At 73.6% G+C, this 57,671-nt stretch carries 35 protein-coding genes and 1 tRNA gene (2 of these 36 cut by a window edge); 26 read left to right on the top strand and 10 right to left on the bottom strand.

The genetic code is table 11. From position 1 onward, the window contains the following. Both U874_RS0107110 and U874_RS0107105 read left to right on the top strand, forming a co-directional pair. Positions 1 to 3,342: the 3' portion of a UrvD/REP family ATP-dependent DNA helicase gene (locus U874_RS0107110; RefSeq protein ID WP_025133846.1), read on the top strand. Its footprint begins 21 nt before the window's first position; the window shows 3,342 of its 3,363 coding nt (coding positions 22-3,363); the start codon falls outside the window, past its left edge; its stop codon occupies positions 3,340 to 3,342. Beyond that, positions 3,339 to 6,902: an ATP-dependent DNA helicase gene (locus tag U874_RS0107105; RefSeq protein WP_025133845.1), complete on the top strand. Its 3,564-nt coding sequence runs from the start codon at positions 3,339 to 3,341 to the stop codon at positions 6,900 to 6,902. Before U874_RS0107110 ends, U874_RS0107105 begins: the two co-directional genes overlap by 4 nt. Here U874_RS0107105 and U874_RS0107100 read toward each other — a convergent pair. Next, positions 6,853 to 8,112, bottom strand: coding sequence for a phosphotransferase (locus U874_RS0107100; RefSeq protein WP_025133844.1), 1,260 nt, complete (start codon positions 8,110 to 8,112; stop codon positions 6,853 to 6,855). The two genes, U874_RS0107105 and U874_RS0107100, sit on opposite strands and share 50 nt — an antisense overlap. 137 nt (positions 8,113 to 8,249) lie before the next feature. Between U874_RS0107100 and nudC the strand changes: the two genes are divergently transcribed. Together nudC and U874_RS0107090 are read left to right on the top strand one after the other, a co-directional pair. Next, the gene (nudC, locus tag U874_RS0107095) at positions 8,250 to 9,233 is read left to right on the top strand and encodes an NAD(+) diphosphatase (protein WP_025133843.1); all 984 of its coding nucleotides are present in this window, start codon (positions 8,250 to 8,252) and stop codon (positions 9,231 to 9,233) included. Continuing rightward, positions 9,223 to 10,956 (top strand): ATP-dependent helicase, encoded by a 1,734-nt coding sequence (locus U874_RS0107090; protein ID WP_025133842.1) that lies wholly within the window; start codon positions 9,223 to 9,225, stop codon positions 10,954 to 10,956. The genes nudC and U874_RS0107090 overlap by 11 nt, the downstream gene beginning before the upstream one ends. On the opposite strand, the gene U874_RS0107085 is transcribed toward U874_RS0107090, so the two are convergent. The 3 genes from U874_RS0107085 to U874_RS0107075 form a co-directional block, all read right to left on the bottom strand. Next, positions 10,931 to 11,803 (bottom strand): hypothetical protein, encoded by an 873-nt coding sequence (locus U874_RS0107085; RefSeq protein WP_025133841.1) that lies wholly within the window; start codon positions 11,801 to 11,803, stop codon positions 10,931 to 10,933. The genes U874_RS0107090 and U874_RS0107085 overlap by 26 nt on opposite strands. 172 nt (positions 11,804 to 11,975) lie before the next feature. Further along, entirely contained in the window at positions 11,976 to 13,394 is a 1,419-nt protein-coding gene (locus U874_RS0107080; RefSeq protein WP_051582833.1) for a lytic polysaccharide monooxygenase, read from the bottom strand. Positions 13,395 to 13,557: 163 nt separating this feature from the next. Beyond that, positions 13,558 to 14,319: an alpha/beta fold hydrolase gene (locus U874_RS0107075; protein ID WP_025133839.1), complete on the bottom strand. Its 762-nt coding sequence runs from the start codon at positions 14,317 to 14,319 to the stop codon at positions 13,558 to 13,560. An 85-nt stretch (positions 14,320 to 14,404) separates the two neighbouring features. Here U874_RS0107075 and U874_RS0107070 point away from each other — a divergent pair, with 85 nt between their 5' ends. Beyond that, a complete protein-coding gene (locus tag U874_RS0107070; protein ID WP_025133838.1) occupies positions 14,405 to 15,103 on the top strand; it encodes a YafY family protein in 699 nt (232 codons plus the stop codon). A 39-nt stretch (positions 15,104 to 15,142) separates the two neighbouring features. Here U874_RS0107070 and U874_RS0107065 read toward each other — a convergent pair whose 3' ends face one another. Further along, complete coding sequence (locus tag U874_RS0107065; RefSeq protein ID WP_025133837.1) at positions 15,143 to 16,609, bottom strand: zinc-dependent metalloprotease; 1,467 nt, start codon at positions 16,607 to 16,609, stop codon at positions 15,143 to 15,145. A 203-nt stretch (positions 16,610 to 16,812) separates the two neighbouring features. Here U874_RS0107065 and U874_RS0107060 point away from each other — a divergent pair, with 203 nt between their 5' ends. Together U874_RS0107060 and U874_RS0107055 are read left to right on the top strand one after the other, a co-directional pair. Next, positions 16,813 to 17,859: a PDZ domain-containing protein gene (locus tag U874_RS0107060; RefSeq protein ID WP_081809928.1), complete on the top strand. Its 1,047-nt coding sequence runs from the start codon at positions 16,813 to 16,815 to the stop codon at positions 17,857 to 17,859. Between the two features lie 179 nt (positions 17,860 to 18,038). Then, the gene (locus U874_RS0107055; protein WP_025133835.1) at positions 18,039 to 21,086 is read left to right on the top strand and encodes a UPF0182 family protein; all 3,048 of its coding nucleotides are present in this window, start codon (positions 18,039 to 18,041) and stop codon (positions 21,084 to 21,086) included. 404 nt (positions 21,087 to 21,490) lie between these two features. Here the strand turns inward: U874_RS0107055 and U874_RS0107050 are convergent. Continuing rightward, positions 21,491 to 21,567, bottom strand: a tRNA-Met gene (locus U874_RS0107050). A 337-nt stretch (positions 21,568 to 21,904) separates the two neighbouring features. Between U874_RS0107050 and U874_RS0107045 the strand changes: the two genes are divergently transcribed. The 3 genes from U874_RS0107045 (at position 21,905) to U874_RS14265 (ending at position 29,722) form a co-directional block, all read left to right on the top strand. Beyond that, a complete protein-coding gene (locus U874_RS0107045) occupies positions 21,905 to 25,390 on the top strand; it encodes a hypothetical protein (RefSeq protein WP_025133834.1) in 3,486 nt (1,161 codons plus the stop codon). 79 nt (positions 25,391 to 25,469) lie between these two features. Next, positions 25,470 to 27,176, top strand: coding sequence for a S1C family serine protease (locus U874_RS0107040; protein WP_025133833.1), 1,707 nt, complete (start codon positions 25,470 to 25,472; stop codon positions 27,174 to 27,176). A 149-nt stretch (positions 27,177 to 27,325) separates the two neighbouring features. Then, the gene (locus U874_RS14265) at positions 27,326 to 29,722 is read left to right on the top strand and encodes a CDP-glycerol glycerophosphotransferase family protein (protein WP_025133832.1); all 2,397 of its coding nucleotides are present in this window, start codon (positions 27,326 to 27,328) and stop codon (positions 29,720 to 29,722) included. Positions 29,723 to 29,966: 244 nt separating this feature from the next. Here the strand turns inward: U874_RS14265 and U874_RS0107025 are convergent, their stop codons facing one another. Beyond that, the gene (locus U874_RS0107025; RefSeq protein ID WP_025133831.1) at positions 29,967 to 31,097 is read right to left on the bottom strand and encodes a 3-isopropylmalate dehydrogenase; all 1,131 of its coding nucleotides are present in this window, start codon (positions 31,095 to 31,097) and stop codon (positions 29,967 to 29,969) included. 193 nt (positions 31,098 to 31,290) lie between these two features. Between U874_RS0107025 and U874_RS0107020 the strand changes: the two genes are divergently transcribed. The 4 genes from U874_RS0107020 to U874_RS0107005 all read left to right on the top strand — a co-directional run bounded on the left by U874_RS0107020 (position 31,291) and on the right by U874_RS0107005 (position 35,081). Next, on the top strand, positions 31,291 to 32,772 hold the full coding sequence (locus U874_RS0107020; RefSeq protein WP_025133830.1) for an aldehyde dehydrogenase family protein: 1,482 nt from the start codon (positions 31,291 to 31,293) through the stop codon (positions 32,770 to 32,772). A 53-nt stretch (positions 32,773 to 32,825) separates the two neighbouring features. Beyond that, positions 32,826 to 33,623: an SDR family NAD(P)-dependent oxidoreductase gene (locus U874_RS0107015; RefSeq protein WP_025133829.1), complete on the top strand. Its 798-nt coding sequence runs from the start codon at positions 32,826 to 32,828 to the stop codon at positions 33,621 to 33,623. 154 nt (positions 33,624 to 33,777) lie between these two features. Continuing rightward, positions 33,778 to 34,530 (top strand): GNAT family N-acetyltransferase, encoded by a 753-nt coding sequence (locus tag U874_RS0107010; protein WP_025133828.1) that lies wholly within the window; start codon positions 33,778 to 33,780, stop codon positions 34,528 to 34,530. Beyond that, positions 34,527 to 35,081, top strand: a complete 555-nt coding sequence (locus U874_RS0107005; RefSeq protein WP_025133827.1) for a GNAT family N-acetyltransferase — start codon at positions 34,527 to 34,529, stop codon at positions 35,079 to 35,081. Before U874_RS0107010 ends, U874_RS0107005 begins: the two co-directional genes overlap by 4 nt. Here the strand turns inward: U874_RS0107005 and U874_RS0107000 are convergent. From U874_RS0107000 to U874_RS14755, 3 genes are all read right to left on the bottom strand, one after another. After that, positions 35,078 to 35,791, bottom strand: coding sequence for a metal-dependent transcriptional regulator (locus U874_RS0107000; protein ID WP_025133826.1), 714 nt, complete (start codon positions 35,789 to 35,791; stop codon positions 35,078 to 35,080). The genes U874_RS0107005 and U874_RS0107000 overlap by 4 nt on opposite strands. A 134-nt stretch (positions 35,792 to 35,925) precedes the next feature. Further along, positions 35,926 to 36,561 carry a class F sortase gene (locus tag U874_RS0106995; protein ID WP_025133825.1) on the bottom strand — a complete coding sequence of 212 codons (636 nt, stop codon included), beginning with the start codon at positions 36,559 to 36,561 and terminating at the stop codon, positions 35,926 to 35,928. Further along, on the bottom strand, positions 36,558 to 40,316 hold the full coding sequence (locus U874_RS14755) for a S8 family serine peptidase (protein WP_025133824.1): 3,759 nt from the start codon (positions 40,314 to 40,316) through the stop codon (positions 36,558 to 36,560). The genes U874_RS0106995 and U874_RS14755 overlap by 4 nt, the downstream gene beginning before the upstream one ends. A 179-nt stretch (positions 40,317 to 40,495) precedes the next feature. Between U874_RS14755 and U874_RS0106985 the strand changes: the two genes are divergently transcribed. The 12 genes from U874_RS0106985 to U874_RS0106930 all read left to right on the top strand — a co-directional run. Then, positions 40,496 to 41,584: a hemin ABC transporter substrate-binding protein gene (locus U874_RS0106985; protein WP_025133823.1), complete on the top strand. Its 1,089-nt coding sequence runs from the start codon at positions 40,496 to 40,498 to the stop codon at positions 41,582 to 41,584. Beyond that, positions 41,581 to 42,699, top strand: coding sequence for an iron ABC transporter permease (locus U874_RS0106980; RefSeq protein WP_025133822.1), 1,119 nt, complete (start codon positions 41,581 to 41,583; stop codon positions 42,697 to 42,699). The genes U874_RS0106985 and U874_RS0106980 overlap by 4 nt, the downstream gene beginning before the upstream one ends. Further along, positions 42,696 to 43,577, top strand: coding sequence for a heme ABC transporter ATP-binding protein (locus U874_RS0106975; RefSeq protein WP_232755883.1), 882 nt, complete (start codon positions 42,696 to 42,698; stop codon positions 43,575 to 43,577). Before U874_RS0106980 ends, U874_RS0106975 begins: the two co-directional genes overlap by 4 nt. Continuing rightward, positions 43,574 to 44,608: a hypothetical protein gene (locus U874_RS0106970; protein WP_025133821.1), complete on the top strand. Its 1,035-nt coding sequence runs from the start codon at positions 43,574 to 43,576 to the stop codon at positions 44,606 to 44,608. The genes U874_RS0106975 and U874_RS0106970 overlap by 4 nt, the downstream gene beginning before the upstream one ends. Continuing rightward, positions 44,605 to 46,185, top strand: coding sequence for an HtaA domain-containing protein (locus tag U874_RS0106965; protein ID WP_025133820.1), 1,581 nt, complete (start codon positions 44,605 to 44,607; stop codon positions 46,183 to 46,185). The genes U874_RS0106970 and U874_RS0106965 overlap by 4 nt, the downstream gene beginning before the upstream one ends. Continuing rightward, on the top strand, positions 46,182 to 47,783 hold the full coding sequence (locus tag U874_RS0106960; protein WP_025133819.1) for a hypothetical protein: 1,602 nt from the start codon (positions 46,182 to 46,184) through the stop codon (positions 47,781 to 47,783). The genes U874_RS0106965 and U874_RS0106960 overlap by 4 nt, the downstream gene beginning before the upstream one ends. Positions 47,784 to 47,939: 156 nt before the next feature. Further along, positions 47,940 to 52,436: an Ig-like domain repeat protein gene (locus tag U874_RS0106955; RefSeq protein WP_025133818.1), complete on the top strand. Its 4,497-nt coding sequence runs from the start codon at positions 47,940 to 47,942 to the stop codon at positions 52,434 to 52,436. An 83-nt stretch (positions 52,437 to 52,519) separates the two neighbouring features. Next, on the top strand, positions 52,520 to 53,242 hold the full coding sequence (locus U874_RS14260; RefSeq protein WP_025133817.1) for a heme oxygenase (biliverdin-producing): 723 nt from the start codon (positions 52,520 to 52,522) through the stop codon (positions 53,240 to 53,242). Next, entirely contained in the window at positions 53,239 to 53,718 is a 480-nt protein-coding gene (locus U874_RS0106945) for a hypothetical protein (RefSeq protein WP_025133816.1), read from the top strand. The genes U874_RS14260 and U874_RS0106945 overlap by 4 nt, the downstream gene beginning before the upstream one ends. Then, positions 53,715 to 55,352, top strand: coding sequence for a hypothetical protein (locus tag U874_RS15665; RefSeq protein WP_025133815.1), 1,638 nt, complete (start codon positions 53,715 to 53,717; stop codon positions 55,350 to 55,352). Before U874_RS0106945 ends, U874_RS15665 begins: the two co-directional genes overlap by 4 nt. After that, positions 55,336 to 56,424, top strand: a complete 1,089-nt coding sequence (locus tag U874_RS14750) for a hypothetical protein (RefSeq protein WP_025133814.1) — start codon at positions 55,336 to 55,338, stop codon at positions 56,422 to 56,424. The genes U874_RS15665 and U874_RS14750 overlap by 17 nt, the downstream gene beginning before the upstream one ends. A gap of 206 nt (positions 56,425 to 56,630) precedes the next feature. Then, positions 56,631 to 57,671, top strand: the 5' portion of a protein-coding gene (locus U874_RS0106930) for a choice-of-anchor D domain-containing protein (RefSeq protein ID WP_157834225.1). 396 nt of this gene lie beyond the right edge of the window; only the first 1,041 of its 1,437 coding nucleotides appear in the window; the start codon lies at positions 56,631 to 56,633; the stop codon falls past the right edge of the window.

Below are 57,671 nucleotides of genomic sequence, written 5' to 3'. Positions count from 1 at the left end.
CAGGCCCGAGTGCTCGCACTCGACCCGGCCAGGCACGCCCGCGTGCTCGGCGCCCCGGGAACGGGGAAGACGCGCGCGCTCGTCGCGGCGTTCGCGGCTCTCGGCGAGCGGGAGGGGTGGGCCGAGGGCGACGTGCTCGTACTCGCGGCGAACCGCCTGGTCGCGGCGTCGCTCCGCGCCATGCTCGCGGAGGAGCTCGGACGCGCCTTCGGAGGGACGCCCGTGCGCACGGGGGCGTCGCTCGCCTTCGCGCTGCTGGGCCGGGCTGCGGCCCTGCGCGGTGAGGAACCGCCTCGGCTCCTCACGGGAACGGTGCAGGATGAAGCGATCGCGCGCGTGATCGGCGAGCGGCTCGGCGCGCCGGGCGCGGAGATCTCGGGAGTGCCGCCCGAAGTGCTCCAGAGCCCCGCCTTCCGGGCCGAGTTGCGCGAGCTCTGGCGCGTCGCGGACGACTTTGGCTGGGCGCCCGAGTCGCTCGCCGGCGCGCTGCGCGAGGCGGCGGCGGGGCGGGCGCAAGAAGCGCACTCGGAGCTGCCGGATCCCGAGCTGGCCGCGCGCTGGGGTGACGGCCTCGACCTCATCTCCGCGGTGGCCGCGCGACTTCGGAGCGAGCGCCCGGGCGAGGTCAGCTCGAGCGGGCTGCTCAGGGCCGCGGCCGAGGTCGTGCGGGCGGACGGGCAGATCCGGCCTCCTGGCACCCCGAGCGGTTCCGCTGGTCCGGCCGGCGGGGCGCCTGCCGCGCCCCTACCGCGGCTCATCCTCGTCGACGACGCGCAGGAGCTCGGCGAGGGCGAGCTCGCGCTCCTCGCGGCCTGCGCCGACCGGGGGAGCCGGGTCTGGGTGTTCGGGGATCCGGACACCGCGACCGGCGCATTCCACGGTGAGCGAGCGCGCGTGCTCGGCGCGCTCGACGACGAACTCGCGCGCCGCTCCGCAGGTTCCGCGCCGCTCCGCCCTGAGGCACCGGCGCAGCTCGTCGTGCTCGAGACCGCGCATCGGCACGGACCGACGCTCCGCGGAGCGGTCTCGGGGCTCGCGGAGCGAATCGGGGCGGCGGGTGCCGGGGCGCAGCGCGCCGCTGGGCCCGGCCGCGGCGAGGACGTGCGGGCGATGGATCCGGCGGAAGCTCTCACACAGCCGACCGTGCTCGAGAGCGTACCACCCGCCGGGCTCGTGGCCGCGCCCGTGCAGTTCGCGGCGCTCGCGTCTCCGGCGGAGCAGCTCGGCGCGATCGCGCACCGCTTCCGGGCCCGCCGCCTCGGACTGGGCGGCGCTCCCGCGGTGCCCTGGAATGAGATGGCGGTGCTCTGCCGCAGCCGCGGTGAGGCCGTGCGCGTGGCCCGCGCGCTCGCCGCGCACCAGGTGCCAACGGGCGTTGCCGCGGGGGGCCTCGTGCTGCGCGAGTACGAGATCGTACGTGAGCTGATCCGGCTGCTCCAGCACGCGCTGGGTCTCCGCCCGCTCGAGCCGGGCGAACTGCTCCCGCTCGTCGGCGGCACGATCGGCGGCCTCGACCCGGTGGCGCTTCGCAGATTGCGCGGTGCGCTGCTTCTGCTGGAGCGCCGCGAGGCGCGCGAGGAGGGGCGCGAGCCGGCCCCGATCGAGGAACTCGTTGCGGAGGCGTTCGCATTTCCCGGCGCCGAACCCGTCGTCGACTCCGCCGGAGGCCGCGCGCTGCGCCGGCTCGGCCTCGTCGCGGCCGCGGGGGTGCGCGTGCGGGAGGCCGGCGGCACCGCGCGCGAGACGCTCTGGGCGCTCTGGGACGGGACTCGGCTCGCCGGGGACTGGCAGGCCGAGGCACTCGACGGCCGCGGCGCTCGAGCCGACGAGGCGCACCGCTCGCTCGATGCCGTGATGGGGTTGTTCTTCGCACTGCAGCGGCACGAGGAGCAGGACAGCGAGCAGCCCATCGCCGATCTGCTCGACGAGCTGCTGCTGAGCGCGGTTCCCGAGGACTCGCTCGCGCAGCGCAGCGAACGCGCAGCGGTGACCGTGACCACGCCGCAGGGCGCCATCGGTCGCGAGTTCTCGCTCGTCGCGATCGTCGGCGTGCAGGACGGAGCCTGGCCCAACCTCCGCGCGCGCGGCTCTCTGCTGGGCACTGCGGCGCTCGAGCGGTGGCTGCGCGGCGGCGCCGCGATCGCACCCTCGCGCAAGGACACCATTCACGATGAGCTGCGCCTTTTCGTGCACGCGTGCGCCCGAGCGCGCGACGAGCTGCTCGTCGCGGTCGTCGCGGACGAGGATCAGCACCCGAGCGCCTTCTTCGGGCTCTGCCGGGAGTTCCGAGACGATGCCCTGCCGACCTCGCGGCTCACGCTGCGCGGCGTCACCGCGGCCATGCGCCGCCGTCTCACCTCCGATCCCGCGGACCGCACCGCGCTCGACGCGCTCACGGCACTCGCGCGGGCCGGGGTGCCCGGCGCGCACCCGGACGAGTGGTACGGCATCCTCGCCCCGAGCACGGCGGCCCCGCTCGTCGACCTCGCGGGAGACCCGGAAGCGGCCGTGCCGGTCAGCCCCTCGCAGCTCGAACGGGCGGAGAACTGCCCGCTCGACTGGGCGATCGCGCACTTGGGCGGGAGCAGCGGCAGCGTGCAAGCGGACATCGGCACGCTCGTGCACCACGCGCTGGAAACTGCCGAGGAGCCGAACGCGGACGCGCTGCTCGCCGCGGTGCTGAGCGAGTGGCGCAAGCTCGACTTCGACGCCGAGTGGGAATCGGTGCGCGCGGAGCGGCTGGCCACCGCGATGACGGCGGGGCTCGCCGCGTACCTCCGAGACTTCGCTGCCTCCGAGCGCGAGCTCGTGGGCCGGGAGGCGCTCTTCTCCGCGCCGATCGGGCGTGCGCTGCTCCGCGGTATCGCCGACCGGCTGGAGCGCCGCGTGCTCGCGAGCGGCGCCTCCGAGGTGACCGTCCTCGACCTGAAAACCGGGCGCACGCCGCCGAGCAAAGTGCAGGCCGAAACGCACGCCCAGCTGCGGGCCTACCAACTCGGCGTGACCCTCGGCGCGTTCGAAGCGCTCGCACCCGCGAGCGAGACCGGCAGCCCCGAGCCCGGCAGCCCTGAGCCCGGCGGCGCCGAGCCCGATCCGCCGACGAGCGGCGGAGCCCGCCTGCTCTACGTCCATCCGGACGCCACGGGCAAGCAGGAGTTCATCGAGCGGGTGCAGGAACCCATCACGGAGGAGGCAGCGGCGGAGATGATGACGCGCGTGGAGAGCATCGCCGAGGTGATGGCCGCGGGCGAGTTCACCGCGCGCATCGAGCACCACTGCTCCGACCCCCACCAGCCCGGCTCCTGCCGGCTCCACATCATCCCGGCGGTGAGCCGCGCATGACCGAGCCCAGCACCGCGCACGGCGCGGTCATTTTCTCCGCGGAGCGCATCGCCGAATTGCTTGCGGTGCCGCCCGCCACCCCCCTCACGCCGACCCCCGAGCAGCGCGCCGTGATCGAGCACCCCCTCGGCGGCAGTACCCTCGTCGTCGCGGGCGCGGGCAGCGGAAAGACCGAGACGATGGCCAACCGCGTCGTCTGGCTCGTCGCCAACGAGCTCGTTGCGCCGGACGCCGTGCTCGGCCTCACCTTCACCCGGAAGGCCGCGGGCGAGCTGCGCGAACGGATCAGCGGCCGGCTCGCGGTGTTCGTCGAACGGCTCCGGGACGCGGGGGAGCGCGGCGCACTCAGCGCTGACGAATCCGCCGCCGCGGAACGACTCGACGCGCTCCTCTCCGACGGCCTCGATACCCCCGAGGTCAGCACCTACAACGCCTTCGCCGCGGGCGTGCTCCAGGAGTTCGGGATCGCGGTCGGCGTCGCGCCCGGCGCCGCCGTGATCGATGAGGCAACCGCCTGGCGGGTGGCCCGCGAGGTCGTCGTCGCGAGCGCCGACCCGGAGCTGGCGACGAGCGAGCTGCGCACCCCCGAACTGATCCGGCACATTCTCGCGCTCGATCACGCCGTCGCCGACAATCTCACCTCGCTCGACCGGGTCGACCAAGTCGTCGCGGAGTTCTCCCGCGTCGTGCAGCTGCCCTACTCCGAAAAGGAGATCGGCACCGCACCGAGCGGGAAGGTGTACGCGCCCGTGCGCGATGCCGTCGCAGCGCTCGCGGAGACGCCGATGATCACCCGGCTCGCGCGCGAGTACGCCGCGGAGAAGGAACGCCGCGGCGTCATCGAGTTCCCCGACCAGCTCGCCCTCGCGACCGGCGCGCTCGAGCGCTCGACGGATGCGATCGCGACCCTCCGCAGACGCCACCGCGTGGTGCTCCTCGACGAGGTGCAAGACACCTCCGTCGGCCAGACCCGGTTCCTCTCCCTCATCTTCGCGGGTGGATCCGTCATGGCCGTGGGCGACCCGCACCAGTCGATCTACGGCTGGCGCGGCGCCTCCGCCGAGGGCCTGCGCTCCTTCCACGCCGACTTCGCGGCACGCGACCGGCGCGCCCCGCTCGTGCCGCCCGCCACGCTGACGCTCTCGACGAGCTGGCGCAACCCCGGCTCGGTCCTCGACGCGGCGAACACGATCGCCGCGCCTCTCGCTGCCGCCTCGGAGATCCAGGTGCCCCGCCTCGCGCCCCGGCCGGGCGCGGGCTCCGGTCGGGTCGAGTGGTGCTTCCCCGAGACCGTCCACGAGGAGCGTGCCGCACTCGCAGCCTGGATCCGGGACGCGCGCGCTGAGCACCTCGCGGAGCACGGCGAACTGCCGAGCGCCGCCGTCATCTTCCGCACCCGCAGCCACATGGCGGCGTTCTCCGCGGCGCTCAGCGAGGCCGGCGTGCCGAACCGGATCGTCGGGCTCGGTGGCCTCCTCACGACCCCCGAGATCACCGACGTCGTGTGCGTGCTGCGCTGCCTCTGGTACGCCGATGCGGGAGGCGAGCTCATCAGGATCCTGAGCGGGCCGCGCTTCCGCATCGGGGTCGCCGACCTCGCGGGGCTCCGCGACGCCGCACGCTGGTTCGGGGATCGCGACCTGCGCCAGCAGCGGCTGAGCGAGGAGGACCGGGCCGCCGACCGCGTGCTCCCGGACCCCGACCGACGCTTTACCCTCCTCGATGCGCTGGACCAGATCGCCGGGATGCGCGACCTCGACCACACCGCGCTGCGCGGCGTCAGCCCCATCGGACGCGAGCGCCTCCGCGACGCCGGACGGATGCTCGCGCAGCTGCGGCAGCTCGTGGGCGGCGATATCAGCGAGCTGATCAGCGCAACCGTGCAGGCGCTCCGCCTCGACATCGAACTCGACGCGAATGAGGCGCGCGAGCACGCGGGCACCTCCGCAGCGCAGGCGAACCTCGACCTCTTCGGCGACCTGGTCACGAACTACCTCGCGGTGGACACCCGCGGCACCCTCGCGTCGGTGCTGGAGTGGATCGAGCGCGCCGTGCTCGCCGACGAAGCGGCGGAGCACGTGGCGGCGCCCGCGCCGGGCACGGTGCACCTCATCACCGCGCACGGGTCGAAGGGCCTCGAGTGGGATCTCGTCGCGGTGCCGCGGATGGTCGCGGGGGAGTTCCCCGGCTCGGCGCGCAGCGGCGCGGGCTGGCTCCGCACGGGGCAGCTGCCCGACGAGCTCCGCGGTGACGCCGCGGCGCGGCCCGAACTGAACTGGCGCATCTCGACGACGCAGCAGGAACTCCGCGACCGGATCGCGGAGTACCGCACGGCGCTTCAGGAACGGCACGCGGAGGAGGAGCGCCGCCTCGCCTATGTGGCGGTCACGCGGTCCGCAGATCGGCTCCTCCTGAGCGGATCGTTCTGGGGCGGCCAGACGCGTGCGCGCGTCCCCTCGGCGTTTCTCACCGAGCTCGCCGAGGCGGGGCTGATCAGCGGGCTCCCCGAGGTGAGCGCGCACGAGAGCGACCCCAGCGAGCGCGACGAACTCACCGAGCAGTGGCCGCTCGACCCGCTCGGCTCACGCGGCCCCGCGCTGCGCCGCGCCGAGACGGCACTTCGGGTCGCGCTCGCGGAGCCCGTGCCCGCGCACACGGACGCACCGGAGCCCGGGGGCGCCCCGCCCACGACCCAGGCCCCGCTCGCGACCCCCAGCCCGGCCTCGACCCCAGCCTCGGGCGGTGCCGCGGCGCCCGCCCTGGACCCGACCGTCGCGCTGCTCCTCGCCGAGCGTGCCGCCGCAGCAGCGGCCGCGGGTCCGCGGCGCACTGAGGAGCTCCCCGACCGGATCACGGCCTCGACGTTCCACGAGTTCATTCACGACCCGGAGCAGGCCGAGCGGCTCAGGCTCCGCCCGATCCCGCAACGCCCCTACCGTCGCACGCGCGTGGGCAACCGCTTCCACGAGTGGGTGGAGCGGCGCGCCACCACGGCGATTGGCAGCGCGCTCCCGCTCGCGGGGCTCGACGGCGCCCTCGACTTCGGTGACCCCGAGCGCGGCGGGGATATCGATGCCGCGAGCGATGGCGCCGCCCCGGAGTTCTCCGATGCGGCGGAGCTCGCACCGCTCATCGAGCAGTTCGAGCGCTCGCGGTGGGCAGAGCTCGCCCCCATCGCCGTCGAGATCGAGGTGACGTTGCCGTTCGCGGGCCGCACCCTCGTCTGCAAGCTCGACGCGGTGTACCGGCAGCCCGACCCCGAGGGCGGCGCCGAGCGCATCGAGATCGTCGACTGGAAGTCCGGGCGCCCGCCGCGCACGGACGCGGAGCGGGAGGCCCGCTTCTTCCAGATCGATCTCTACCGGCACGCCTACGCCCAGTGGGCCGGCATCGAGCCGGAACGCATCGACGTGTCGCTGTTCTACGTCGCGGAGGGCATCGAACTGCGCAGCGACGCCGTGCGCACCCTGCCGGAGCTCGAAGCGCTCTGGCAGGACGCCGCCGCGACGCTCAACGCGCCGAAGCCGGGGGCAACTCGTCCGGGTCGAGCGGCTCAGTGAGCTGATCGGAGAGCGGCTCGGTGAGCTGCTCCCCGGTGCCGTCAGCGGCATCCGGCTCCGCCGAGCCGTCCGCGCCAGACGCAGCGGCCGCCGCCGCCTCCGCAACGGGATCCGCGCCGGCATCCACGGCTGCGGCGCTCAGCGGCTCGACGAAGTCGGTGTCCCCGCCGAACATCCGGTCCTCATCGAGCGCCTCGACCGCGGCCGTGTCCGAGAGGTGCGCGTGCACCTCGGGCGTCTCGTCGAGCAGCGCCGCAACCTCGGCCTCGCCGAGCGGGGACCGGGACCGGGTCGCCGCGAACGCGGTCGCGAGCGGCCCGCCCACCCCGACCATCCGATCGAGCATCGCGACGGCGTCCTCGGTCACCTCCTGATCGTGCGCGTCCGTGCCGTGCAGCAACCAGCGCGCGACCTCGAGCTCGTGATAGAGCGCGGCCCGAGTGCGGAGATGTGCGATCGACCCCGCGTTGCGGAGTGTTGAATAGCGCGCGAGCACGGCATCGCAGATGTCGCTGCCGGGGGCGAGCAGCCACGACAGATCCTGCGCGGGATCGCCGACCGCGAGCTCGCCCCACCCCACGACGCCCGTGATCCGCCCGTCGGAGAGCCGCAGCTGATCCGCGTCGAGCGAGCCGTGCACCGTCGTCGGTGCGAAATCCCACAGCTCGGCAGCCTCGACCGTGCGCTGCCAGCGCTGCAGCACCGTCTCGGGCAGCAGCCGAGTCGCCTCGGCTCGATCGATGAGCCGAGTCGCGATGAGGCGCAGATCCTGCGCCGTGTGCACCGGCAACCCGCCGTTCTGGGCCACGCTGAGCGGCAGCTCGTGGATCGCGGCGATCGTCTCGGCGATGGGCAGCAGCAGGAGCGCATCGTCCGCGAGATCCTCCGCTGCGAACCGCTCCCCGTCGATGAGCGTGGACACCACGGCGCGGGTCTCGCCCGCACGGGTCATCCCGAGCGTCTCGGGGATGGAGAAGGGCAGCCGGCCGCGGGGCCCCTCCGTGAGCGCCGCGCGCCCGAGCACCTCAGCGGACTGGAGCACCTCGGCGGCCTGCGTGCGCGGCACGCGCACGAGCAGCTCGGCGTCCTCCGTGACGATCACAGCGGCGGCATAGCGGGGATCCTCGGTGTGCTCGCGAGCGCCGAACACGGTCAAGCCCGGCACGGCGGAGGTCGCGAGCGCGGCTAGAGTGAAAGGGATGCTGGCCATGCACCTTAGGGTATGCAGGCCGAGCGCGGCTGCGGCCGCGCCACGCGCACCGCACCGCACACTGACAGCCCGGATCGGGGCTTCGTGCACGGCGCGACGACCCGGCGGTGCGCGAGCCGAGAAATGAAGGAGACGCCATGACCGCTCAGGACCGTCCGCCGCTCGCCAGCGGCACGCTCGACCGCGACGCCGCGACGCGCGACTCGGTCGACCTCCTGCGCGCCGCGTGGGGCGAGACCGGGGCGACCGTGCTCCGCATGCGCGGCATCGAGATTCCGCTCCACGGGACCGATGAGGCGCCCCGGCTCGCGCTCGAACCGGCGACGGGGGAGCCGCGCTTTGCGGGCCGCACCGTCGGCCACGTCTACCTCGGACGCCGGAACGGGGCGCCCGTGTTCGCCTGCCCGGAGCCGGACGCCACCGCGAACGCGCCGAGCGGAGCGCGCTGGGCGCACCCCTTCTCCGCGACCGCCGCGCTGGAGGAGACCGAGCGGGAGATCGTCGCGGTCGCATCGGCGCTCCTCCGCTGGCACGACGCCGCCGAGTTCTCCCCGCGCGACGGCGCCGGCACCGAGGTCGTGCTGGGCGGGTGGGGGCGGCGCGACGCGCACGGCGGCGAGCTCTTCCCGCGCACGGATCCGGCAGTGATCGTCCTGATCGAGCACGAGGATCGCGTGCTCCTCGGGTCGAACGCGCTCTGGGAAGCCGGCCGCTTCTCGCTCCTGGCAGGCTTCGTCGAAGCGGGCGAGTCGCTCGAGCAGACCGTGGCGCGCGAGGTCTTCGAGGAGGCGGGCGTGCGGGTCGCGGAGATCGAGTACGTCGCGTCGCAGCCCTGGCCGTTCCCGCGCTCGCTCATGCTCGGCTTCCGCGCCCGGCTCGCGCCCGGCTCGGATCCGGAAGCGCTCGCACCGGACCCCGCGGAGATCTCGGAGCTCCGCTGGTTCAGCCGCGAGCAGCTGCGCACCCCCGAGCCCGGGATCACGCTCCCGCAGTCCGTGTCGATCGCGCGCTGGCTGATCGACCGCTGGGTCGCCGAGGGCGACGTCGCGGGGAACGTTGAGGGCGACGCCGCGGCGAACGAGTCGGCTCCGGAGCCCGATGGGAGTGCCCGTGGCCGGTGACGCTGAGTCGGTGCTCGACGGGCTCGACCCCGAGCAGCGGGAGATCGCCGAGCACTTGCGCGGTCCGGTCTCGGTGCTCGCGGGCGCCGGAACAGGAAAGACCCGCGCGATCACCCACCGGATCGCCTACGGGGTGCGCAGCGGTGTGTACGCGCCCGAGCGGGTGCTGGCCGTCACGTTCACGCGCAAGGCCGCGGGCGAGCTGCAGGGGCGCCTCCGCGCGCTGGGTGCGGACGGCGTGCGCGCCCAGACCTTCCACGGGGCCGCGCTCTCGCAGCTCGGCCACTTCTGGCCCGATGTCGTCGGCGGAACCGCCCCGCAGATCCTCTCGGGGAAGGTCGCGGCGCTCTCGCAGCTCGTCGAGTCGAACGGGATGCGGCTCGGGGGAGAGGCCCTCCGCGACCTGGCCGCCGAGATCGAGTGGCGCAAGACGACGATGCTGAGCATCGACCGCTACGCGGAGCACGTCGAGGAGCGCCCGCTCCCCACGGGGGTCACCGCCGAGCAACTCATCGAGTTGCACCGCGGCTACGCGGCGCTCCTCGAGGAGCGCCGGCAGATCGACTTCGAGGACGTGCTCGTGCTCCTCACCGGCATGCTCGAGAGCGAGCCGCGGGTCGCGCTCCAGGTCCGTGAACGCTACCGCTTCTTCACGGTGGACGAGTACCAGGACGTCTCGCCGCTGCAGCACGCGCTGCTCCGCGTCTGGCTCGGCGATCGGGATGACGTCTGCGTCGTCGGCGACGCGAGCCAGACGATCTACTCGTTCGCGGGGGCATCGAGCTCGTACCTCCTGCGCTTCGGCGTTGAGCACCCCAACGCCCGCCAGGTGCGACTCGAACGGAACTACCGCTCCCGGGAACCGATCGTGCGCATGGCCAACCGGCTGATGCGGGATCAGCCCGGCGCACTCACCCTGAGCGCGATGCGCGGCAGCGGCGAGGAGGAGACGCCGGCACCGGTCGCAGGGGCCGCCCCGGCGCAGCCGCCCGCGGCCGCGACCGCTCCCACGTTCGAGTGGTTCGCCTCGGAGGCGGACGAGGCCCAGGCGGTGGCCGGGTCGATCGCCGCGGCCATTCAGGCGGGAACGCCGGCGTCCGAGATCGCCGTGCTCTACCGCACGAACGCGCAGTCGGCTCGCTTCGAGGAGGCGATCCGACGGAACGGCATGAGCGTCCGCGTGCACGGCGCGCAGCGGTTCTTCGACCGCGCCGACGTGCGGCAGGCCGTGATGCTGATCCGCGGCGAGGCGAAGGTGGCCCACGACCGCCCGCTCTTCCAGATCGTGAGCGACGCGCTGCGCGCCGGCGGCTGGTCCGCCCGGCCGCCCGAGGGTGCCGCGCAGCGCGAGAAGTGGGAGGCGCTCAGCGCGCTGCTCTCGCTCGTGGACGAGATGCCGCCCGGCTCGGGGATCGTCGAGTTCAGCGAGGAGCTGCTGGCCCGCCAGCGCACCCAGCACGAACCAACGCTCGACGCGGTGACGCTCAGCGCGGTGCACGCCGCGAAGGGTCTCGAATGGTCGCTCGTGCACGTCGCGGGTCTGAGCGAGGGCCAGTTCCCGATCGTGCACGCGGTCGACGAGGCCAGCATCGACGAGGAGCGCAGGCTCGCCTATGTGGCGTTCACACGCGCGCGCGACACGCTGCGGCTCTCCGGAGTCGCCGGGGGTGCGCGAGCGCCGCGGCAGCCGTCCCGGTTCATCGCGGAGGCCGGCCTGGCCTGAGCGCCCCGCACGCGCACTCGGGGTGCGGGCGCACCTCGGCCCGCTCGACCGTCCCGGCGACGCGGCCGCCCGCGACCTCGACACGGGAGCACGTGCGCCCCACGTGGGGTTCGCCCCGCCGCCACGCGCCGATCAGCTGCACCGCGAGCGCCGCCGCGAGCACGCCGACCTCGGCGGTCTCGCTCGCGGGGACGGTCTCGACGAGCTGCGCGGCGAGCACCGCCGCCGCGGGGTCGTCCTGCAGCACGGGGAGGACGGCGCAGGTGTGGCACGGGGCGCCCTGCGGCGCCACGATCGGACCCACGAGGACGCAGGTGTCCGTGAAGCGCACGAGCAGGTGCGGCGTCCCCGCGATGAGCCAGCGCTGCGCGCGCTCCAGGGGCTCCAGGAAGCGTTCGATGCCGACGATGAGCTCGCCGTGCGCGTCCGGGGCATCAGACGACTCGGCCTGCGGCGCCCACACCGCCGAGTCGCCGAGCCCGTGCGCGAGCGCGGCGGCGAAGCCGGGAACCGGGCGCCCCGCATCGAGCACGCGGATGCGCGTGGCCGGTGGTGGCCGACCGCCCGGGCCTCCTGCGCCTCCCGGCCCGCGCGGGGGCTGCGGGAGGCACGCGGGTGCGACGGCGGCGAGGAGCTCGCGCGCCTCGCGCGGAGTGGCTCCCGCGCGGCGCGCGGCGTTCGGGAGCTCGGACTCCGCGATGCCCGTGCGGAGCACCCCGAGCAGGCGCTGCTGGCCGGCGGTGGGTGCGACGACGCGGGCGTGGGCGCGCTCGAAGCCGATGCGGAGCGTGTCCGGCGACTCCCAGCAGACGGGCAGGTCGGGGCGGAGGCGGAGGCGCGCGGTCATGCGCTCCAGTGTGCGGGATCCGCGCCCCGCGCGGTGAGTTCTCCACAGAGCGGGCCGCCCCACGGACGCCGAGCGGCCGCCCCACGGACGGCGAGCGGCAGCCCCGGGGACGCCGAGCGGCCCGCTCCGGAACGCCGAGCGCTCCGGAGCGGGCCGCCGGTCTCCGGTCGGACTAGGCGAGCTTCCAGAGCGAGGGCGCGTTGATCCAGTTGGGATCGCCGTACCCGCGGTAGGTCTGCACCGCCACGTAGGCGCGACCGTTGTGAATCACCCGGTCGCCCGTCGCGTAGCTGCCGCGGGGATCCCAGGCGGCCCCGCCGACCGCGGCCTTCGTCGTGACGGTGAAGGTCTCGCTCACCGCGGTGTTGCCGGCCGCATCGTTCGCGACGACCTGGTAGCGGTAGCTCGTCGCGGGACGCAGCCCGGAGTCGACATAGCGGGCCGCGGTCGTGGTCGCGACGGCCGTGCCGTCACGGAGCACGGTGTAGCCCGTCACACCGACGTTGTCCGTCGAGGGGGTCCACATCAGGTCGACGCTCGTCGCGGTCGTCGCCATCGAGTGGAGGTGCTCCGGGGCGCTCGGCGCCTCGGTGTCGGCGGGCTCCGATCCCGCGCCGGGCTCCGATCCGGTCTCGGTCCCGGATCCGGTCCCGGTCTCCGGCTCCGGCTGCGGCTCCGGCTCCGGCTGCGGCTGCGCGGCAGCGGTCGTCACGGTCGTGGTCCCGGAGAGCGGCGAGACCTTGCCCGAACCGTCGAGCGCGCGCACGGCGTACACGTAGCTCGTCGCCGGGGCGAGCCCGGTATCCGTGTAGCTCAGCGCGCTCGTGCGGCCGATCACCGCGCCGTCGCGCAGGATCTCGTAGCCGTTCACGCCGATGTCGTCCGTCGACGCGGCCCAGCTCAGGGTCGCCGAGTGCTCCGTGACGCTCCCGGCCTGCGGGGCTCCGGGCGCCGAGGGCGCCTCGACGTCTTCCACGGGATCGCCCGAGATGTTCACGTCGATCACGTTGTAGAACGCGTTGCTCGTGTCGGCGATATCCCACACCGCGTAGATCACGTGGTAGCCGGTGCGGTCGGCGGGGATATCCACGATGTGCGTCGGGTTCGTCGACGCCGCGGAGCCGTCGTGCGCCACCGTGGAGATGAGCTCGAAGTCGCCGCGGTCGAGCGGAGCGTTCGGATCCCAGCCGCTCTTGGTGATGTAGTACGACCACTGCGCCGTCTTGTGGGGTGCGGTGAACCGCCACCCGATTGCGTTGGCGCCCGGCTGGATCTCGTTCTTCACCCAGCGCGTGGCGCTCTGCTCGTCGAGCGCGCCGCCGAACAGGCCGCCCGCCGAGGCGAGCTTGCCGTCCGCGGGGCCGCCCGCGGGGAAGCCCTTCGGTGCTTCGAGGCTCTGCGGTTCGTATCGCACCGAGCCGAGCCCGGTGTTCGCCTTCAGTGCGGCGCGGCTGACGAGGTCGGACGAATCGGATCCGACGTATCCGTGAGCGAGCGCCGGGGTGGCCGCGGCCAGGCCCATTGCGGTGACCGCTCCGGTCGCGATCAGGGTCGCGGAAGCGGCTGCAATGAGTCGTTGTCGAGTACGCACGTGTGTCTCCGTTGTTCAGGGAAATTGGGGTGCCGGCGAATTGCCGACACCCCATCTCACTGGGCGGATCGCACACCGCCGCACACACTCACGCCAGAATCGCTGATCACTGAGTATGTGCGCTGAGTGGGCGGGTGCGGCGGCCGGATCGCCGCCGCGGCACTCAGGCGGCCGCGTCGATGGCCGCGGCGAGCTCCGCCGGCCGGCTCCACATTGGCCAGTGCCCCGTAGGCAGATCGACGAACTCGGCGCGGGTGAGCGCCGCGACCTCAGCGAACATCGGGTGCCCGCCCGCCGCGAGCTCGCGCACCTGGACGGAGGAGATCGAGCAGCACACGAGCGTGGTGGGGACGTCGCGACGTGCGGGGTTCGCGAGCGAGACCGCTTCGCGCAGCACCGGTCCGGGCTCGGGCACCGCCCGCTCGCGGAAGCGGTCCTGCGCGGCGATACTCATGCCTTCGAGGCTCGCCTGCTGAGTAAGTTCATCGAACGGGGGGAGCGGGAGGGCGGTGACGTCGTCCGGGAGCCCCGGCGCGAAGACGGCGCCGGGGGATACCGGGCCCGAGTCGACCCAGATCACGCGGTCGACGAGCTCGGGGTGCCGGTCGAGCACGAGGCTCACGGGAGCGTTCGCCCCGCTGTGGGCGACGATCGCGACGCGTCGCGCGGATCCCGGCTGGGTGCGCTGCGCGAGGACCGCGTCGAGGATCGCCGCCGCCTGCTCGGCGAGGGTGCGCTCGGCCCGCAGGGGATCCCGCGCGTCGAGGCCGGGGAGGGTGAGCGCGATCGAATCGCGGTTCGCGGCCGTCAGGTGCGCGCGCACCTCGTCCCAGGCCCAGGCTCCCAGCCAGTGGCCGGGAATGAGGATGAGGGCGCTCGCGCGCTCGGTAGTCGGAAGGCTCGGATCATGTGTGTGCTGGGTCATGCCTCGACTCTCGCAGCGCCCCCGGACAGGAGTGTGTCACTATTTATGGCATGAATTTCTGCTGCGCACCGCACGGGACGTCGCGGTGAAGCGCGCCGAGCGGCTGCACGCCCTCTCAGAGCTGCTGCGCCGCAGCGGGACCCGCGGCTGTTCAGCCGATCGTCTCGCGCGCGAGTTCGACGTCTCGGTGCGCACGATCAAGCGCGACCTTGCTGCACTCGAGCGCAGCGGCGCCCCGCTCTGGTCCCGCCCCGGGCCGGGCGGAGGCTACGGGCTCGCCGCGGGAGCGACGCTTCCGCCCGTCACCCTCTCGCCGGAGCAAGCGGTCGCCCTCCTCTCCGCCGTCTCGGCGGCGCAGGACGCGCCGTACGCCGATCTGGCCGTCGCCGGTGTGCAGAAGATCCTCGACGTGCTCGACCCGCGCACCCGCGCTCGCGCTGAGGAGCTGGCGGGCCGCGTGTGGGTCGCCGGTCCCGATCCGGCCTCGCGGGCGGTCCGCTCCGCGATCGAGGAGGCCATGGCCGAGCAGCGGGTCGTGCGCATTCGCTACACCGCGGCATCCGGCGCGACGAGCACCCGCGACGTGGAGCCCGTGCTCTTCGCCGCAGCGCGCGGCAGCTGGTACCTCGTGGGCTGGTGCCGCTTGCGCGACGCGATGCGGTGGTTCAGTGTGTCCCGCATCGAGCGCGCCAGCGTGACGCAGCTGGCCTGCTCGGGCCACAGCGTCGCCGAGGTAGGGGAGCCGCCGGAGAACGCGCGCCCCGTGCACCGCAGGATGGACTGACGCCATCCGGGCGGACGCGCCGGGCGCGCGATCCCGGGATCAGGCGTCCGAGCGCGGACCCTCCGGATCACGGTCCGGCGATCCGGCATCGTCCGCAGCGCCGTCGTCCGCGGGTCCGCCGCGACCGTCCTCGCCGCCGGCGTGGGGCGGAAGCTCGCCGTCGAGGAGCTGTGCGAGCGCCGCGTCGAAGTCGTCCTCCGGGGTCTCGGCCGTCGCGCCGCTCAGCCCCAGCCGCTCGAGCAGCCGGGCCGGATGATCGAGCTCCTCCGAGGTGGGGAGCAGATCGGGGTGCGCCCACAGGCCGTCGCGGGTCGCGACATCGCTGCGATCGGCGACGAGACGCCAGAGCGCCGCGGCCTCGCGGAGCCGGCGCGGGCGCAGCTCCAGACCGGCGAGGGCGGCGAACGCGTGCTCCGCCGGGCCGCCCGTCGCGCGGCGGCGGCGCACCATCTCGGCGATCGCGTCGGCTCCGGGGATCCGCTTCGCGGCGTCGGCCGTGACCACGTCCACCCAGCCCTCGATGAGCGCGAGCATCGTCTCGAGTCGGGCGTGCGCGGCCTCCTGCTCCTCAGTCTTCGGCGGGATCAGTGCGCCGTTCGTGATGAGCTGCTGAATCTGCTCGGGCTGGGCCGGGTCGATCTCGTGCGCGAGGTCCTGGATCCGGTCCGTGTCGATGCGGATTCCGCGCGAGTAATCAGTGATCGCCGTGAGCAGGTGCAGGCGGAGCCACTTCGCGTGGCGGAAGAGCCGGGCGTGCGCCAGCTCGCGCACCGCGAGGTAGAGCGTCACCGCCTCGGGGTCCTGGTCGAGTCCCTCGGCGAACGCCGCGACGCCGCCGGGGAGCAGCGCGCCGCCCTCGCGGCCCGGGCCGGAGAAGAGGGGGATCCCGATGTCGCCGGCCGAGACGACCTCGCCCGACAGCTTGCCGATGATCGTGCCGAGCTGCACCGCGAAGAGTGCGCCGCCGACGCTGCGGAGCATGGGGGCCGCGCCCTGCAGCGCGCCGCTCAGCTCCTCGGGCATCTGGTTCTGGAGCGCGCCCATGAGCGCGCCCGTGATCGACTCGGCGACCGGCTGCGCGAGGCCGACCCAGGTGTCGACGCTCTGCTGCACCCACTCGATGCGGCCGAGCGTGCGCGGCGCGTCCGGCGTCGCCCCGATATCGGTCACCTCGTCGAGCCACAGCGTCGCTACGGGGAAGGCGCGGAGCGCGGGCGCCGGATCCGCCGGGGCGCTCCCGTCGCCGGCGACCTCGATCGCCGTGCGTCGCGTCGCGGACCAGTCGATCTCGTCCGAGGGATTGTGCATCGCGCCCTGGAGCGTCGCGAACAGGCCCTGCAGCGTCTGCGGATCGACGGGGATCCCGGCCGCCTTTGCGAACTGCTCGGGATCGAGCGCGGCGCCCTCGCCGCCGGCCCCGGACAGCATCTCGCCGAGGATCCGCTGCAGGTCCTCGAAGTTGTTCCGGTCCTCCGGATCGGGGCCGTCGTGGTCGTTCGCGCTCATCGCCGCTCCCTCGCTCGTGGTGGTGATTCCACGCTACGGCACGGCGGTCAGATCTTCCTGCTAGATTGACCCGCGCTCGGCGTTTTCCTTTGCGCCGAGTGCGAACAGGCGCGGGGATCCTGGCACCGAGGAGCGAGTTGGGCGAGTACGGAACAGTCGGAGCACTGCGGGATCCGGCTCGGGAACGGCGGCGCTCTCGGATCATGCTCGCGATCGCGGTCGCGGCCTGCGCGGTGCTGCTCGCCGCGGTCATCCCGTCCCCCTTCACGATCGAGCGGCCCGGCCCCGTCGTGAACACGCTCGGCGAGGCCAGGATCGACGGCGAAGCGCGGCCCGTGATCTCGATCCCGGGAGCCGAGACCTACCCCACGACGGGGGAGCTGAACCTGCTCACGGTCTCGCTCGTCGGCAGCCCGGAGCATCCGGCCAGCTGGCTCGCCCTCGTGCCCGGTCTCGTCGATCCCTCGCAGCGGATCGCCCCGCGCAGCGACTTCTTCCCCGAGGGCACCACCCTCGAAGACCGCGAGGCGCAGGGCACGGTGCAGATGCAGTCGTCGCAGGCGCAGGCCGCGGCCGCCGCATTCCGCGCGCTGGGGGAAGAAGTGCCGGTCGAGCTCACGGTCGCCGCGGTGTCCGACGGCGGCCCCGCCGTCGGCGTGCTCCAGGAGGGCGACGTGATCGTCGGGGCCGCTGGCGCCCCCGTTGCCGACTTCGCCGCGCTCCGGGCCGCGATCATCGGCACCGGGGCGGGATCCGAGCTGCGGCTCACGGTGCGCCGCGATGGCGCCGAGCAGGACCTCGTGCTCACGCCCGCGGTTCCGGAGGGCGGGGAGGATCCGCTCATCGGGGCCGTGATCTCCTCGGTGTACGAGCTGCCGTATGAGGTGGACATCAGCCTGTCCGAGATCGGCGGGCCGAGCGCCGGCATGATTTTCGCGCTCGGGATCATGGACCAGCTCACCCCCGGCGACCTGCTGCAGGGGCGCGCGGTCAGCGGCACCGGCACCGTGAACGACCAGGGCCAGGTGGGGCCGATCGGCGGGCTTGAGCAGAAGATGTGGGCCGCGGCGCGTGCCGACAGCGATCTGTTCCTCATGCCGATCGGCAACTGCGCCGACCTGCCGCAGCGCGTGCCCGAGGGGCTCGAGGTCGCGCCCGTCGCCACGCTCGACGAGGCCCGCGCCGCAATCGAGGACAGCGCCGCCGGGAAGCCCGTCGCCGGCATCGAACGCTGCGACGCGGCCGGATAGCCGCGCGCTGCGGCGCGGCCGAGTCGGCGCGCTGCTCGGGATCGCGGACGCTCCGCGCGCCGGGGCGTCCGCCCGGATCGGAGGCTCACCGGGGGATTGTCAGCGCCGGGCGATAGGGTGGGACGCGGAACCCGCTCAGCGCCGCCAGGTGCCATCCGGACAGGAAAGTACTCAGAGACGTGACCGACCAGACCATGGGAGCGCCCGCCGCTCCCCAGCGCCGACTCTCGCCGCTCGCCGCCACCATCATCCTGGTGGTGATCCTGATCCTCGGCTTCCTCGCAGTCGCCGCGGTGATGGCCGAGGTGCTGTGGTACAAGCAAACGGGGTACCTGCCGGTGCTCACGACCCAGTGGATCGCGGCGGCGGTGATGTTCGTCGTCGGCTTCCTCGGCATGGCGGTCCCCATCTTCTTCGCGATCGACATCGCGTACCGCAAGCGCCCCGTCTACGCCCGCCTCACGGCCCAGCTCGACCGCTACCAGGAGCTGTTCGAACCGCTCCGCCGCCTCGTGAAGTGGGGGCTCCCCGCACTCCTCGGCCTGTTCGCCGGTGTGAGCACGGCCGCGCAGTGGCAGACGGCGCTGCTCTGGCTGAACAGTGAGCCGACGGGGGAGAAGGATCCCCAGTTCGGCTTCGACATCTCGTTCTACCTCTTCGACCTGCCGATGTTCCAGGGCATCGTGGGCTTCGCCTCCGCCGTCACGCTCATCGCGCTGATCGCGGGCGTGGCGACCAGCTACCTCTACGGCGGGATCGCGTTCTCGGGCCGCGACGTGCGCGTCTCGAAGGCGACCCGGATCCAGGCGGCCGTGCTCGCCACGGTGTACCTCCTGCTGCAGGCGGTGAGCCTCTGGCTCGATCAGTACCGCTCGCTCACCTCGAGCGGCGGCATCCGCACGGGCGCGCTCTTCCAGGACGTGCACGCCGTGATCCCCGGCAAGCAGATCCTCGCGGGCATCGCGATCATCGTGGCGATCCTGTTCCTCGTGACGGCGTTCACGGGCAAGTGGCGGCTCCCCGTCGTGGGCACCGTGCTCTTCCTCGTGTCGAGCATCGTGCTCGGCATCGGCTACCCGTGGGGTGTGCAGCAGTTCCAGGTGCGCCCGGACGAGAAGAGCCTCGAGTCCGAGTACATCCAGCGGAACATCGACGCCACGCGTGCGGCGTACGGGCTCGACAAGGTTGAGGTGGAGCGCTATGACGCCGTGACCGACGCCGAGCCGGGCGCCCTGCGCGACGACGCGGCGGCGACGGCGAACATCCGCATCATCGACCCCGAGGTCGTCTCGCCGACGTTCTCGCAGCTCGAGCAGATCCGTCAGTACTACCAGTTCCCCACCTCGCTGAGCGTCGATCGCTACGAGATCGACGGCGAGATCGAGGACACCGTCACGGCGGTCCGCGACATCAACATCGAGGATCAGAACGGCTGGTACAACCGCACCCTCGTCTACACCCACGGCTACGGCATGGTCGCCGCGTACGGCAACCAGCGCTCGCCGGGCGGTGAGCCCGTGTTCCTCGAGAACGGCATCCCCACGAGCGGCAAGCTCGGCAAGTTCGAGCCCCGCGTCTACTTCGGCCTCGAATCGCCCGAGTACTCGATCGTGGGCGGCGAGCGCTCGAAGCCCATCGAGCTCGACTTCCCGGCCGACGCCGAGAGCGTCGCCGAGGCGACGGCCGACGACGCCGCTCCCGCTGACGCCGCCGACACTGAGACCGCCGACACCGAGGCCACGCAGGCCCCGAGTGATGAGCAGATCGCCGACGAGCAGTCCGCCGGCGACGAGGTGGAGAGCTCCGCCGAGGGCGGCCGTCAGAACATGACGACCTTCTCGGGCGACGGCGGCCCCGAGCTGAGCAACATCTTCACGAAGCTCATCTACGCGCTCAAGTTCCAGGACATGGAGGTGCTGCTCTCCGGCGCCGTCGTCGACGGCTCGCAGATCCTCTACGACCGGAACCCGGTCGACCGTGTCCAGAAGGTCGCCCCGTACCTCACGATCGACGGTTCGCCGTACGCCTCCGTGGTCGACGGCCGGATCGTCTGGATCATCGACGGCTACACGACCTCCTCGGACTACCCGTACTCGGAGGTCTCGGACATGAACGCGCTCATGGTCGACTCGGTCGACTCGCGCCGCGACCCGATGCCAAAGCCGGTGAACTACATCCGCAACTCCGTGAAGGCCACGGTCGATGCCTACGACGGCACGGTCTCGCTCTACGCGTGGGACACCGAGGATCCGCTGCTGAAGTCCTGGGGCAAGATCTTCCCGGGCACGCTGAAGGACGTCTCGGAGATGAGCGGCGGGCTCATGAGCCACGTGCGCTACCCGACCGACCTCTTCAAGGTGCAGCGCGCGGTGCTCGGCGAGTACCACGTCACCGATCCCGACGCGTTCTACTCAGCCGAGGATCGCTGGCGCACCCCGAACGACCCTGTGACGAGCAGCACGGCGAACGCCGAGAAGCTCGCGCAGCCGCCCTACTACCTCACGATGGCGGCGGGTGCGAACGCGGATCCGAACTACTCGATCTACTCGACCTACATCCCCGATGCTCGGGGCGAGGGTCAGCGCGACATCCTCACGGGGTACCTCGCGGCGAACTCGAACGCGGGCTCCGAGGACGGGAAGATCTCGGAGGACTACGGCACGCTGAAGCTGCTGACCCTCCCGAAGAGCAACTCGATCCCCGGCCCGGGCCAGGTGCAGAACAGCTTCACGACCGATTCGAAGGTCTCGAACCTGCTCAACATCCTGCGCCAGGGCGAGAGCAAGGTGATCAGCGGGAACCTGCTGACCCTGCCGGTGGGTGGCGGCCTGCTCTACGTGCAGCCGGTCTACGTGAAAGCCTCGTCCGGTACGAGCTTCCCGATCCTGCAGAAGGTGCTCGTCTCCTTCGGCGACGACATCGCCTTCGAGGACACGCTCGACGCCGCGCTCGACGAGCTCTTCGGCGGGAACTCGGGTGCGAACGCCGGTGACGGCGGCACGCAGGTCGATCCCGGAACGACGCCCGATGCGGGGGAGACCGACGGAGACACCGGTTCCTCGAACGGGTCCTCGGGCTCCGGCTCGAACTCGACGGATCCCGCGCTGCAGGAGATGCAGCAGGCGCTGAAGGATCGCGACAAGGCGATGAAGGACGGCGACTGGGCCGCCTACGGCGAGGCCGATGAGCGGCTCCGCAAGGCGATCGAGACCGCCCTGCAGGGGTAGCCTCCGGCGGACGGTCCGCGGGCCCGGCACTCAGCGCATGCGCTGGGCGCCGGGCCCGCGGCGTTTCCGGGGGAGCGGGCTGGGCTCGTCGGGGGTTCGGGATCGCGTTCGTGCGGGCGAACGCCGGGCCGTGTGGGTGTCGGGCCGTTCGCGTCGGCTCGCTGAGGCGCTCACCCTCCGCTCACAGGGCGGCCCGCGTCACCGCGGATCCGCGGGAATCCGAGCGGTCTGTGCGGGATCCGCGGCCGGGACTCTCGGCGCGAGCACGGGCGTGGAGCCCGGCCAGATCAGGCCGATCGGAGCGTTCGCAAGGCTCGGTGTCCGAGGGAGCCGCGCTTCAGGAACCGAGCCCGAAAAAGGCGGAAGGCCCTGATCTGGATTTCTCCTGATCAGGGCCTTCCTCATGGTTGCGGGGGCAGGATTTGAACCTACGACCTCCGGGTTATGAGCCCGGCGAGCTACCGAACTGCTCCACCCCGCGGCACATGTATTACTGTAGCACGGCCCTGCGCGCGCACCGAATCGAGCCCCGTTTCCGGGTGTGGACGGCGTGTCGCGGGTCGCCCGTTCCTCCGGCACCATCGTCGCACCACCCGCCCTTCGCGGGCGGTGCCGGGCTTCCCGGCCGACAGGAAGGGGCTTCCATGCCGCTGTTCTCCCGGTGCCGCCGCCGTGCTCGTCCCCATCGGCCGCGCTTCGACTCCAGCGGCTCTCGCGGCCGCAGGCTGAGAAGCGCGCTGCTCGCCCTGGCGCTCGCGTGCGGGCTGCTGGTCTGGGCGCCACTGTCTGCGCAGGCGCTGCCGCGCGGGGAGAGTCTCGTGTTCCCCGGCGGGCTGATCCTCTCGAACTTCGTCATGCCGAACGGCACACGGGCGTACTGCATCGAGATCCAGTACGGCGAGCCGACGGGGCACCTGTTCCCCGGGAACCGCTCCGGGATGCTCCCCGGCCGTGCGGGGCAGCTGCACTCGTGGGACGATCCGCGGGGCATGCGGCAGCTGAACTACCTTATCGAGACCCGGGGGCAGACCCGCGACGCGTGGCAGGCCGCTGCCGTGCAGCTCACGGTGTGGCGCATGCGGGAGAACTTCCTCGCGGCGAACCCCTACCTGAACTCGCGCATCGCGATCCTCGAGGGCTCCGCGCGGGGCCGCGCCCTCATCGCGACCTCGGACGCGCTCGTCAGCGAGGCACGCGCGAACGCGCGCCCGCCGGTTCCCGCGCCGTCGGTGAGCGGAGCCCTGCGGCTCAGCGCCGTGCCCGAGGGGACCGCGGCCGCGCCGGGGGCAGCCTCCGGCGCGGCCTCCCCGGGCGCGGGACGCCGAGTGCGCGTCAGCTATCCGGCGGGGACGACTGAGCTCTCCGTCACCGGGGGCACCTTCGTGCGGGGCGGGGGATCGCGGCTCAGCGTCACCGGCGGCGAAACGTCCCAGCTCATCGACGTCGCCCGAGGGACGAAGCAGCTCAGCGTCTCGGGGCGCTGGGAAACGCGCGGTGCCCGCGGGTGGGAACCGTTGCTCGTGGTGCACGACACCCGGACGGCACTGGGGGAGAGCGCACAGCGCATTGCGGTCGCGACCGGGGCGTCCGATGTGCCGAAGCGCGCCGGTCGCCTCGCGGCGGTCTCGATCGACGCACCGGTCCCGCTCGCGCCGCCGCAGGCGGCCTCGCTCGCCCAGCCGGCGGCGGAACTCGGCGGCACGCTGGCGGACGAACTGCTCCTCACCGAGGCACCGGGCACGCGCGCGCAGCTCTGGCCCGGCGCCACAGCGGAGTTCGTCGCGTACCTGCTGCCGGAGCCCGGCGCGCCCAAGTACGACGAGCGGTGGGAGCCGCGCGTCGCGCCGCTCGGCGCCCGGCCCGGAGCCGAATCCGGCTCGGGTGATGGCGCCGGATCACCCACCGAGGCGTCCTCGCCAGCGGCGGGGGCTTCCGTCTCGGATGGGGCGCCTCCGGGAGATGGGGCGGAGCCGCCGGCGGAGGGGACTCGCGCGGCCGCCGCAGCTGCGGCTTCGGGGCCGGAGGGTGGCGCGGCGGCGGAACCGGGTGCGGCGCCGGGAGTCAACGAGGCGGAACAGGCTGAAGCAGACAGCGTGCGCGATCCCGGCGCGGTGCCACCCGGTGCCCCTGAGCCCGGTGCTCCTGAGCCCAGCGCCCCTGAGCCCAGCGCTCCTGAGCCCCGCGCCACTGCGCAGGGTTCCGGCGTGCCGAGCACCGCCGGTTCCCCCGACACCGACGCCGAAGCCGATTCCCCTCCCCGCGGACCCGGTGTCGAGGAGGACGGTCCGAGCCCGCTTGTCTGGAGCGCCGAGGAGATCGCGGCCATGACGCCTGCGGAGCGGTGCACCGCGCAGCCCGTGTCTCGCCAAGCAGGGATTCCGATCCGGGGGCTCGGCAGTACCCGGAGCGCCCCGATCGAGGCTCGCTCCGAGGGCACCATCCACTGGGTGGAGCGTGTCGTCGTCGGCGGTCGCGCCGTGCACACGGGGAAGTGCGGCATCGCGAACGAGCGCACCCGGATCGGCCGGCCGGGCGTCGCGACGCGAGCGCTCCCGTCGGTGCCCGTCGGGGGAACAGTCACGGACACCGCGATCGTGAGCGGCGAGTTCGCGCCGGGCGCTCGCTACCGGGTGCGCTTCGACGCGTTCCGCGCGCTCACCGACGCGGCAGGCACGCCGCTCTGCCGCGCAGACCAGCGGATCTACCGCTCCGAAGCACTCCCGGTCACGGGGCCGGGGGAAGTGTCGGCCCCCGGATTCGCGGTGCGGTGGGCGCACGGCACGCAGATCTGGTGGGTCGAGTCGCTCTTCCTGGAGCGGCCGGACGGCCTGCAGCTCGTGCACACGGGACGCTGCGGCGTGGCGAACGAGACGAGCATCGTGGAGCGGCCGACGCTGCGGACCACCGCTCCCGAGCAGGCTGCACTGGGCGAGCCGATCCGCGACGTCGCGCACGTGACTGGGGCGGTCGCCGCCGGGGAGACGAGTTGGGAACTGACCTTCGCCGGGTACGCGGGGGAGGATCCGGCGCACGGCGACGATGCCGACGGCGATCCCGACGGCGGCGGCGAAGCGGGAACCGGGGAAGCGGTCGCTCCGCCGAGCTGCATCCCGGAACGACAGCTCTTCGCCACCGAGCCGGTGCCCGTGGACGGCGCGGGCGAATACGCTTCGCCCGCCGTGCGGGTATCGCCGGAGTGGTCCGGCAGGATCTGGTGGATCGCGACGCTCTGGCTGCGGGAGGGGGCGGAGCGCACCGCGGTGCTGCACGGCGCCTGCGGCGACCTCAGCGAGAGCACTCGAATCGTGCCGCCCGTGCTCTCCACCCAGGCGAGCGATATCGCCGCGGTGGGGGATCTCATCGAGGACCGCGCGGAGCTGGCCGGTGCGCTCACGGGAGATGCGGGGCTCGTGCACGAGCTCGTCTTCGAGGGATACCGCGGCGACGCGCAGGCGACGGGGAGCGGGGACGCGCGCTGCGACCCCACGAATCTCCTGTTCGCCACCGAAGCGATTCCCGTCGCCGAACTCGGAGAGGTGCGCTCGCCGCAGCTCACCGCGCGCCCCGAGTACGGAGACACCGTGTGGTGGGTCGCCGTGCTCCGGCAACGCGCGGCCGACGCGCCGCCCGGGAGCGGCGCCGTGCTCGCGCAGGGAGTGTGCGGCCAACGCGAGGAGACCACCACGCTGCTCACGCCGCGCGTGCGCACGGAAGCCATGGGTGAGGTGCAGGTCGGGGAGGACGTGTACGACACCGCAATCGTCACGGGGCGCCTGGCGCAGCGCCCGGACGCAGAGTTCCGACTGCGATTCGACGCCTACGCAGCAGGAGACGACGGGGTGCTCCGCTGCGAGCCGGAGCGACGGATCGCGGAGTACTCGGACCCAGAGGGGGTGCGCGTCGACGGTCCGGGGAGCTACGAGTCGTTCCGGGTCCCTGCGCGCGCCGAGCATCTCGGTGCGGGTGGCTTCGTCGAAACACTCGTGCTCATCGCCGACGGCGTCGAATCCGTCGTGCACCGAGGCGAGTGCGGAGCGCCGGGCGAGCGCTTCGCGGTGCAGCCCCCAGGCACGCCGAAACCTCAGGACGTGCCGCCCGTGCCCACGGCGGGGCGACCGGACGCACCTTCCGCGGTCCCCGGCACGCGCGACGAGCTGAGCGACACCGGCGGCGAACACGGCCCGCTGCTCAGTCTCGCGGGCGCGCTGCTCCTCGCCTCGCTCGGCGCTGCGCTCGCCGCAGGCCGCGCCGGGCGGCGCCGCACCCGCCCCGCGCGGGGCACGAATCGATCATCGAAACACTGATCTGCAGGTCTTGTGCAGTTCGCCCTAATCGAATTCATAGATAAGGAGGCCAAGGTGGAGAGTAACGAAGGGAGCTCACATGACTACCACCCCCGAGAGCCAGGGCGCCAACCGCGAGGACGCGGTGACCCCCACCACGCCCGCAGCGCCGACCGAGGGCGCTGTGCCGCCCCAGGCGCCCGAGCACCACGCGCCGGCTGCCCCCGCGCCGGCCGCGACGCCCGGGGCTCCGGGACCCGCGCCCGCGCAGCAGTGGCAGCAGCCCGCACAGGCCCCCGTCGCGCACCCGCAGGCAGCGCATCCGCAGGCGGCGCATCCGCAGCAGCCCGTCGCACACGCGCAGTCCGCCGCACCGCAGCTGCCCGTGCACCACGGTGCGCAGGAGACCGCTCACCCCCAGCTCACGCAGCCCACCGTCCCGCTCACCGAGGCGGGCGTTCCCGCTGGGCTCGGAGTCGCGGCGCCGCAGCCGAGCCACGCGGGCGTCGCGCCCGCGGCAGCCGGGGGCGGCTCCGGTGACGGCGGGGCGTTCGGCGCTGCGGCAGCCCCGGCGAGCGGCTCTGCGCAGCCCAAGTCCCGCACCGGCGCGCTCCTTGCGGGGCTCGCGGTCGGGGCGCTCCTCGGCGGCCTCGTCGGCGGCGGCGTCGCGGCGCTCGTCTCCTCGAACAACGCGCCGCAGAACCAGGCGCAGAGCGGCACGATCACGCTGAAGAACGCCGACAACGCCACCGCGATCTCCGGTGTCGCCGCTGTCGCGACGCCGAGCGTCGTCACGCTCGAGGTCTCGGGCGGCAACGCGAGCGGCTCCGGCTCGGGCGTCATCTACAGCGAGGACGGCTACATCATCACGAATGCGCACGTCGTCACGCTCGACGGCGCCGCGATGGAGGACGCCAACGTCCGTGTGAAGTTCAGCGACGGCCGGATCATGAGCGGCTCGGTCGTCGGCGTTGACCCCTACGCCGATCTCGCTGTGGTGAAGGTCGACGCGACCGGGCTCCCCGCCATCAAGGTCGCAGACTCCGACAAGCTCGACGTGGGCGACCTCACTGTCGCGATCGGCGCCCCGCTGAACCTGGCGAACACGGTGACGAGCGGCGTCGTCAGCGCGCTGAACCGAGGCATCTCGGTGGGCAGCCCGCTGATCCCGCAGGATCCCACGCCGCAGCAGGACGACGAGCAGCAGAGCCCCGGGTTCCCCTGGGACTTCCGATTCGGGCTCCCGGACAGCGGGCAGCAGCAGGAGCAGCAGCAACAGCAGCAGTCGGGCGGCGGGGCGGTCACCCTTCCCGTGATCCAGACCGACGCGTCGATCAACCCGGGCAACTCGGGCGGCGCGCTGCTGAACGGACAGGGCGAGCTGATCGGCATCAACGTGGCGATCGCCTCCGCGGCGGCCTCCAACGGTGCCGCGGGCAGCGACGGCCTCGGCTTCGCGATCCCCGCAAACCTCGCGACGCGCGTCGCCGACGCGATCATCGCGGGGGAGCAGCCCTCCCACGGTCTGCTCGGCGCCTCGGTCGCCGACTCCACGCAGGACACGGATGAGGACGCGAGCCACGCAGGTGGCCTGCTCGTCGACGTGACGCGCGACGGCGCGGCCGCGAAGGCCGGGCTCAAGGCGGGCGACGTGATCACCGCTGTGGACGGCGTCTCCGCGGTGAACGGCACCTCGGTGTCGGCGCTCATCCGCATGCACGAGGGCGGCAGCACGGTCACGATCGACTACACCCGCGGCGGCAAGCCCGGCCAGGTCGAGGCCACGCTCGGCAAGCTGGAATGGTAGCCGCGATCCCGAGCTGAGCTGCGGCGGAACCGCACCGCTTCCCCTCGCGAGAGCGCCGCGGGCCACCCCATCCGGGTGCCCCGCGGCGCTCTGCTGCGTGCGGCACGGAGCGCCGGGCTCCTCAGCCGGATCCTCTACAGTGGGGAACGATGAGTACCGCAGGATTCACCTTCGCGCAGGGCAACCTCTCCAAGCTGCTCGCGCTGCCCAAGTACCTCCTCTCGGTGATCGTCTCGTGGTTCGTACCGCGTGCCGCCCGCCAGTGGGCATTCGGCAGCGGCGCGGGCGTCGGCGAGGGGGCGCTCGCCATTGCGCGCGCGCTGCGCGCCGAGGATCCGGCCGCTCGAATCGTCTGGCTCACGGGGTCCGATGCCGAGGCCGACGCGGCCCGCGCCGAGGGCTTCGAACCCGTGCCCCGCCAGGGCTGGGCCGGGTACTGGGCCACACTCCGCGCCGGTCAGATCGTCGTGACCCACGGGCTCGGCGACGTCAATCGCTTCGGGATCATGGGCGGCCGCATCACGCAGCTCTGGCACGGCGCCCCGCTCAAGCGGCTCCACCTCGACTCGCCCGTCACGACGACCGTGCGCGGCCCGGCGCCCCTGCGAGCGCTCCTCCGCCGCATGTACCTCGCGGGATCCCGCGAGATCGACCTCTTCGTCGCGGGCTCGCCGCTCGCGGCCGACCGGCTGCGCTCCGCCTTCCGGGTCGCCCCGGGCGCGGTGCAGGTGCTGGGCGATCCTCGCGACGACGCGCTCGCCGCGCAGGCGCGCGATCCCCGGCGTGCCGCGGCCGCCCGCGCCGAGCTGATCGCGCTGCTCGGCGCACCGGCAGGGCTCGGCCCCGCGTCCTCGGTGCTGCTCTACGCCCCGACCTGGCGCGACGGAGCACCGGACCCCGGCGTGCCGAGCGCCGAGGAGGCCGCGCAGATCGCGGAGACCCTCGACCGCCTCGACGCGCACCTCGTGGTGCGCCCCCACCCGCTCGGCCACGGCGCGTACAGCGCCCTCGCCGGACCGCGCGTGCACCTGCTCGGGGGCGACACGGTGCGCGACATCACGCCCCTGCTCGGCGGCGTCGATGTCGTGATCACCGACTACTCGTCGATCGCGCTCGACTTCTCGCTCCTCGGGCGCCCGATCGTGTGGTTCGCTCCCGACCTCGCCGAGTACGGCGCGACGCGCGGCCTGTACGAGCCGCTCGAGGTCACGAGCGGCGGGCGGATCGCGCGCGATTGGGACGCGACGCTCGCCCGGATCACGGAGCTCGCCCCCGGCGGGGCGGCGAGCCGGGCAGCCGAAGCCGAGACCCGCGCCCTCGCGGCCCGCTTCCATCGCTTCCCCGAGGGCGGGGCCGCCGCGCGCGTGCTCGCCGAGATCCGGCGTCTGGCGCTGCCTGCGGCGCAGCTCGTCGCCCCGGGCGGGGTCTTCTTCGAGAGCTTCTACGGCCGGCAGGTGAGCTGCAACCCCCTCGCGCTCGACGCTGAGATCGCGCGCATCGCCCCGGAGCTGCCCCGGTACTGGAGCGTGACGAGCGAGCGCCAGCGCGTGCCGGAGGGGGCGACGCCGCTCCTCGTCGGCGGCCGCGCCTGGCACGCCGCGCGGCGGACCGCGCGACTCCTCGTCGTGAACGACTGGCTGCGGTTCCGCTTCCGCAGGCGACGCGGGCAGACGGTGCTGCAGACCTGGCACGGCACGATGCTGAAGCACCTGGCGCTCGGGCGCCCGAACGTCGGGCTCCGCACGCGCATCGCGATCCGGCGCGAGAGCCGGCGCTGGAGCCTCATGCTCTCGCAGAATCCGCACTCGACGGAGCAGTTCCGCAGCAGCTACGCCTTCCGCGGCGAAATCCTCGAGCTCGGCTATCCGCGCGCCGACCGCCTTGCGCGTGCGGTGATCGGCGACGAGCGCAACCCGATCGCGGTGCGCACGGCGCGCGCCGAGCTCGGGATCCCGGCCGGGGCGCACGTGCTCGCCTACGCCCCGACCTGGCGCGACGGGGGAGTGTCGGTCGTCGACGACCTCGACGTGCGGCGACTCGCGGACGAACTCGGCGAGGACTGGGTGGTGCTTGCCCGCGGGCACACTCGCACGCACGGCCTCGGCGGCTACGGCGGCGGCGCGCGGATCATCGACGCGTCGGCGCACCCCGACGTGAACGACGTGATCCTCGCGGCCGACCTGCTCGTCACCGACTACTCGTCGATCATGTTCGACGCCGCGGTGGCGCGCGTGCCCACGCTGTTCTTCGTCCCGGATCTCGCGGCGTACCGGGACCGCGAGCGCGGCTTCACCTTCGACTTCGAGCGGGAGGCGCCGGGCCCGCTGCTCACGGCGCGCGCCGAGGTCGTGGCCTGCGCGCAGGAGTGGGCGAGCGCCGTGGCGGCCGGACCGGCTGGGCCCGGGGTGTCCTGGCTTCTGCCGGACCGGGCGGAGGCCTGGCGCGCGCGCTTCGCGCCGCACGACGACGGCTTCGCCTCCGAGCGAGTGGTCGCGGCGCTGCGCGAGCGCGGTGCGCTCCCCGCAGCGGGCGATTCGGTGGGCTGAGGCGGTCTTTTCTCGGCTTTTGTGCGAGTTTGATCCGGAATAGCGGGGTCTTAGCGGATCAAACTCGCGCGAAGTTCGGGCGGGGGCCGGTGCCCCGTGGGTTCGCCGGGGCACCCCCGCACAAAGTTCGAGTCTGATCCGGAATTGCCCCGCTGAACCGGATCAGAGTCGAACTAATTTGCGGGAGCATTGCGAGCCGAGCACCCGAGCACCCGAGCACCCGAGCACCCGCGGCGCCCCAGCATCAGACCCGCGACGGCGCGAGCTCCGCCAGCTGGCCGAGCAGCGACTCGGGCACCAGCGTCTCGTCGGCGCGGCCCTCGCGCACGATCGCGGCGATGCGTGCGCCCACCTCGCTCGTGCTCATGCCCATCTCGGCCCCCGCGAGGGCGGGCAGCTCGCCGAGCACCTGCACGGTCGCGGCCTCGATCGCGCGCGCCGCAGCGCCCTCGCCGAGGTGGCCGAGCAGCAGGGCCAGCGACAGGATCGCGCCCGAGGGGTTCGCCCAGCCCTTGCCCGCGATGTCGGGGGCCGAGCCGTGGATGGCCTCGAACATGCTGGGCGCCGAGCCGTCCAGGTTGAGGTTCGCGCTGGTCGCGACGCCGAGCCCGCCCTGGATCACGGCGCCGAGATCCGTGATGATGTCGCCGAAGAGGTTGTCGGTCACGATCACGTCGAAGCGCTCCGGGGAGAGCGGCAGGTGGAAGCACATCGCGTCGACGTGCACGTAGTCGGTTTCCACCTCGGGGTACTTCGCGGCGAGATCGGAGACGACCTCCTGCCAGAGCTGCCCCGCGGCGACGAGGATGTTCGTCTTGTGGCAGAGCGTCAGCTTCTTCCGGCGGCCGAGTGCGAGGCGGAACGCGAAGTCGACGACGCGCTCGATGCCGGCGCGCGTGTTCAGCGACTCCTGCATCGCGACCGCGTTGGGGGTGCCCGCGTGCACGGTGGAGCCCTGGCCCACGTAGGCGCCCTCCGTGTTCTCGCGCACGATCACCATCTCGCAGCGCTCGGGCGTGAGCTCCGCGATGGGGGTGGGGACGCCGGGGTAGAGGCGCACGGGGCGCACATTCGCGGCCTGCTGGAAGCGCTGACGCATCTCGAGGATGAAGCCGCGCTCGAGGATCCCCGGGGTGACGGCCGGATCGCCCATCGAGCCGAAGAGGATCGCGTCGTGGCCGCGGAGCGTGTCCTCGACCTCGGCGAAGAGCTCGCCGGTCGCGAGGTAGTGCTGGGCGCCCGCGGTGATCTCGGTGCGCGCGGTCGTGAAGCCGTAGCGCGCCTCGGCGGCGTCGAGCACGTCGAGCGCGCACCCGACGACCTCGGGGCCGATGCCGTCGCCGGGGAGGACTGCGAGGGAGTAGCGGTGCGTCATGGGGTTCCTTCCGGTGGGATCGCGCCCGGCGGCGGCGCCGGGCGGATCGCGCGGCGTTGCGTTGGCGATCGGACGATGTTGAACTATATTAACTGGTAAGGCCACTCGTTGGGTGGCCGTTGTACCAGGTCATCCGTTGCACCGCGGCACGCGATCCTCGCCGCGGCGTCAGCCCGCACGCAAGGACTCCACGATGCGCGACACGCTCTCCCTGCTCGCCCCCGCCGGGCAGCTCCCCATCGGCGCCGGCTGGCGCACCGTTCCGGGCGCCCAGGACATCGTCTTCCCGTTCGACGGCAGCGTGATCGCACAGGCGCCGGTCAGCGAGGTCGCCGACTCGCGCGACGCCCTCGACGCCGCCGAGGCGGCCCGCCCCGCGATCGCGGCGCTCACCACCGCGCAGCGGAAGTCCGTCCTCACCGCCGTGCACGATCGCCTCGCCGAAGAGGCCGAGCGTCTCGTCGAGCTCCTCGTCCTCGAGACCGGCAAGCCCCGGGTTGACTGCCAGACCGAGGTCTCGCGCACGATCGTCACGCTCCAGGCGACCGCCGAGGAAGCCTCCCGCGTGCACGGCGAGACCGTGCCCCTCGACCTCCAGGAACTCGGCCGGGGCATGATCGGCTACTACACCCGGAAGCCCGCGGGCGTCGTGATCGGCATCGCCGGCTTCAACTACCCGCTGCTCCTCGCGAGCCACAAGCTCGCCCCGGCGATCGCCGCGGGCTGCCCCGTCATCATCAAGCCCGCGCCCAACACGCCGCTCGCCACCCTCGAACTCGTGGCGATCGTGCGCGAGGTGCTCGTGGCGCACGGGATCACCCCCGCCGCCGTGCAGCTCGTGAACGGCGCCCCCGAGGTGGGCGAGACCCTCGTGCGGGATCCGCGCGCCCAGGTCGTCTCCTTCACCGGCTCCGCGAAGATCGGTCACCTCATCGCGCAGCAGGCGGCCCCCCGCAAGGCGCTCCTCGAGCTCGGCTCGAACACGGGCTTCATCGTCGCGGCCGATGCCGACGTCGACGCGGCGGTCGACGCCGTGCTGCGCGGCGGCTTCTACGCCAACGGCCAGGCCTGCATCTCGGTGCAGCGGATCGTGCTCGAGCGCCCCATCGCCGAGGCGTTCACGGAGCGGCTCGTCGCCCGCATGGGCGAGCTCGTGGTGGGGGATCCGCGCGATCCCGCGACCAACGTCGCCCCGGTGATCAACGCGGCATCGGGCGAGCGGATCCGGGCCATGGTGGATCGCGCCGTCGCCGCGGGTGCCGAGCTACTCTCCGGCGGAGAGGCCCCCGCCGCGGGTGAGCAGGCCGCTCTCGTGCGCCCCACCGTGCTCGGCAGCGTCCCCGCCGACGTCGACGTCTGGGCCGAAGAGGTTTTCGGCCCCGTCGTCTGCCTCACCACCGTCGACTCGATCGACGCCGCCATCGATCTCGTCAACGCCTCGCGGTACGGGCTCCAGGCCGCGATCTACACGGCGTCGCTCGAGAGCGCGTTCGCGGCGATCGAGCGCCTCGAGGTCGGCGGCGTCGTCGTCAACGAGATCCCGGGCTTCCGCTCCGACATCATGCCGTACGGCGGCGTGAAGGACTCGGGCATCGGCCGCGAGGGCCCGCGCTACGCGATCGAGGAGTTCACCGTCACCCGCATGGCGATGATCCGACCCCGCGCCCGCGGCTAAGCCGCGCCCCTCCTCATTCCTCCCCACCCGCACACCCCGCAAAGGACTCCCGCATGACGCACGTCGCCCCTGACTACAGCCGCCTCTTCCGCCTCGACGACCGCACGGTCGTGGTGATCGGAGCGGGATCGGGGATCGGCCGCGAGTCGGCGCAGGCCCTCGCCGCACAGGGCGCGCACGTGGTCGTCGCCGACTGGGCGCTCGACGCCGCGGAGGCCACCACGGCGCTCATCCAGGAGCAGGGCGGATCCGCCGAGGCGTTCCGCCTCAACGTGCTCGACGACGCCGAGGTCGAGGCCGCAGCCGAGCGCTTCGGCACGGCGTCGGCGCTCGTGTTCACGGCCGCCACGAACGTGCGCAAGCGCATGGACGATTACACGATGGACGAGTTCGACCGCGTCGTGAACCTGAACCTTCGTGCGTCGTTCCAGCTGATCCGCCACTTCGCCGCGCGCTTCGCCGCGAACGGCGGCGGCTCGATCATCGGCTTCGCATCGATCCGCGCCCAGGTCGTCGAGCCCGGGCAGGGCGTGTACGCTGCGACCAAGGCCGGGCTCGTGCAGCTCGCGAAGACCGCCGCCGCCGAGTACGGCGCCCAGGGCGTGCGCATCAACGTCGTCGCGCCGGGCGTCGTCGAGACGCCGCTCACCGCGCAGATCAAGGCGAACGAGGAGTGGTACAACGCGTACGCGCAGAAGAGCGCGCTGGGCCGCTGGTCGCGCCCCGACGAGCTCGCCGGCGCGGTCGTCTACCTGGCGTCCGACGCCTCGACGTTCGTCACCGGTTCGACGCTGAGCGTCGACGGCGGCTGGACGGCGATCGACGGCCGCTTCACGCCCCCGGCCTCCTAGCCGCCGGAGCCGCTGGCCGCGGGAGGGCCTCGGCAGAGCCTCGGTATTGCCGGAATGGCAACTTCCGTCGAGGGCTGCCGAGTGCGGCCGATAGGGTCGAAGGCCACCCGATCCCCGCCGCGCACGATGCGGCGCACAGCCGCAGGAGATGCCGATGACCCGCTTCGCGGAAGCCGTGACCGAGTACTGGCGGGCCGCACTCGCCGGCGAGGAGCACGAACAGAACTCCGAGTTGAGTATCGTCGTCGCGGACGCGCTGGACGCGGACGAGCGCGTGACCGTGCTCCGCACCGAGGAGGACGCGCACACGACGGTCGCCCTGAGCCCGGCGGTGGCCCGTCGACTCGCGGCCGCGGGCGCCCTCTCGGCCGCGTCCGGTGAGGGCGCCCTCCGCGCGGCGATCGCTTCCGCGGGCATCGCGCTGCACGGCGCGGACTCCCTCTTCTACGTGCCGCGGGAATCCTCCCGGGCGCTGCGGGCCGAGCGCGATCCGGGGCACGTGCGCCGGCTCGATCCCGAGGCCGCGGCCGATGCGGAGTCGTTCGCCGAGTTCGAGGCCGCGGCGAGTCCGGAGGACCTCGACGCCGGGCAGGTGGACCTCGACGACTGGGCCGTGTACGGGGCGTTCGACGAGAACGGGAAGCTCGTGAGCGTCGCGAGCGCCTACCCGTGGGGCGAATCCGTGCTCGCCGACTTCGGTGTGATCACGCTCGAGGACGCGCGGGGTGCGGGGCACGCCCGCGCCCTCACCCGCGCGCTCGCGCGCTGCGCTGCCGCCGAGGGGCTCGAACTCCAGTACCGCTGCCAGACCGACAACCCCGCCTCGGCCGCGGTTGCCGCCTCGGCGGGGCTCGCGCTCTTCGGGCGCTGGGAGATCCCCACCCCCGACGACGCGGACGCCGCGTGAGCGCCCACGCGTGGCGCATCCGCCGCGCGAGCGCGGCCGATGCGCCCGCCGTGCTCGCGATCTTCGACAGCGTCATCGAGTGGTTCGTCGAGATCGGCAACACCGAGCAGTGGGGCACCGAGCCCTGGTCCGCCTCCGAACGGCAGGTCCGCCGCGTCGCCGAGGAGTGCGCGCTTCCCGGAGCCTGGCTCGCGGAGCACCCGGAGGCCGGCGTCGTCGGCGCACTCGTACTCGGCGATCCGGTGGCCTACGCGCCGCCCGCCGCGGGCCCCGAGCGCTACGTGCGCCTGCTCATCGCCTCCCGGGATCCGCGGGCGCGCGGCGTGGGGCGGCACCTCCTCGACTTCGCCGCTGCCGAGGCGCGTGCCGCGGGGGCCGAGCGCCTCAGGGTGGACTGCTACGGCGGCGGGGACCAGGCGCTCGTGCGCTTCTACGAATCCTGCGGGTATGTGCGCGGCGAGGCGTTCGACGAGAACGGCTGGCCCGGCAGGTTCCTCAGCCGGACCCTGGGGGCTCCGCAGGCCGAGGGGAGCGGGGCTCCGCGAGACTAGGCCACGAAGACCTGCGCGGCCTGTGCGTGATCGAGCTCGACGCCCGCGGCATCCGCGCGCTCGGCGGCGCCCTGGGCGCGCTCGATCCGCACCCCGGTGCCGTGCCGCTCCACGCGCACGCACGTTCCGGGGCGGATCCCGGCCCGCCCGAAGGCGACGAGCAGCTCCCGGTCCGACTGCGCGGTCTCGCTCAGAGCGACGAGCTCGGCCGGGTCCGCGGGGTCGGCGTCGAAGGTGCGGCGCAGCGCGTTCATCGCGTGCGGGTCGTGCGGCGGCAGCGCGGCCCCGCGCTCCGCCTCGGCGAGCGACGGGATCGGGTTGCCGTAGGGGGAGCGCTCGGGGTGCTGGAGCAGCGCGGCGATCCGCTCGGCGGTGGTGTCGCCGATCGCGTGCTCCCAGCGGGACGCCTCGTCGTGCGCCCACTCCCACTCGAGCCCGATCGTGTCGACGAGCAGGCACTCGGCGAGGCGGTGCTTGCGCATCACGCGGAGCGCGATCCGGCGCCCCTCCACCGTGAGATGGAGCCGGCGATCGCCCGGCACCGTGTAGAACAGGCCGTTGCGGATCAGGCGGTTCGCCGTCTGCGTGACGGTCGAGGGCGCGTGGCCCACGCGCTCGGCGATGCGGGCGCGGAGCGGATCGGTGCCGGCCTCCTCGCACTCGAGCACCGCGGTGAGATACGCCTCGGTGGGGTTGAGGAGGGCGTCCAATCGGGCCCCCTTCCGGAACACTCTGCCGATGCGACGCTCGTCAGCCTATCGCTCCGCGGGGGCCGGATCGGGGAGGCACACCCGGCACGGCGGAGGCGCCGCAGAGCTGCGCGACAGGGCAGGCGCCGTAGGGGCTACGCGACGGCGCGGGCGAACACCACGATGTTGTCGGGGGCGAGATCCCGATCCGCTTGGAACAGGCAGGTGATGATGACGAGCCGGCCGGGCACGTTCTCCCACACGCTCGCGAGCTCGGCGAGCGCGGTCTTGTCGTGCCGCTCGGTCGCGACGATCTCGTAAGCGACGGTGCCGCCCGCCGTCTCCACGAGCACCTCGTCGCCCGGCAGCGCGGTCGTCGTTCCCGCCGCCCGGTCGACGAGCGGGTCGAACACGGCCCGGCCGTCGGCGGAGGTGTGGCCGATGAGGAACACCGTGTTGTCGCTCCCGGCGCCCGGCGCGCCGAAGTCGGTGAGCCAGAAGACGTCCTCCGCGGTCGGCGGGTCGAGCACGCTCGCCGCGCCGATCGCGAGCGGGGCGACGGGCGCCGCGAAGCCGATGGCGGGGATCGAGAGCTCGGACGGGGGAGCGGCCGGCACCTCGGGGAGCTCGGCGCCCACGTGCTCGACCGCGACGCGCTCGGCCGTCGCGTGCGCCGGGGGCGCGGCGAGCCGCCACGCCCCGAGCCCGACGAGCGCGACCCCGCCGGCGACGGCGAGCGCCGTCACTCCGGCGAGGACGCCCACGAGGGCCCGGCGGCCCGGGGCGCTCACGCGTCGCCGCCCGAGCCCGCGCCGCTCGACGGTTCCTGGCCGGCCCCCGCGGGCGTGCGGAGCCCGAGCAGGACGACTCCGGCCGCGGCGAGGAGGAGCAGCGCGGCGCCGAGGAGCATGAGCTGCTCGGTGGGGGTGAGGCGGAAGCCCGGGTCGACGACCGCCGCCGGGATCGGGGTGGCCACGTCCGTGAGCGCGCGCTCGGCCGTGGGCGCCGAGTTCCCCGTGCCGATCCGCACCTCGGTCCACCCGGCGAGCCGGCGTTCGACGTCGGTGAGCGCGAAGCGGTAGCTCCCGTCCCGGAGGCTCGTCACGTCGATGCGGAGTTCGCCCGAGTCGTTCACGCGGATCCAGTCGACCGCGGTCTTGCTGGGGTAGACGTGCAGGTAGAACCAGTCGCCGGGCGCGCTCTCCGGCACGGTGAGGTGCGCGATCCCGTCGGCGACGCGCACGGTGACGCCGCCCGCGTTCGCGGAGGTGAGGAGGTTCTGCGTCGCGACGGGCGCCTTCGGCGTGAACTCGGGCTTCGGCGTGGCCTGAGCGGACGGGGCGCGGAGGCTGCCGGATCCCGATCCGGATCCCGAGCCTGCCGGCGCGGCCGCGGGGAGCGAGCCCAGTACGGTCGGCTGCTCGGGATCGGTGGTGCCCGGGGACGGCTTCGGTAGCTCGCCGCCGGGCGTGACGGGGGGCTTCGTGCCGGGGTTCACGGGCTTCGTCGGGGTGACGGGCGGCTTGGGCTCCGGCTGCTCGGGCTCCTCGGGGAGCTGCGCGGCTGATCCGGCGACCCAGTTCGCTGCGTTGACGAGGATCTGCTGACCCGCGGCGGACCAGGTGCGCGCGTCGGAGGCCGCGTGGCTGCCGTGCAGGGCGAGGTAGGCGTGGCGAGCGCCCTCGCGCTCGTCGACCGCGATGCCCGGGCCGTGATCGTCGACCCGCACCTCGGCGCCGTCCTGCTCGCGGGTGATCGTGTGCGCGAGGACGCGCGCCGTTCCGCTCGTCAGCCCGTCGAAGGAGGAGACGAACTTCTCCGCGTCGCGGCGGGTGTCCTGGAGCACCATGCTGCCCTGAATCAGTTCGCCCGTCGCGATGTTGCCGGGGGCGAACAGCGGGTGATCCGCTTCGGCCCAGATCCGGTATCCCGTGGCGAGTGCCGTCGCGTCGACGCCGCCCGTGCGCTGCTTCGGGGAGCCCGTGCGCGCCTGCAGCGACGCGATGCCGGAGGTCTCGGTGGCGCCGAGATCGAGCCAGACGATGCCGGTTCCCGCGGCGTCGGCCGCCTGGATCGCGGCCGTGAGGCGAGGCGCGTCGACGGCGCCGGGGTCGTCCCAGACGACGGCGTCGTAGGCGCCGAGGGCGCGGGGGTCGGCCGGGAGCTCGTCCATGCCCGTGGCCACGAGATCCTGTCCGTTCAGCAGCTCGACCGTTCGCCCGGTCTGGTCGCCGAGCACGAGCACGGTCGGCAACGGCGAGAGGCGGAAATCGACGACGGTGTCGGCGTCGGCGACGGGCAGCACCTCGGCCGAGGGCGAGGTGGCGGTCGCGTGGGCGTCGAGCGCGGCGCGGAAGCGGTGCGCGCCCACGGGGACGCCCGTGATCCGGTAGGCGCCGGAGGCGTCGGTCGTCGCGCTGAGCCCCGCCCCCGCGAGGGAGACGAGCACGCCGGGGAGGGGCGCGCCGGATCCCGCCGAGACGACGGTGCCCGAGACCGAGCCCGTCGTGAGGGGATCGAGCGCGAGCTCGAGGGAACCGAATCCTGCGTCGGAGACCTCGATCTCGCGCGTCGCGCCGGCGTAGCCGAACGCCGAGAAGCCGAGCGTGTAAGCGCCCGCCGGCAGCGAGGCGCGAACCTGGCCGTTCCCGTCGCTCAGCCAGGTCTCGCCGCGCTCGCCGTAGTCGACGGTCACGTCGGGGAGCGGCTCGCCACTCGTCGCGTCGGTGATTGTCACCGTGATCCCGGTGTCGCCCCGCACCGCGGCTACGGCCGCCGCGAGGTCGATGATGCCCGCGCCGTACCGGGTGTCGCCGCTCGCGGGCGAACCGTTCGGGTGCCAGGCGGTCGACTCGAGCGCGTCCTCCATCTGCGCGACCGTGAGGCCGGGCTGCGCCGAGCGCAGCGCCGCGACCGCGCCGGCGACGTGCGGGGTCGCCATCGAGGTGCCGGAGGAGCGGCCCCAACCGCCGCCCGGCACGGAGGAGACGATGTCGACGCCGGGGGCGGACGCGTCGGGCTTCGTGAACTCCCCGCTCGGCCAGCCGAAGCGCTCGGCGACGCCGGAGCTCCACCGCGTGGTCCCGCCGCAGGAGCGCGGATCGACCGTGCGCTCGGCGTTCGTCATGCCGACCGCGAAGACATCGGCCGAGGAGCTCGGGTTCGAGATGCAGCCCGGCATCTTGTCGCCGTCGTTGCCCACGGCGACCGCGGCGAACACGCCGGCCTGCCGCACCCGGTGCAGCACCTCGAGGAGGAAGTCGTTGTACGAGTTGCTGACGCCGAGCGACATGTTGATCACGTCGGCGGCTCGGCCCGCGGGGGCCCCGCTCGCGTCGTACGGCGCGAGTGTCCACTCGATCGCCGCGAGGATCTTCGCGTCGCTGCTGCCGTCGCTGATCGCGTTGACCGCCATGAGCTCCGCGTCGGGGGCAACGCCGATACGGGTGCCCGAAGCGTCGCCGCCGAGCACGGTGCCCGCGACGTGCGTGCCGTGGGTGGCCGGGTCCGCGGGACGCTTCGCGCGCGCCGTTCCCGTGCGGTCGAGGTGGATCCATCCGCCGGGGAAGAGCGGATCGTGCGGGTCGACGGTCGCGATGCGGTCGCGGAGGTCGGGATGCGTGGGGTCGATGCCCGTATCGAGCACGGCGACGCGGACCCCGCGGCCCGTTGCGCCGTACTGCGCCCAGGCCTCGGGCGCGTGGATCCCGGCCAGGCCGTAGGTGACGGGCACGCCGTCACCGTCGACGGTGCGTGAGAGCGCACTCGGATCGGCCACCGGCTCGGGAGCCTCGGGGGTGTCGAGCGGGGTGACCTCGCCGTTCGGGGCGACGGTCTCCGCGCCCGGGAGCGCCGCGAGCGCGGCGAGCGTCTCGGGCGTGGGCTCGGCGGAGACGAGCACGGCAGCCGCGATCCAGAACCGATTGAGCACACGGATCGCGCCGCGCTCCTCCAGCGCGGCGAGGCCCGGCTCCGCGAGGCTGAGCGCCGCGTCGGCGCCGCGCTGCAGGGAAGCGGCCGCGGTGGCGGGATCGCCCTCGGCGCCGGGCTCGATGCCGGCGTCGGCGAAGCGGATCAGGATCTCGGCCGCGCCCGTCTCGGGGTCGAGCCACGGGGCGGCGTCGCCGCTCGCATCCGGGCCGCCGCTCGCATCGGGCGCCGCGGGGCCGTCCGCGCTCGGGCCCGCAGTGTCCCGATCGGCAGCGTCTCCATCGGTAGCGCCCCCACTGGCAGCGTCCCGGTCCGCCTCGTCTCCGGCGCCGGGAGTCGTTCGCTCCGGATCCGTCTGCTTCCGATCCGTGCCCTCGGGATCCTTGCCGTCCCGTTCGGCGCCCGTGAACGCCGCCGCGAGCTCGGGCGCGATCTCCGCAGGTCCGGAGTCAGCGCCGAGCGGAGCGGTGCCCGCGGCGCTCGGGCTTCCCGCGGGGGCGAACTGCGCGAAGCCGACGGCGCCGCTCAGGGCGACGGCGACGGCGAGTGCGCCTGCCGCTGCTGCGGCGAGGGGGCGGCGGTGGCGGGTGAAGCGGAGGCGGGGGAGGAAGGGCAAGATCGGCTCTCGGAATCTACGCGCGTGCACGGGAGGGTCGCCGGAGCGTCCGCATCCGCGCTAACATCTGATGGAGGTTAGGTAATGCGAAAGATTGAACATCTGACCTAAGTAATGTTAGCCTAACCTTCGTGTTTTTCGTCAACGGCGGGCGCTCAGCCCGCACCCTTCGATTTGGCGTGGCCGCACTCGCCGCGCTTCTCGCCGCGAACCTCGCGGGCTGCGCCCTCGTCTTCGGTGACTCGCCGAAGATCGCGGACCGCGCGCTCGCAGCGGCCGAGAGCCCCCGCTTCCTGGAGGGCCCCGAGACCGCGCTGCTCGACAGCCCGGACATCGAGGCCATCACCGACGACCCGCGGCCCGAGCTGCCCGTCACCTTCACGGGGCTCGACGACGTCGCCGTGGAGATCACCGACACGAGCCGGATCCTCGCGCTCGACGGCACGGGGAGCCTCGCGTCCGTGGTCTGGGCACTCGGCTTCGGCCCCAACGTGGTGGGCCGCGACCTCACCACCGGGTGGGAGTCCGCGAAGCACCTGCCGCTCGTGATGGACAACCACACGCTCAACGCCGAGTCGATCCTCGACCTCAACCCGACACTGATCCTCACGGACTACTCCGTCGGCCCCTACGATGTGCAGCTGCAGATGCGCAACGCCGGGATCCCGGTCGTGTTCTTCGACGGCGCGAAAGACATCGATGATATTCCCCGGCTGATCGGCGACGTCGCGGGGGCGCTGGGCGTGCCCGAGCTCGGCGAGCGCTACGTTGCCGACTTCACGCAGCGGCTCGACGACACGATCGCGCGGATCGCGGCGGTCGCGCCGAGCGCCGAGGCGGATCGTGTGCGCACCGTCTTCCTCTACATGCGCGGCCGCGCCGGGGTGTACTACATGTACGGCAACAACCCCGACGGGTCCACGGGGATCGCGGGCGTGCTCATCGAGCAGCTCGGGGCGATCGACGTCGCCGGCCAGGAGAACTGGACGAGCGGCAACCTCACCGCCGAGGGGCTCATGAATCTCGAGCCGGATCTGATCCTCATGCTCACGCTGGGGCTCGAATCGGTCGGCGGGATCGACGGCCTGCTCGCCGTCCCGGGCGTCGCGCAGACACCCGCGGGCGAGCGGCGCCGCGTGGTCGACATGAGCGACTACGAGATGTTCACCTGGGGTCCCCGCACGCCCGACGTGCTCACGGCGCTCGCCGAGGCGATCTACCACGTCGACCTCGACACGGTCGAGCTCCCCGAGGAGGCGGGCGCATGAGCCGCGTCGAGACCGGCCCCGTCGCGCTGCCCGAGCTGCCGCGGGTGCTCGACTACGGGGAGACCGCGCTCCCGCGACCGAAGCGCGGCCGGGTCACCCTGCTCTTCCTCGTGCTCGGGATCGGCCTCGTCGTCGCCACGCTCCTCGCGGCCGCGCTCGGGCAGATGCAGATCCCCGTGGTCGAGGTGATCGGCTCGCTCTGCCGCAAGGCGGGGCTCGCCTGCGGCGCTGAGGCCGCGCACCCGAACGCGGACGCCGCACTGTGGGAGGTGCGCTTCCCGCGCGTCGCGCTCGCCGTCCTCGTCGGCATGGCGCTCTCGTCCTCCGGCGCGATCATGCAGGGCGTGTTCGGCAACCCGCTCGCCGATCCCGGCATCATCGGCGTCTCCTCGGGCGCAGCCGTCGGCGCGAGCCTCATGATCGTCACGGGACTCGCCGCGGGCTCGAGCCTCGCGATCCCCGTCGGCGCCTTCGTCACGGGCGTGGCCACCTCGCTCCTCATCTACTCGATCTCCCGCTCCGGCGGGAAGACGCGGGTGATCACCCTGATCCTCGTCGGCGTCGCCGTCAACGCCTTCGGCGGCGCGGCCCTCGCCCTCATGACCTTCGCGGCCGACATGAACCAGCGCGAGCAGATCGTGTTCTGGCAGATGGGCAGCCTCGCCGGCTCGCTCTGGCCGCAGGTCGCGACGGTGCTCCCGCTCGTCCTCCTGGGCCTCGCCCTTGCGCTCGGGATCGCGGGCAAGCTCGACCTGCTGAGCCTCGGCGACGACGCGGCCAGGCACCTTGGCCTCAACATCGAGCGGTTGCGCATCGGCGCGATCATGATCGTCTCAGTGCTCACCGCTGCGGCCGTGGCGTTCGCCGGCATCATCGGCTTCGTCGGGCTCGTCGTGCCCCACGTCATCCGCATGATCGTCGGACCGGGGCACCGCGTGCTCATCCCGGCGAGCGCCCTCGGCGGTGCGCTCCTGCTCGTCGTCGCGGACACCTTCGCCCGAACGGCCGTGCCCTACGCGGAGCTGCCGCTCGGCATGCTCACCGCGATCATCGGCGGACCGTTCTTCTTCTTCCTCATCCGCGCGACCTCGCGGAAGAACGGAGGCTGGCTGTGAGCCCCCTGTCCCGCCGCGCCCCGCGGCTGCCCGCCCCGGTTCCGCGCGGTGAGATCGTGCTCCGCGCCGCGGGGGTGTCGGTGACCCTCGGCGGAACCCGGATCGTCTCCGGCGTCGACTTCGACGTGCGCGCCGGCGAGGTACTCGCGATCCTCGGCCCGAACGGTGCAGGGAAATCGACGCTCCTCGGCGCGCTCGCGGGGGATCACGCCTACGGCGGGTCCGTCGAGCTCGTCGGGCGCGAGGTGCACGACTGGCCGAGCCGCGAGCTCGCGCTCCGCCGCGCCGTGCTCCGGCAGAACAACTCCGTGAGCTTCCCGTTCCCGGTGGTCGACATCGTGAAGATGGGGCGCGCGCCCTGGCGCGCGATCACCTCCGTCGAGGAGGACGACCGGATCATCGCGGAGGAGCTCCTCCGCTCGGACACGTTCCGCTTCGCCGAGCGCACCTACACCTCCCTGTCGGGCGGCGAGCGCGCCCGGGTCGCGCTCGCTCGCGCGATGACGCAGCGCACGGGGCTCCTCCTCCTCGACGAGCCGACCGCGGCGCTCGACATCAACTATCAGGAGCAGGTGCTCGCCATCGCGCGGCGCACGGCGCGGCAGGGGAGCGCGGTCGTGGTCGTGCTCCACGACCTCGCGGCCGCCGCGGCCTACAGCGACCGGGTGCTGCTCCTCGCCGACGGCGCCATGCGCGCGTGGGGCGCACCCGCTGAGGTGCTCACCCCCGAGCTGCTGAGCGAGGTGTATCGCCACCCGGTGCGGGTGGCGCGAGACGCCGACGGTGCGCTCGCGATCACCCCCGTCCGATTCCCCGACGACGACGCCGCGCCGCCCGCGGCGCACGACCCCCGATCCAGTGAGAGGACCACTCCATGACCGCGCTCCCATCCCCGCACGGCGCCGTGCCCTCCCGCGCCGGAGCCCCGAGCGCCGCGGTGCCCCGAGCGCCACGGTCGCGGCCGGGCCGCCGCCTCGCCGCGGCGCTGCTCCTGCCGTTCCTCGCGGTCGCTCCGCTGGCGCTCGGCACGGCCCCGGCGCAGGCGGCCTCCCGCGTGGACGTCGCCCCGGCGCCCGCAGCGGACGGGCCGACCACCGTGACGCTCAGCGGCAGCGGATTCCAGTACCAGCCGAACGCGCCAGGCGGCGTTTACGTGTTCTTCGGCGCGGTCGCGGACCCGACGACGAACGCCTGGGCACCGAGCCAGGGCGGCCGCTCGGGGGAGAGTTTCGCGTACGCGGGCACCGACGGATCCCGCCTCCTTGTCGCATTCCAGGGCGGCAGCTCCGCGAGCGAGGCGAACGGGCAGATCGACGCGAACGGTGCGTGGAGCACCCAGATGACGATCCCGGGTTCGAAGTTCACGGCGAGCTTCGGGAACCCGCACGAGGGGGCGCAGGGCGCCGGCCAGGAGATCGACTGCCTCCAGGTGCAGTGCGGCATCATCACGATCGGCGCGCACGGCCTCATCAACGCGAACAACGAGTCCTTCACCCCCGTGAGCTTCGCCGCAGCCGATGGCCAGCTGCAGGCCGGCTCGGGCACCATGAGCGATTTCGGGGGCGGCGGATCCGCCGGAACCGGGGCAGCGGGAACGAACGACGCCGCGACGCGGATCGAGGTCCCCGGTGCGGCCGAGGCGGGGGAGACCGCCGCAGCCGCTCCCGCCGAGGGGGAGGTCCGCGCAGCGGACGCCGCCACGGCGGCCGCCCCGGCCGAAGCCGAGAACTCGGCGCTCACCTGGGCCGTGATCGGGGTGCTCGGCGCGGCGGTGCTCGCGCTCGGCGTCGCGATCGTGCTCGTCGCGGTGAAGCGGGGCCGCGCGCGGCGCGGAGCCGCTCCGGCACCGGCCGAGGGCACCATCACGGGCGGCGCGAGCGCCGCACTCCGCGCGGGGGCCGAGCGATGAGCCGCGGCGCACCCGCGCGGCTCGCGCTCGGCATCGCGACGGCGCTCCTCGCCCCGCTGGCGCTCTTCGCGCCCGCGAGCGCGGCCTCCGCGCTCGACGCCGCCGCGCCGAAGCCGACCGCGGTGACGGACGCCCCGGCCCAGAGCATCCCGGCCGGAGCGACTGCGGTCACGGGTGGCGAACTCGAGTGGGGCGTGCGCACCTCGATCCGCAACTACCTCGAGAACTTCGGTCACACCGAGGGCTACGTCGCCGCCTATGATGGCGCGCGCTACCGGAAGGGCCAGCCGGCCGCCGCGTTCCCCGTGGCCTCCGGATGGGTCGATGCGGCGACGGATACCGCGAGCCTGAGCTTCTCCGGGCGACTCCACATGCACGGCTTCTCCCAGGCCTGGCTGCACTTCGAAGCGCTCCGCCTCGACATCGCAGGTGGCGTGGCGACGCTCACGGTCGACATGCGCGAGAGCTTCGGCACTCCGGGCCGCACCGACGACCTCGTGCTCGCCACCTTCCCGCTCGAGGGCAGCGACCCCGTGCGCGTCGTCGACGGCGCGGCGGAGATCACGAGCGGTGAGGGCGCCTTCCCCGAGGAGATCGGCGCGAATCACCTGCCCCGGATGGACGGGCAGGCGACCTACGGCGGCGACAACGCCTACACGGATCCCTTCGCGCTCGCCCTGACCGTCGCGCAGCCCGGCACCCCGGACCCCGAGCCGGGAACGCCCGGGCCGGGCACCGAGCCCGGAACCGATCCGGGCCCCACGCCGAAGCCCACCCCGGTCGGCCCCGGCGCCGGCGGCACGGGCGCCCCGCACGGGAGCAACTCCGCGCGGAACGCGTTCGGCGCCGAGCTCACGGTGAGCCCCGCCTACGGGCTGGGCGACCGGGACCAGCGGGTCACGCTCCGCGGCACCGGGTTCCCGACGCTCGGTGCCGATGGCACGAACTTCGGCGGCCTCTACGTGCTCTTCGGCTGGGTCGATCCCGCCGCGGGGGCCAACTGGGGCCCGGGAAGCGGTGGCGTCTCGGGACGCACCTTCACCTACTCGCAGGACATCGAGCCGCAGGGCACCTACCAGAGCATGGTGAGCTACCCGGGCAACACGACCGTCCCCGGCTTCCCCACGCTCGCCGCGGACGGCTCCTTCGAGATGGAACTGCCGATCCTCGCATCGCGCTTCGAGAGCCAGCAGGGCATGGACGTCGACTGCTACACGATGCAGTGCGGTGTGCTCCTGATCGGTGCTCACGGGAAGACGAACGCGCAGGGCGAGATCTTCGTACCCGTGTACTTCACGGACACCGCCGAGGAGACGGGCGGCGCGAAGCCCGAGCTCCCCGCAACCGCACCCGTGAGCGCGAACCCGAACGCCGTCCCCGCTGGCGGTGGCGCCGGCGGCGGACTCGGCGTGAACGGCGGGCTGCTCGCAGCGGGGGATCCCGAACTCGCACGGCTCGCCCTCTTCGGCGGCGCGCTCCTGCTCAGCGCGGGCGCGCTCGGCGGCGCCCTCATCTTCCGCACCTCACGCCGCGCCGCCGCGCGGCCCGCACCCGCTCAGAACGGAGCCTCCGCATGACGACGTCACTCCTCACTCCGCCCCGGCCCGGCGCCCGGACCGCGCTCCGGGCCGCCGCCGGGATCGTGCTCGCGGGGATCCTGACCGCCGGCGGCGCCGGGATCGCCTCGGCCGCGCCCGTCGCGCCGAGCGGATCCTCCTCCGGGCTCGGCGTGAACCAGAAGGCCGGGCAGCCCCAGCCGCGGCTCACGGTGACCCCCGCGGTCGACCTCGATCCCGATGCCCCGAGCACGGTGAGCCTCACGGGCGAGCACTACGCCACGACCTCCGGCTCCGGCGGGACGGTGGGCGGCGCCTACACGCTCTTCGGTGCGATCACGCTGAAGGATCCGGGCGATCCCGGCAGCTGGGCGCCGACGAAGCGCGGCGTGAGCGGCACGCACTACGACTACGCCGGCGAGGCCGGGCTCTACCAGCTCATGGTGAACTACCCGGGCAATACCACCGAGCCCGGCATGCCCTACATGGACGCCGCGGGGAACTGGACGCTCCCGGAGCACGCGATCCCGGGCGCGAGGTTCACCTCGCAGGCGGGGCACCCGATCGACTGCCTCGCCGAGGGCACGCAGTGCGGCTTCATGACGATCGGCGCGCACGGCCAGCGCTCCGGCGGTGTCGAGGTGTTCACGCCCGTGTACTTCGCCGGCCAGACCCCCGATCCCGGAACCGGCCCGGGGACGGAGCCCGGGACCGACCCCGGCACCGATCCGGGCACGGAGCCCGGGACCGACCCCGGTACTGACCCTGGCACGGATCCGGGAACCGACCCGGGTACGGGGCCGGGAACGAGCGACCCCTGCCTCGTCACCGAGGCGCCCGCCGGTGCGGAGCGCACCGTGACGGGCACCGCGCTCTCCGGCACCTCCGCTGTGCTGAGTGTCTCGCCCGGGCGATACCTGCCCTGCGCCGACGCGAGCGAGATCGTCATCTCGGGCACGGGGTACGATCCGGCGAAGCCGATCTACGTCGGCGTCGGGGCGCTCGCCAACCACGGCGCCCCCGAGGAGTGGCGCCGCAGCACGGGCGGCCAAAGCGGGCCGGACGCCGACTACGACTACGGCGTGCCGCGTCTCGTCGTGGCGAACGGCTCCGCCGACGCGGACGTCGCCGACGCGGAGATCGGCGCCGACGGCACCTGGCGGCTGACCGTCACGATTCCCGGCAAGGACATCACGAGCTTCTTCGGCGGCACGATCGACTGCGCCACGGCGTACTGCGGCATCTTCTCGTTCGGAGCCCACGGCAAGGTCGCGGCGGCGAACGAGGCCTACGTGCCGATCTTCTTCGGCGGGCAGGACGCCGCGGGCACGCCGCCTACCGGACCCGGCACCCCCGGAACGGGCGGACCGGGCACCACCCCGCCCGTCGTCCCCGGAACGGCCACGCCGACCCCGCCCCGCGCGACCGGCACCCCGGCCCCCGCGGCGAACGCCCAGCGCGCCGCCGGACTCGGCGTGAACGGCGGCCTCGCGGCGACCGGCGCGGACGACACGGCGCGGACGGCGCTGATCGGCGGCGTGCTGCTGCTGAGCATCGGCCTGTTCGGCGGCGCGCTCCTCCTGCGCACCCGCCGCGGCGACGGACCGTCGCGCATCTAGCTCGGTCCCGGAGCCCCGGGACCGCCTCCGGGCCGGGAACGCACCCCGACCCCTGATCCGGCGCCACGCGCCACCACCCACGGAGAGGAACACCACACCATGAGAGACACGCGGATGAGAGCCCCGGGCTCTCGGCGCGCCGGCGCCACGGGAGTCGTGCTCAGCGCGACCGCCGCACTGGTGCTGTCGAGCTTCGGCGTGACGCCGGCGCTCGCAGCGCCCGGCGAGCCCGTCACCGGCACCCCGTACTCGGACACCTCGGCCTACATGACCGTGACGCCCGGCACCGAGCTCGACCCGAGCGGTGCGAGCACCGTCACGGTGCGCGGCTTCAACTACGACCCCACGAAGCCGATCTACGTCGGCCTGGGGGAGAACCTCTCGCCCGAGACGCCCGAGCAGTGGCGTCGCAGCCAGGGCGGCCTCAGCGGCCACGACGGCGACTACGTCTACGGCGTGCCCCGCCTCGTCGTGGCGAACGGCTCGGCCGACGGCGACGTCGCGGACTCCGAGATGGACGCCTCGGGGAACTGGACGATGTCCGTCTCCGTGCCCGGCTCGCAGTTCCCGAGCTTCTTCGGCGGCACCGTCGACTGCCTTGCGGGCAACGGCTGCGGCTTCTTCTCCTTCGGCGCGCACGGCCGTGTGAACGCCGGCAGCGAGGCCTACGTCGGGATCGGCTTCGCCGAGCCCGTCGCGACGGTCGCCCCCGCCATCACGGCGCAGCCCACGGACGTCGCCGTGACGGCCGGTGCGGAGGCCCGCTTCTCGGTCACCGCGAGCGGCACGCCCGCGCCGACCGTGCAGTGGCAGCGCGCAGCCGCCGGCTCCGACGCCTTCGCCGACATCGCGGACGCGACCGACTCGACCCTCGTCATCGCCGAGACCGCGGTCGCGGACTCGGGCGCGCGCTTCCGCGCGGTCGTGACGAACTCCGCGGGCGAGGCGACCTCCTCCGCGGCTGCGCTCACGGTCACGGCGGACTCCGGCGGCGAGAACCCCGGCACGCCGGGCACTCCCGGTGCGACGACCGGCTACGGCGTCAACCAGGCCGCCGGGCAGCCGCAGCCGAGCCTCACGGTGACCCCGGGCCAGGGCCTCGCGGCCGACGGCTCGCAGACGGTCACCCTCACGGGCAAGAACTACGCGACCACCTCGGACGCCGGCGCGAGCTTCGGCGGCGCGTACACGCTCTTCGGTGCGATCACGCTGAAGGACGCGACGGACCCGGGCAGCTGGGCGCCGACGAAGCGCGGCGTGAGCGGTGTGAACTACGACTACGCCGGCGAGGCCGGGGTGTACCAGCTCATGGTGAACTACCCGGGCAGCACCACCGAGCCCGGCATGCCGTTCATGGACGCCGACGGCAACTGGACGCTGACGGAGCACGCGATCCCCGGGGCGAAGTTCACCTCGCAGGCGGGACGCACGATCGACTGCCTCGCCGAGGGCACGCAGTGCGGCTTCATGACGATTGGCGCGCACGGCCAGCGCTCGGGCGGCGTCGAGGTGTTCACCCCGGTGCAGTTCGCCGAGCAGACCGCGGGCATCGCGCCCGTGTTCGCCGGGCAGCCGGAGAGCGTGACGGTCGACGAGGGCGCTGAGGCGCGCTTCACGGCCACGGTCTCGGGGACCCCCGAGCCCGAGCTCCAGTGGCAGCGCGCCGCGGCGGGCAGCGAGGACTTCGCCGACATCGCCGGCGCGACCTCCGCAACCCTCACGGTCGCCGACGCCACGGCCGCACAGAGCGGCGACCGCTTCCGGCTCGTCGCGACGAACACCGCGGGCACTGCGACCTCCTCGGTCGCCACGCTGACGGTGACCGTCGCCGCGGCGACCGCGACCGTGACGGCCGTTGACGCGCAGCCCGCGGCCGACTACCCGCGCCACTTCGCCGGTGAGGACGTCGCGCTGCGCGCGACCGTCGTTCCCGCGGCCGCGGGAACGATCGAGTTCTTCGCCGATGGCGCCTCGCTCGGCTCCGCCACCGTCACCGACGGCGCCGCGGAGCTCGTGACGCAGACCCTCGCGGGCGGCGCGCGCAGCATCACCGCGGGCTTCACGCCCGCGGACGCCGCCGAGTTCGCACCGTCCATCTCGGGCGCTCGCGTCTTCCGGATCGTCGACCTCGCCCCCGCGGTGAGCGAGATCGCGGTGGGCGACACGGCCCGTGAGATCTCCGGCGCCGAGCTGCGCTGGTCGGTCGCGAACTACGTGAGCTTCGGCTCCGGTCCCGGCAAGGAGGTGCTCGAGGGCGACGTCGAGCTCGCCCCCGTCGACGACGCGGCCACGGCTATCGAGCGTGCCAAGCGCGCGTTCGTGTTCTCGAACGGCACGGGCCGCGAGGATGCCGCGGGCAACCGCGTCATCGACTTCGACGGTGCGGTGCGCCTCACCTCGGGCTCGCTGCCACAGTGGAACTTCCGCGATCCGCAGCTCGTGATGAACGCCGCGGGCAACGGCTACCTCACCGCGACCGTGGACGGCATGTGGTTCGGCAGCGCCTTCGACGGCGAGGACGAGCCCTACGGCCCCGAGCGCATCGTCGTGCAGACGTTCGTCGGCGCCGAGCCCGTCGAGACCGACGGAGTGACCGGCTTCTCGGTCGCGCCGCTCTTCGAGGGCCAGGTCGCCGCGGGCACGTGGAACGGCGCCTACACGGGCACCACGCTCACGAACCAGTTCCTGCGCTTCGTGAACACGAACGTGCGCTCCTACTTCGTGCAGTCGGGCAGCTCGTCCGACAGCACGAAGGCGGGCGCGCCGATCGGCGTGAGCTACGTCTCGGCCGCGATCCCCGCGACCGAGACTGCGATCGCGGTCGACGCCCAGCCGACGGCATCGCTCCCCGTGCACTTCGCCGGTGAGGACGTCGGGCTCCGCGCCGCGGTGACCCCCGCGGCTGCGGGCACGGTCGAGTTCTTCGCCGACGGTGCCTCCCTCGGGACCGCGACCGTCGCCGATGGCGCGGCCGAGCTCACCACCCGTGCGCTCGCAGGCGGCGCGCGCAGCATCACGGCGAGCTTCACGCCCGCTGACGATGCGGCGTTCACGCCCTCGACCTCGGCGGCGCGGACCTTCCGCATCGTAGACCTCGCTCCCGCCGTCGACGAGATCGCGGTGGGCGAGACCGCCCGCACGATCGCCGGCGCCGAGCTGCGCTGGTCGGTCGCGAACTACGTGAGCTTCGGCTCGGGCCCGGGCAAGGAGGTGCTCGAGGGCGACGTCGAGCTCGCGCCGCTGCCCGAGCAGCCGAGCGCGACCGATCGCGCGAACCGCGCGTTCGTGTTCTCGAACGGCACGGGCCACGAGGATGCCGCGGGCAACCGCGTCATCGACTTCACCGGCTCGGTGCGTCTCACCTCGGGCACGCTGCCGCAGTGGAACTTCCGCGATCCGCAGCTCGTGATGAACGCTGCGGGCGACGGATACCTCACGGCGACCGTGGACGGCATGTGGTTCGGCAGCGCCTTCGACGGCGTGGACGAGCCCTACGGTCCCGAGCGGGTGGTCGTGCAGACCTTCCGCGGCGCGCAGCCGAGCACCTCGGGGGCCGCGACGGAGTTCGCCGTCGCGCCGCTCTTCGAGGGCCAGGTCGCCGCGGGCACCTGGAACGGCACGTACACGGGGGCGACGCTCACGAACCAGTTCCTGCGTTTCGTGAACAGCAACGTCCGCGCGTACTTCCTGCAGTCGGGCAGCTCGTCCGACAGCACGAAGGCGGGCGCCCCGATCGGCGTCAGCTTCGTCTCGGGCGTCGCCCCCACCGTCGAGGTGGGCGCCGGATCCCGCGTGATCGAGGGCGAGGACGTCGTGCTGAACGCCGCCGCCGCCGGCGATCCCGCGCCCGCGCTCCAGTGGCAGCGACTCGTCGACGGCGAGTGGACCGCGATCCCCGGCCAGACCGGTGCGACGCTCACCATTCCCGCCGCGCACCCCGCCGCCTCCGGCAGCTACCGCGCCGTCGCCACGAACGAGCTCGGCTCCGCCGAGTCCGAGCCGGTCGAGGTCGAGGTGCGCGCGAAGCGCGCCGCCCAGGTGGACGCGGCGCCGACCGCTCAGCGCGTGGTCGAGGGCGCGGACGCGACCTTCACCGTCACCGCGAGCGGTACGCCCGAGCCCACCTTCCAGTGGCAGACGCGCGTGCCCGTCGCGGCCGTGCCGGAGCAGGTCACCGCGCAGGACGGTGCCGCGCAGCGCGCAGCGCTGCTCGCGGCACCCGCTGACGCCGCCGACGGCTGGGTCGACGTGCCGGGCGCGACTGGTGCGAGCTTCGTGCTCGCACAGGTCTCGCTCGCGCAGAGCGGCACCGAGGTGCGCGTCGTCGTCTCGAACGGCGTGGGCGACCCCGTCGTCACCGAGCCGGTCGCGCTCACGGTGACCGAGCGCACCCCGACCGAGCCCGGAACCGAGCCCGGAACCGAGCCCGGAACCGAGCCCGGAACCGAGCCCGGTACGGACGGCCCGGGCACGACGCCCGGAACGGGGACGGAGACCGTCGGCGGCTCCGTCCAGCCCGGCGCGAAGCCCGCGAACGGGCTCGCCACCACCGGTGCGGCGCTGCCCTTCGCGGCGACCGCCGGCGCCGTGCTGCTGATCGCTGCGGGGGCGACGCTCGTCGTCCGCCGACGTCGATCCGCGCACGCCGAGTAACACCCCAGGGGTGGGGCGCCGCACCGGCGCCCCACCCCGCACGGACCACACGCCCCGCTCGGGGCCCGAAGAGAAGAGCACCCATGAACCAGCTCGTGGACAGCCCCGTCGACGCCGTGATCTCCGAGACGGAGGGGCAGCCCCTCTCCGTCCGACTCCGCGCGCTCTCCCGCATCGGCCACATCGAGGGCGAGAGCGAGCCGCGCTTCGCGATCGCGTTCCTCCGCGGTGGGCTCACCCGCGACGGCATCGCCGCCCAGGCCGCCCAGCACTACCTCATGTACGAGGCGCTCGAACGGGCTGCGGCCGCGCAGCGCGCGCGTCTCGGTGACGACTTCGCGTTCTGGCTCCCCGAGCTTCACCGTCTGCCCTCCCTCGCCGCGGACCTCGAGCACTGGCTCGGCGCCGACTGGCAGAACCAGGTGTACGACCGCTTCGCGACCACCGGCATCATGAGCTACGCCGCTCGCATCGCCGAGGTCGCGGGAGACTCCCTCCCGCACTTCGTCGCGCACCACTACACGCGCTACCTCGCCGATCTGTCAGGCGGGCAGATGATCGCGCGCATGTTCCGCGACAGCTACGCCACGGACGGCGACCTCGGCTCGACGTTCTACTCCTTCGCGGAGATCCCGGATCCCGCCGCGTACAAGGAGGGGTACCGTGCGCTCGTCGACGGCGCCGGCTTCTCGGCCGACGAGGAGCGCGTCGTGCTGCGCGAGGTAGCCTCCGCGTACTGGCTGAACGGCGTCGCCGGGCAGGACCTCGAGGATCGCTTCGCCGAGTACTCCGAGGCTGCGGCGTGAGCGCCGCAGCGAGCGGGGCGGGTCGCGCCCGCGTCCAGCGGGTCGCGCGCGGCGGCGCATTCGCCGCCGTGATCCTCACGATCTGCCTCGGGGCGAGCGGCTGCGCTGGCCCCGCGTCCGACTCAGGGAACGGCGCAGCCGGCTCAGCCCAGGGCGCCGCGTCGGGCGACGCCGCGGTGGTCGCGACGGTCCCCGTCAGCGAACTCTCGGGCGTCGACGGTGCGCTCGAGCCCGGCGAGGAGATCCGCGTGCTCATCGACACCCCCGGCGTCGACTGGGAGGTCGCGAGCGCCGCCGAGCAGGTCGCCCGCGTCGTCGAGGACGACCCCGAGGCGAACCCCAGGATCGTGCGCGTGGTCGCCGAGCAGGCGGGCGCGGCACTCGTCACCTTCACACCGCAGGCCGGATCCGGCGCAGACGCGCCGAGCGATCCCGAGCAGCTCGCGGTCACCGTGAGTGCGGAGCCCGAAGCGTGAGCCCCCGGCTCACCGCGGCTCCGGCTGCGGCGCTCGCTTGCGCGCTCGGCGCCGGGCTGCTCCTCGCACCGAGTCCGGCGCTCGCTGCCCCGGACGCGGCGCCCGCGGTGCCGGCGGCCCCCGCCGCGCCCACTGCGGCCCCCGCCGCCGCCGACTCCGCTGCTGCTCCGGCAGCCGCTGCCCCCACGGTCTCTCCGGCGGAGGCGCTCGCCCCGACCGTGGTGACCGTCGCGGTCCCCGAGGTCTCGGACCGCGCGCGCTACGTGCTCGGGCAGCCTGGCCCGATCAGCGCGACCGTTCGGGTCACCGAGGCGGGCTCCGCCGAACTGCGCGGCTCCGTCGCGTTCTTCGACGGCGACGTGCTCCTCGGAACGGCGCCCGTGGTCCCGGACGCCTCGGCTGCCGCAGCTGGCTCCGTCACGGTCCGGATCGACACCGACCGCTGGCCCGCGGGCGGAGCGCGCGAGGTCGTCGCGGTCTTTACTCCCGAGGAGGGCTCGGGCAGCGCCCCCGCGCGGAGCGCCTCGCGCACGTACCGCGTGGTGGACACCCGCCGCACCGTGCCCGATATCGCGCTCTCCGGAGCCCCCGCCGCGAGCATCGCCGACGCGGAGCTCGACTGGACCATCGGCAACATCTGGTTCAGCAACTTCCGCGTCGGGTTCGAGCGCGAGATCCTGGGCGGCGACGTCACGCTGCCCGCGCTCACGAACCCGGGCCCTGCGGCGAGCGACGCCGAGCTCCAGGCCTACTTCTTCCGCCCCTTCACGTTCGCGGGCGGGAGCGGCGCGCGCGACGCCACGGGCGCCCGGGTCCTCGACTTCGACGGCGCGGTGCGCCTCACCTCGGGGAGCGGTAATCGCTGGGACTTCTCGGCGCCCCGCGTGCACCTCGGCGCCGACGGGGCCGGGTACATCACCGCCTCGTTCAGCGGCTTCTATGCAGCGGGCGCAAGCCGCCAGGATTACCCCGAGGCTCGCGTGACGATCGCGACGTTCACGGGTGCCGAGCTGTCTGAGCCCGGTCCCGACGGCATCGTCTCTGCCACGATCCCGCTCGCGTGGGCGGGGCAGGCGGCCGGCGCGGGCACCTGGTTCTACGACTACGAGGACTCGTTCCCGAATGAGTTCGTCGCCCTGCTGAACCCGCTTGTCGCGCCGTTCTTCGCGCGGAGCGCGGTGGCGACCGACGACTCGAAGATCCCGCACCCGATCACGCTGCGCTTCGTCGAGACGGTCGTCGACGCGGGAACGGACCCCGGCACTGATCCGGGAATCGACCCCGGCAGCGATCCGGGAACCGAACCGGGAACGGATCCGGGAACCGAACCGGGAACGGATCCGGGAACCGACCCTGGCACGGGGCCCGGTTCTGAGCCGGAGACCGATCCGGGAACCGATCCGGAGACGAACCCCGGGACCGATCCTGGGCCCGGCACCGGGCCTGGGGAACGCCCCGGCCCGGGCACGGATCCGGCTCCGGGAACCGCCGCCGGGGCACCCGCGCCGGGCGCCCACGCGCTCGCCCACACAGGTGCGGATCGCGGTCTCGGCGCGGCGCTCGGCGCGGTGCTCGCGGCGCTCGGTGGCACCGCGATCGCGCTGCTCGGAGCACGCCGTGCGCGACGGCGCTGAGCGCAGCGCCCGCCGCGAACGGGTGAGCGCCGAGCCCCCGGCGAGCGGGGACTCGGCGCTCGCCTGGTTGCTCGACACGATCGACCGCGCGGAGGACGAGGATCAGGCCCGCACAGAGGAGACCGCGGGCCCGATCCCGAGCGGCACGAGCTTCCGGGGCCTGAGCGCTCAGCGCGCGCGCTGCCGGAGCGCGGACCGCCGCGCGTCGGGGCGCTCGGGCCGCGCACTCGCGGTCGGCCTCGGGGGGATCGCCCTCGCCGCGCTCGGAATCCTCGGGCTCGGCGCGGCGGTCCTCTCGGGCGGCCCGTCCTCGCCGCCCGCCGAGGCTGCGGCGCCGGAGGCCGGCGCCGCGCAACGCGGGGAAGCGCGGGGGAGCGACGCCGCCGATTCAGACCCCGCCGGATCAGACCCCGCCGAAACCGGCGCCGGCCGATCCGGAACCGGCGGTGCCGTGGGCTCCGGCGCAGTCCCCTCCCGAGCCTCCGCTTCGGGCTCCGCGCGCGGCTCCGAGGCGCGCTCGCGCGTGGACCCGATCTGGGTCTCCGAGGTCGCGGCCTCTTCCGGAATCCCCGAACCGGCCCTCCGCGCGTACGCGGGGGCGGCGCTCACGCTGGGGCGCGAGCAGCCGGGCTGCGGAATCGGGTGGAACACGCTCGCCGCGATCGGCCAGGTCGAGACGCACCACGGCACGATCGGCGGGGCCCGGCTCAGCACCGACGGGCGTGCGCTGCCGCGAATCTTCGGGGTGGCGCTCGACGGCGTCGCATTCGCGGCGATCCCGGACACCGATGGCGGGCGTCTCGACGGTGACGCGGTGTGGGACCGCGCGGTGGGGCCGATGCAGTTCATCCCGCAGACGTGGGCGGAGTACGGCAGGAGCGCGAGAGGCGGTGCCCCGGACATCGATCGGATCGACGACGCCGCGCTCTCCGCCGCGACCATGCTGTGCACGATCGGCGGTGATCTGCGGGTCGCGGAGAACTGGATCGCCGCGGTGAACGCCTACAACCCGAGCGTCGCGTACAACAATGATGTCGCGGACGCTGCCGATCACTACGCGTCGCTCGGGTGAGCTCAGGGGAGGTGGCGGTCCTGCGCGCGACGAGCCAGCACCCCCGGCATACATCCGATGTTCATTGTCTGGTCATGCTGAGCTGATACGTTCCAAACCCCACGCCCAGATCCGGGAGTGAACGAGGCCTCGCCGAGACCGCGGGCGGGCCGCAGCAAGAAAGGGCCCACGTGCTCCGCACCGCCGTACCCACCGCTCCACGTCGTATGAGTCGGGGGATCGCCGCCGCGCTCCTCGCCGTCGCCCTGGTCGCAGCGGGCGGTGGGCCCGCGCTCGCGCTCGACGCGGGGCTCGCTGCGCCGGAGGCCGCTCCGAAAACCGCTCCGGAAACCGCGCCGGAGGCCTCCCCGGAGGCCGCATCGGAGGCGCCGGCGGCGCCCGCCGCCGGCGAAAGCATGGGCCCCTGGGAGGAGGAGGTGTTCTCCCTCGACAGCGTGGGCTGGCGCGGGATCGCGACAATCGGGATCCCGGAGCGCACCTCCTTCACGCTCACCGCCAAGCAGGACCTGGTGATGAGCTTCCCGGGGTTCACGCTGGAGGGCGAGCACCTGTCGCGCAGCGTGGCCGGAAGCTGCCCCACGCCGAGCAGTCAGTTCTCGAGCCGCATCCTGCGCGCCGGTGAGAGCTGCACCGTGAGCTTCGTGATCCGGCCGACCGCATTCGTCAGCTACGTGGGCAACACGAACTTCGGCGTGCGCGCGCTGTCGGGAGGAGAGACGGCGAACCGCAGCTTCGTGGTCGACTTCACGCCCCGCGTCCTCGAGATTCAGAACCTCGACTTCGGCGAGGTGCGCCTGGGTACCTCGCGCACGCTCCCGATGACAGTGGCGAACGTCTCGGGCGTCTCGGTGCGCCTCGACTCCTTCGAGGTGAGCGAACCGTACGCCATTCAGGCCGCCCCGAGCGGCGGGATCACGCTGCGCCCGGGCGAACGCGTCACCGTGCCCGTGAGCTACGCGCCCGAGTGGCTCGGCCGCTTCGAGACGTTCCTCGCAGGCCGCGGCACCGTGCTGGCGTCGCCGCCCGAGATCCCGGAGTTCAGCTTCGGGCTGTTCGCGCGGCACCGGGCGATCGGGGTCGCGGCCGTCGGATCGAGCTCCGCGGCTCCGCTCGAATTCGGGAACGTCACGGCGGGCCGCGCGGGCACGGCGGCGACCACCGTCACGAACACGGGCGACGGCCCCGCCAGCTACGCGATCGACCCGGAGGAGGTGCGCGCGCTCGGTCTCACGGGCGACGGCCCCGAT

The sequence above is a fragment of the Leucobacter sp. PH1c genome (assembly GCF_000633415.1).
Classification (GTDB): Bacteria; Actinomycetota; Actinomycetes; order Actinomycetales; family Microbacteriaceae; genus Leucobacter.
The sequence above is the reverse complement of the archived record's forward strand: the minus strand, read 5'-3'. Positions and strand labels throughout refer to the sequence as shown.

Excerpts from the sequence above, each read along its gene's own strand:
- U874_RS0107040 (WP_025133833.1), top strand. The coding sequence starts at position 25,470 with ATGACTACCACCCCCGAGAGCCAGGGCGCCAACCGCGAGGACGCGGTG.
- U874_RS14265 (WP_025133832.1), top strand. The coding sequence starts at position 27,326 with ATGAGTACCGCAGGATTCACCTTCGCGCAGGGCAACCTCTCCAAGCTG.
- U874_RS0106980 (WP_025133822.1), top strand. The coding sequence starts at position 41,581 with ATGAGCCGCGTCGAGACCGGCCCCGTCGCGCTGCCCGAGCTGCCGCGG.
- U874_RS0106970 (WP_025133821.1), top strand. The coding sequence starts at position 43,574 with ATGACCGCGCTCCCATCCCCGCACGGCGCCGTGCCCTCCCGCGCCGGA.
- U874_RS0107065 (WP_025133837.1), bottom strand. The coding sequence starts at position 16,609 with ATGAGCGCGAACGACCACGACGGCCCCGATCCGGAGGACCGGAACAAC.
- U874_RS0106960 (WP_025133819.1), top strand. The coding sequence starts at position 46,182 with ATGACGACGTCACTCCTCACTCCGCCCCGGCCCGGCGCCCGGACCGCG.
- U874_RS0107100 (WP_025133844.1), bottom strand. The coding sequence starts at position 8,112 with ATGGCCAGCATCCCTTTCACTCTAGCCGCGCTCGCGACCTCCGCCGTG.
- U874_RS0107105 (WP_025133845.1), top strand. The coding sequence starts at position 3,339 with ATGACCGAGCCCAGCACCGCGCACGGCGCGGTCATTTTCTCCGCGGAG.
- U874_RS0107060 (WP_081809928.1), top strand. The coding sequence starts at position 16,813 with ATGCTCGCGATCGCGGTCGCGGCCTGCGCGGTGCTGCTCGCCGCGGTC.
- U874_RS14260 (WP_025133817.1), top strand. The coding sequence starts at position 52,520 with ATGAACCAGCTCGTGGACAGCCCCGTCGACGCCGTGATCTCCGAGACG.
- U874_RS0107085 (WP_025133841.1), bottom strand. The coding sequence starts at position 11,803 with ATGACCGCGCGCCTCCGCCTCCGCCCCGACCTGCCCGTCTGCTGGGAG.
- U874_RS0106965 (WP_025133820.1), top strand. The coding sequence starts at position 44,605 with ATGAGCCGCGGCGCACCCGCGCGGCTCGCGCTCGGCATCGCGACGGCG.
- U874_RS0107010 (WP_025133828.1), top strand. The coding sequence starts at position 33,778 with ATGACCCGCTTCGCGGAAGCCGTGACCGAGTACTGGCGGGCCGCACTC.
- U874_RS0107015 (WP_025133829.1), top strand. The coding sequence starts at position 32,826 with ATGACGCACGTCGCCCCTGACTACAGCCGCCTCTTCCGCCTCGACGAC.
- U874_RS0107075 (WP_025133839.1), bottom strand. The coding sequence starts at position 14,319 with ATGACCCAGCACACACATGATCCGAGCCTTCCGACTACCGAGCGCGCG.
- U874_RS0107020 (WP_025133830.1), top strand. The coding sequence starts at position 31,291 with ATGCGCGACACGCTCTCCCTGCTCGCCCCCGCCGGGCAGCTCCCCATC.
- U874_RS0107025 (WP_025133831.1), bottom strand. The coding sequence starts at position 31,097 with ATGACGCACCGCTACTCCCTCGCAGTCCTCCCCGGCGACGGCATCGGC.
- nudC (WP_025133843.1), top strand. The coding sequence starts at position 8,250 with ATGACCGCTCAGGACCGTCCGCCGCTCGCCAGCGGCACGCTCGACCGC.